At 50.2% G+C, this 57,671-nt stretch carries 53 protein-coding genes, 1 tRNA gene, 1 pseudogene and 1 other annotated feature (1 of these 56 cut by a window edge); of the genes and pseudogenes, 28 read left to right on the forward strand and 27 right to left on the reverse strand.

The window, feature by feature from the left end; translation table 11 throughout:
- Positions 1–281 precede the first annotated feature (281 nt).
- A complete protein-coding gene (pyrE, locus tag EFER_RS19655) occupies positions 282–923 on the reverse strand; it encodes an orotate phosphoribosyltransferase (protein ID WP_000806177.1) in 642 nt (213 codons plus the stop codon).
- Positions 924–988: 65 nt separating this feature from the next.
- A complete protein-coding gene (gene rph / locus EFER_RS19660; RefSeq protein WP_001247093.1) occupies positions 989–1,705 on the reverse strand; it encodes a ribonuclease PH in 717 nt (238 codons plus the stop codon).
- A 126-nt stretch (positions 1,706–1,831) separates the two neighbouring features.
- On the opposite strand from rph, the gene EFER_RS19665 reads away from it, so the two are divergent.
- Both EFER_RS19665 and EFER_RS19670 read left to right on the forward strand, forming a co-directional pair.
- Positions 1,832–2,695 (forward strand): YicC/YloC family endoribonuclease, encoded by an 864-nt coding sequence (locus EFER_RS19665; protein ID WP_000621336.1) that lies wholly within the window; start codon positions 1,832–1,834, stop codon positions 2,693–2,695.
- Positions 2,696–2,945: 250 nt separating this feature from the next.
- Entirely contained in the window at positions 2,946–3,563 is a 618-nt protein-coding gene (locus EFER_RS19670; RefSeq protein WP_000924288.1) for a trimeric intracellular cation channel family protein, read from the forward strand.
- Here EFER_RS19670 and ligB read toward each other — a convergent pair.
- Positions 3,560–5,245 (reverse strand): annotated as a pseudogene (ligB, locus tag EFER_RS19675) (NAD-dependent DNA ligase LigB). The gene EFER_RS19670 and the pseudogene ligB overlap by 4 nt on opposite strands.
- Positions 5,246–5,500: 255 nt before the next feature.
- Here ligB and gmk point away from each other — a divergent pair.
- From gmk to recG, 5 genes are read left to right on the forward strand one after another with little or no spacing between them, the layout of a single operon-like run.
- A complete protein-coding gene (gmk, locus tag EFER_RS19680) occupies positions 5,501–6,124 on the forward strand; it encodes a guanylate kinase (RefSeq protein WP_001295237.1) in 624 nt (207 codons plus the stop codon).
- A 54-nt stretch (positions 6,125–6,178) separates the two neighbouring features.
- Complete coding sequence (gene rpoZ / locus EFER_RS19685) at positions 6,179–6,454, forward strand: DNA-directed RNA polymerase subunit omega (RefSeq protein WP_000135058.1); 276 nt, start codon at positions 6,179–6,181, stop codon at positions 6,452–6,454.
- 18 nt (positions 6,455–6,472) lie between these two features.
- A complete protein-coding gene (spoT, locus tag EFER_RS19690) occupies positions 6,473–8,581 on the forward strand; it encodes a bifunctional GTP diphosphokinase/guanosine-3',5'-bis pyrophosphate 3'-pyrophosphohydrolase (protein WP_000280470.1) in 2,109 nt (702 codons plus the stop codon).
- 6 nt (positions 8,582–8,587) lie between these two features.
- Positions 8,588–9,277, forward strand: a complete 690-nt coding sequence (trmH, locus tag EFER_RS19695) for a tRNA (guanosine(18)-2'-O)-methyltransferase TrmH (protein ID WP_001070177.1) — start codon at positions 8,588–8,590, stop codon at positions 9,275–9,277.
- Positions 9,278–9,282: 5 nt separating this feature from the next.
- Complete coding sequence (gene recG, locus EFER_RS19700; RefSeq protein ID WP_000678472.1) at positions 9,283–11,364, forward strand: ATP-dependent DNA helicase RecG; 2,082 nt, start codon at positions 9,283–9,285, stop codon at positions 11,362–11,364.
- On the opposite strand, the gene EFER_RS24320 is transcribed toward recG, so the two are convergent.
- On the reverse strand, positions 11,349–12,215 hold the full coding sequence (locus EFER_RS24320; protein WP_000747334.1) for a hypothetical protein: 867 nt from the start codon (positions 12,213–12,215) through the stop codon (positions 11,349–11,351). The genes recG and EFER_RS24320 overlap by 16 nt on opposite strands.
- 2 nt (positions 12,216–12,217) lie before the next feature.
- Positions 12,218–13,423: a sodium/glutamate symporter gene (gene gltS, locus EFER_RS19710; RefSeq protein ID WP_000468841.1), complete on the reverse strand. Its 1,206-nt coding sequence runs from the start codon at positions 13,421–13,423 to the stop codon at positions 12,218–12,220.
- A 230-nt stretch (positions 13,424–13,653) separates the two neighbouring features.
- Here gltS and xanP point away from each other — a divergent pair, with 230 nt between their 5' ends.
- Entirely contained in the window at positions 13,654–15,045 is a 1,392-nt protein-coding gene (gene xanP / locus EFER_RS19715) for a xanthine/proton symporter XanP (protein ID WP_002431825.1), read from the forward strand.
- Positions 15,046–15,166: 121 nt separating this feature from the next.
- Positions 15,167–16,876 (forward strand): AsmA family protein, encoded by a 1,710-nt coding sequence (locus EFER_RS19720; protein WP_000670229.1) that lies wholly within the window; start codon positions 15,167–15,169, stop codon positions 16,874–16,876.
- Positions 16,877–16,927: 51 nt separating this feature from the next.
- Here the strand turns inward: EFER_RS19720 and yicI are convergent, their stop codons facing one another.
- Both yicI and EFER_RS19730 read right to left on the reverse strand, forming a co-directional pair.
- Positions 16,928–19,246 carry an alpha-xylosidase gene (gene yicI, locus EFER_RS19725; RefSeq protein WP_000702955.1) on the reverse strand — a complete coding sequence of 773 codons (2,319 nt, stop codon included), beginning with the start codon at positions 19,244–19,246 and terminating at the stop codon, positions 16,928–16,930.
- Between the two features lie 9 nt (positions 19,247–19,255).
- A complete protein-coding gene (locus tag EFER_RS19730) occupies positions 19,256–20,638 on the reverse strand; it encodes a glycoside-pentoside-hexuronide family transporter (RefSeq protein WP_000834422.1) in 1,383 nt (460 codons plus the stop codon).
- A gap of 292 nt (positions 20,639–20,930) precedes the next feature.
- Between EFER_RS19730 and EFER_RS19735 the strand changes: the two genes are divergently transcribed.
- The 5 genes from EFER_RS19735 (at position 20,931) to EFER_RS19755 (ending at position 24,292) form a co-directional block, all read left to right on the forward strand.
- A tRNA-Sec gene (locus EFER_RS19735) sits at positions 20,931–21,025 on the forward strand.
- 52 nt (positions 21,026–21,077) lie between these two features.
- The gene (locus EFER_RS19740) at positions 21,078–22,115 is read left to right on the forward strand and encodes a virulence RhuM family protein (RefSeq protein WP_001280583.1); all 1,038 of its coding nucleotides are present in this window, start codon (positions 21,078–21,080) and stop codon (positions 22,113–22,115) included.
- A gap of 192 nt (positions 22,116–22,307) precedes the next feature.
- Positions 22,308–22,805, forward strand: a complete 498-nt coding sequence (locus tag EFER_RS19745; RefSeq protein ID WP_000509813.1) for a hypothetical protein — start codon at positions 22,308–22,310, stop codon at positions 22,803–22,805.
- Positions 22,806–22,982: 177 nt separating this feature from the next.
- Positions 22,983–23,885, forward strand: coding sequence for a carboxylate/amino acid/amine transporter (locus tag EFER_RS19750; protein ID WP_024256563.1), 903 nt, complete (start codon positions 22,983–22,985; stop codon positions 23,883–23,885).
- Between the two features lie 113 nt (positions 23,886–23,998).
- Positions 23,999–24,292, forward strand: a complete 294-nt coding sequence (locus tag EFER_RS19755) for a YicS family protein (protein WP_000805248.1) — start codon at positions 23,999–24,001, stop codon at positions 24,290–24,292.
- 36 nt (positions 24,293–24,328) lie between these two features.
- On the opposite strand, the gene EFER_RS19760 is transcribed toward EFER_RS19755, so the two are convergent.
- Complete coding sequence (locus EFER_RS19760) at positions 24,329–25,285, reverse strand: LacI family DNA-binding transcriptional regulator (protein WP_000104282.1); 957 nt, start codon at positions 25,283–25,285, stop codon at positions 24,329–24,331.
- Between the two features lie 291 nt (positions 25,286–25,576).
- On the opposite strand from EFER_RS19760, the gene EFER_RS19765 reads away from it, so the two are divergent.
- The 5 genes from EFER_RS19765 to EFER_RS19785 all read left to right on the forward strand — a co-directional run bounded on the left by EFER_RS19765 (position 25,577) and on the right by EFER_RS19785 (position 30,533).
- The gene (locus EFER_RS19765; RefSeq protein WP_000251669.1) at positions 25,577–25,891 is read left to right on the forward strand and encodes a PTS sugar transporter subunit IIB; all 315 of its coding nucleotides are present in this window, start codon (positions 25,577–25,579) and stop codon (positions 25,889–25,891) included.
- Between the two features lie 12 nt (positions 25,892–25,903).
- Positions 25,904–27,235 (forward strand): PTS cellobiose transporter subunit IIC, encoded by a 1,332-nt coding sequence (locus EFER_RS19770; protein WP_000097183.1) that lies wholly within the window; start codon positions 25,904–25,906, stop codon positions 27,233–27,235.
- A 20-nt stretch (positions 27,236–27,255) separates the two neighbouring features.
- A complete protein-coding gene (locus EFER_RS19775) occupies positions 27,256–28,653 on the forward strand; it encodes a glycoside hydrolase family 1 protein (RefSeq protein ID WP_001270490.1) in 1,398 nt (465 codons plus the stop codon).
- Positions 28,650–28,952: a PTS lactose/cellobiose transporter subunit IIA gene (locus EFER_RS19780; protein WP_000570991.1), complete on the forward strand. Its 303-nt coding sequence runs from the start codon at positions 28,650–28,652 to the stop codon at positions 28,950–28,952. The genes EFER_RS19775 and EFER_RS19780 overlap by 4 nt, the downstream gene beginning before the upstream one ends.
- 201 nt (positions 28,953–29,153) lie before the next feature.
- Positions 29,154–30,533, forward strand: coding sequence for a carbohydrate porin (locus EFER_RS19785; protein WP_000721510.1), 1,380 nt, complete (start codon positions 29,154–29,156; stop codon positions 30,531–30,533).
- 18 nt (positions 30,534–30,551) lie between these two features.
- Here the strand turns inward: EFER_RS19785 and EFER_RS19790 are convergent, their stop codons facing one another.
- Positions 30,552–31,004 (reverse strand): DUF1198 family protein, encoded by a 453-nt coding sequence (locus EFER_RS19790; protein ID WP_000637828.1) that lies wholly within the window; start codon positions 31,002–31,004, stop codon positions 30,552–30,554.
- Between the two features lie 285 nt (positions 31,005–31,289).
- Here EFER_RS19790 and adeD point away from each other — a divergent pair, with 285 nt between their 5' ends.
- Complete coding sequence (gene adeD / locus EFER_RS19795) at positions 31,290–33,056, forward strand: adenine deaminase (RefSeq protein ID WP_000371693.1); 1,767 nt, start codon at positions 31,290–31,292, stop codon at positions 33,054–33,056.
- Positions 33,057–33,102: 46 nt separating this feature from the next.
- On the opposite strand, the gene uhpT is transcribed toward adeD, so the two are convergent.
- From uhpT to ivbL, 7 genes are all read right to left on the reverse strand, one after another.
- Positions 33,103–34,494, reverse strand: a complete 1,392-nt coding sequence (gene uhpT / locus EFER_RS19800; RefSeq protein ID WP_000879194.1) for a hexose-6-phosphate:phosphate antiporter — start codon at positions 34,492–34,494, stop codon at positions 33,103–33,105.
- A 137-nt stretch (positions 34,495–34,631) separates the two neighbouring features.
- Entirely contained in the window at positions 34,632–35,951 is a 1,320-nt protein-coding gene (gene uhpC / locus EFER_RS19805; RefSeq protein WP_015953892.1) for an MFS transporter family glucose-6-phosphate receptor UhpC, read from the reverse strand.
- Between the two features lie 9 nt (positions 35,952–35,960).
- Positions 35,961–37,463, reverse strand: coding sequence for a signal transduction histidine-protein kinase/phosphatase UhpB (gene uhpB, locus EFER_RS19810; RefSeq protein WP_015953893.1), 1,503 nt, complete (start codon positions 37,461–37,463; stop codon positions 35,961–35,963).
- Positions 37,463–38,053 (reverse strand): transcriptional regulator UhpA, encoded by a 591-nt coding sequence (uhpA, locus tag EFER_RS19815; protein ID WP_000633668.1) that lies wholly within the window; start codon positions 38,051–38,053, stop codon positions 37,463–37,465. Before uhpA ends, uhpB begins: the two co-directional genes overlap by 1 nt.
- A gap of 72 nt (positions 38,054–38,125) precedes the next feature.
- On the reverse strand, positions 38,126–38,416 hold the full coding sequence (gene ilvN / locus EFER_RS19820; protein ID WP_001181706.1) for an acetolactate synthase small subunit: 291 nt from the start codon (positions 38,414–38,416) through the stop codon (positions 38,126–38,128).
- A 3-nt stretch (positions 38,417–38,419) separates the two neighbouring features.
- Positions 38,420–40,108 carry an acetolactate synthase large subunit gene (gene ilvB, locus EFER_RS19825; RefSeq protein WP_000168424.1) on the reverse strand — a complete coding sequence of 563 codons (1,689 nt, stop codon included), beginning with the start codon at positions 40,106–40,108 and terminating at the stop codon, positions 38,420–38,422.
- 105 nt (positions 40,109–40,213) lie between these two features.
- Entirely contained in the window at positions 40,214–40,312 is a 99-nt protein-coding gene (ivbL, locus tag EFER_RS22545; RefSeq protein ID WP_001300753.1) for an ilvB operon leader peptide IvbL, read from the reverse strand.
- A 564-nt stretch (positions 40,313–40,876) separates the two neighbouring features.
- On the opposite strand from ivbL, the gene tisB reads away from it, so the two are divergent.
- Both tisB and emrD read left to right on the forward strand, forming a co-directional pair.
- Positions 40,877–40,966 carry a type I toxin-antitoxin system toxin TisB gene (tisB, locus tag EFER_RS19840; protein ID WP_000060508.1) on the forward strand — a complete coding sequence of 30 codons (90 nt, stop codon included), beginning with the start codon at positions 40,877–40,879 and terminating at the stop codon, positions 40,964–40,966.
- A gap of 278 nt (positions 40,967–41,244) precedes the next feature.
- Positions 41,245–42,429 carry a multidrug efflux MFS transporter EmrD gene (emrD, locus tag EFER_RS19845; RefSeq protein WP_000828733.1) on the forward strand — a complete coding sequence of 395 codons (1,185 nt, stop codon included), beginning with the start codon at positions 41,245–41,247 and terminating at the stop codon, positions 42,427–42,429.
- Positions 42,430–42,452: 23 nt separating this feature from the next.
- Here the strand turns inward: emrD and dsdC are convergent, their stop codons facing one another.
- Positions 42,453–43,379, reverse strand: a complete 927-nt coding sequence (dsdC, locus tag EFER_RS19850) for a DNA-binding transcriptional regulator DsdC (RefSeq protein WP_024256564.1) — start codon at positions 43,377–43,379, stop codon at positions 42,453–42,455.
- A 218-nt stretch (positions 43,380–43,597) separates the two neighbouring features.
- On the opposite strand from dsdC, the gene dsdX reads away from it, so the two are divergent.
- Together dsdX and dsdA are read left to right on the forward strand one after the other, a co-directional pair.
- On the forward strand, positions 43,598–44,935 hold the full coding sequence (gene dsdX / locus EFER_RS19855) for a D-serine transporter DsdX (RefSeq protein ID WP_000556044.1): 1,338 nt from the start codon (positions 43,598–43,600) through the stop codon (positions 44,933–44,935).
- A gap of 17 nt (positions 44,936–44,952) precedes the next feature.
- Positions 44,953–46,281: a D-serine ammonia-lyase gene (gene dsdA / locus EFER_RS19860; RefSeq protein WP_000426409.1), complete on the forward strand. Its 1,329-nt coding sequence runs from the start codon at positions 44,953–44,955 to the stop codon at positions 46,279–46,281.
- Positions 46,282–46,288: 7 nt separating this feature from the next.
- Here dsdA and EFER_RS19865 read toward each other — a convergent pair whose 3' ends face one another.
- Genes EFER_RS19865 through EFER_RS19875 form a run of 3 tightly spaced genes read right to left on the reverse strand, consistent with a single transcriptional unit; the run spans position 46,289 to position 47,510 of the window.
- The gene (locus tag EFER_RS19865; protein WP_000431308.1) at positions 46,289–46,798 is read right to left on the reverse strand and encodes a radical SAM protein; all 510 of its coding nucleotides are present in this window, start codon (positions 46,796–46,798) and stop codon (positions 46,289–46,291) included.
- A gap of 12 nt (positions 46,799–46,810) precedes the next feature.
- Complete coding sequence (locus tag EFER_RS19870; RefSeq protein ID WP_001113423.1) at positions 46,811–47,173, reverse strand: DUF202 domain-containing protein; 363 nt, start codon at positions 47,171–47,173, stop codon at positions 46,811–46,813.
- Positions 47,163–47,510, reverse strand: coding sequence for a YidH family protein (locus EFER_RS19875; protein WP_000703953.1), 348 nt, complete (start codon positions 47,508–47,510; stop codon positions 47,163–47,165). The genes EFER_RS19870 and EFER_RS19875 overlap by 11 nt, the downstream gene beginning before the upstream one ends.
- 52 nt (positions 47,511–47,562) lie before the next feature.
- Between EFER_RS19875 and EFER_RS24485 the strand changes: the two genes are divergently transcribed.
- Complete coding sequence (locus EFER_RS24485; protein WP_157877623.1) at positions 47,563–47,715, forward strand: hypothetical protein; 153 nt, start codon at positions 47,563–47,565, stop codon at positions 47,713–47,715.
- 114 nt (positions 47,716–47,829) lie between these two features.
- Here the strand turns inward: EFER_RS24485 and EFER_RS19880 are convergent, their stop codons facing one another.
- Entirely contained in the window at positions 47,830–49,152 is a 1,323-nt protein-coding gene (locus EFER_RS19880) for a 6-phospho-alpha-glucosidase (protein ID WP_000714745.1), read from the reverse strand.
- Complete coding sequence (locus tag EFER_RS19885) at positions 49,152–50,756, reverse strand: alpha-glucoside-specific PTS transporter subunit IIBC (RefSeq protein ID WP_000951100.1); 1,605 nt, start codon at positions 50,754–50,756, stop codon at positions 49,152–49,154. Before EFER_RS19885 ends, EFER_RS19880 begins: the two co-directional genes overlap by 1 nt.
- 300 nt (positions 50,757–51,056) lie before the next feature.
- Between EFER_RS19885 and EFER_RS19890 the strand changes: the two genes are divergently transcribed.
- Positions 51,057–51,773 carry a GntR family transcriptional regulator gene (locus tag EFER_RS19890; RefSeq protein WP_015953895.1) on the forward strand — a complete coding sequence of 239 codons (717 nt, stop codon included), beginning with the start codon at positions 51,057–51,059 and terminating at the stop codon, positions 51,771–51,773.
- Here EFER_RS19890 and EFER_RS19895 read toward each other — a convergent pair.
- The 3 genes from EFER_RS19895 to ibpA all read right to left on the reverse strand — a co-directional run bounded on the left by EFER_RS19895 (position 51,770) and on the right by ibpA (position 54,506).
- A complete protein-coding gene (locus EFER_RS19895; RefSeq protein ID WP_000014149.1) occupies positions 51,770–53,431 on the reverse strand; it encodes a putative transporter in 1,662 nt (553 codons plus the stop codon). The genes EFER_RS19890 and EFER_RS19895 overlap by 4 nt on opposite strands.
- Positions 53,432–53,552: 121 nt before the next feature.
- Positions 53,553–53,981 carry a small heat shock chaperone IbpB gene (gene ibpB / locus EFER_RS19900; protein ID WP_001134429.1) on the reverse strand — a complete coding sequence of 143 codons (429 nt, stop codon included), beginning with the start codon at positions 53,979–53,981 and terminating at the stop codon, positions 53,553–53,555.
- A 111-nt stretch (positions 53,982–54,092) separates the two neighbouring features.
- Complete coding sequence (gene ibpA / locus EFER_RS19905) at positions 54,093–54,506, reverse strand: small heat shock chaperone IbpA (protein ID WP_001243437.1); 414 nt, start codon at positions 54,504–54,506, stop codon at positions 54,093–54,095.
- Positions 54,500–54,572, reverse strand: a sequence feature (ROSE (Repression Of Heat Shock gene Expression) occurs in the 5'-region of heat shock genes and acts as an RNA thermometer to modulate expression.). It overlaps the preceding gene by 7 nt.
- A 239-nt stretch (positions 54,573–54,811) precedes the next feature.
- Between ibpA and EFER_RS19910 the strand changes: the two genes are divergently transcribed.
- Positions 54,812–55,144 (forward strand): YceK/YidQ family lipoprotein, encoded by a 333-nt coding sequence (locus tag EFER_RS19910; RefSeq protein ID WP_000620888.1) that lies wholly within the window; start codon positions 54,812–54,814, stop codon positions 55,142–55,144.
- A gap of 1 nt (position 55,145) precedes the next feature.
- Here EFER_RS19910 and EFER_RS19915 read toward each other — a convergent pair whose 3' ends face one another.
- Complete coding sequence (locus tag EFER_RS19915; protein WP_015953898.1) at positions 55,146–56,360, reverse strand: DUF3748 domain-containing protein; 1,215 nt, start codon at positions 56,358–56,360, stop codon at positions 55,146–55,148.
- A gap of 100 nt (positions 56,361–56,460) precedes the next feature.
- Between EFER_RS19915 and cbrA the strand changes: the two genes are divergently transcribed.
- Positions 56,461–57,561 (forward strand): colicin M resistance lipid reductase CbrA, encoded by a 1,101-nt coding sequence (gene cbrA / locus EFER_RS19920; RefSeq protein ID WP_024256565.1) that lies wholly within the window; start codon positions 56,461–56,463, stop codon positions 57,559–57,561.
- Here cbrA and EFER_RS19925 read toward each other — a convergent pair.
- On the reverse strand, positions 57,522–57,671 hold the end of the coding sequence (locus EFER_RS19925; protein ID WP_000253447.1) for an MFS transporter. Its footprint extends 1,188 nt past the window's final position; 150 of the gene's 1,338 nt are visible here — the last part of the coding sequence; its start codon lies beyond the right edge, outside the window; it ends in the stop codon at positions 57,522–57,524. The genes cbrA and EFER_RS19925 overlap by 40 nt on opposite strands.

The following is a 57,671-nucleotide window of genomic DNA, read 5'->3' on the forward strand; positions in this document are numbered from 1 at the left end:
CGGCGGCCAAAAGAGGCGCCAACAGCAGCAATACCATCAAACCATCCCGAAGGCGCGTAACTGTACTGAGCGCGTCAGCGCGACGTACGCGAAGCGTACTTAAGTACAATGAAGCGGCTTTGGGTATATAGACAAACTACTGGCGTTAAGTCGGCGACTCGCCGACCCTCCCGGCACAAAAGGCCGGAAACGCTATTGCCACTGCTGGCGAAAGCAGATTAACACGATATCTTAAAGCGCATCACGCTGCGCGCTCTAAAAAACCTGCGCAACGCATATTATTAAACGCCAAACTCTTCGCGATAGGCCTTAACCGCCGCCAGATGTTCCGCCATTTCTGGCTTCTCTTCCAGATAAGCAATCAAGTCTTTCAGGGTGATGATAGAGATCACTTTGCAGTTGTAATCACGTTCAACTTCCTGAATTGCCGAAATCTCGCCGCGCCCCCGTTCCTGACGATCGAGTGAAATCAATACGCCAGCAAGCGTCGCGCCATTGGCCTGAATAATTTCCATCGACTCGCGAATCGCCGTTCCGGCGGTGATCACATCATCCACCAGCATTACGCGTCCTTGTAACGCGCTACCGACCAGATTGCCGCCTTCACCGTGGTCTTTTGCTTCTTTGCGGTTAAAGCAGTACGGCAGGTCCAGGTCATGATGCTCCGCCAGCGCCACGGCAGTTGTGGTGGCAATCGGGATCCCTTTGTAAGCAGGGCCAAACAGCAGATCGAACTCAATACCGGAATCCACCAATGCTTCAGCGTAAAAACGGCCTAACAGTGCCAAGTCGCGCCCGGTATTAAACAGCCCGGCGTTGAAGAAATAGGGGCTTTTGCGCCCGGACTTCAGCGTAAACTCGCCAAACTTTAACACCTGCTTGCTAAGCGCAAATTCAATAAACTGGCGCTGATATGGTTTCATGCCTTCGCTCCTCATCTTACTTTTCTACAGACAAAAAAAAGGCGACTCATCAGTCGCCTTAAAAATCAGTTTGCCAGCGCCGCCTTCTGCGTCGCTACAATGGATTCGATTCCCCCTCGGGCCAGCGCCAACAAGGTGAGTAATTCTTCGTGGGTGAACGGTTCGCCTTCTGCCGTCCCCTGCACTTCAATGATGCGCCCGTCTTCGGTCATCACTACGTTCATGTCGGTCTCTGCGGCAGAGTCTTCAACGTATTCCAGATCGCAAACCGCTTCGCCGTTCACAATCCCGACAGAAACCGCGGCTACCATCCCTTTCATCGGATTGGTTTTCAGCTTACCGTTTTCCACCAGCTTCTGTAGCGCATCTGCCAGCGCCACGCAGGCACCCGTAATCGACGCGGTACGAGTGCCACCATCAGCCTGAAGCACGTCGCAGTCCAGCGTAATGGTGAACTCACCCAGCGCTTTCAAATCTACTGCCGCGCGAAGAGCACGGGCGATCAGACGCTGGATTTCCATTGTGCGTCCACCCTGCTTACCTTTCGCTGCTTCACGCGCGTTACGGGTGTGGGTAGAACGTGGCAGCATGCCGTACTCTGCGGTGATCCAGCCCTGGCCCTGACCTTTCAGGAAGCGCGGCACGCCTTCTTCAATAGAGGCGGTACACAATACTTTGGTATCGCCAAATTCGACCAGCACCGAGCCTTCTGCATGTTTTGTATAGTTACGAGTCAGGGTAACGGGACGCACCTGATTATTGCTACGGCCTGCTGGACGCATATTGAAATCTCCGGCTTGAAACAAATGTGGCTGCGCATTATACGGACTTCCGGCGGTTATTCCTATCCTGACAAGGCATCGATGGCTATAATCCTTCCACCTCTCCTTTTATAAACAGGAACGTCTATGATCCGCAGTATGACCGCCTACGCCCGGCGTGAAATCAAGGGTGAATGGGGGAGCGCAACCTGGGAAATGCGCTCGGTAAACCAGCGTTATCTGGAAACTTACTTTCGTCTGCCGGAGCAGTTCCGTAGCCTTGAACCTGTCGTTCGCGAGCGTATTCGTTCTCGCCTGACGCGTGGTAAAGTGGAATGTACCCTGCGCTATGAGCCAGATGTCAGCGCACAAGGTGAGCTGATCCTCAACGAAAAACTGGCTAAACAGCTGGTAACTGCCGCGAACTGGGTAAAAATGCAGAGTGACGAAGGGGAAATCAACCCGGTTGATATTCTCCGTTGGCCAGGCGTGATGGCAGCCCAGGAGCAGGATCTCGACGCGATTGCTGCTGAAATTCTCGCGGCGCTGGATGGTACGCTGGATGACTTTATCGTCGCGCGCGAAACCGAAGGTCAGGCGCTGAAAGCATTGATCGAGCAGCGTCTGGAAGGCGTTACCGCCGAAGTGGTCAAAGTCCGCGCCCATATGCCGGAAATCCTGCAATGGCAGCGTGAGCGTCTGGTCGCGAAGCTGGAAGATGCTCAGGTTCAGTTGGAAAACAACCGTCTGGAGCAGGAGTTGGTTCTGCTGGCACAACGAATTGACGTTGCCGAAGAGCTGGACCGCCTCGAAGCGCATGTTAAAGAGACCTACAACATTCTGAAGAAAAAAGAAGCGGTTGGCCGTCGTCTGGACTTTATGATGCAGGAGTTCAACCGCGAGTCGAACACTCTTGCTTCGAAGTCTATCAATGCCGAAGTGACAAACTCTGCCATCGAGCTGAAAGTGTTGATTGAGCAGATGCGCGAGCAGATTCAGAATATCGAGTAAACAACATATCTCCGTAGGCCGTTGTTAATTACAGCGGCGCTACGCATATAATTTCGTCCTCACATTTAATTGCTCCATACTTTTTCTAATGCATTTTACTTATCACAAAATCAGAAAAATGCATTCACACTACAGAAAATAGCAATTTCACATAACTACAAATTATCAATTCATTCTCACCTTAAAAAATCTCAATCGTGACAGTGCGCGCAAATCGCTACTCTTCCGTGCAGTAAATCAGGGGGAGCCCATGCTGTTACACATTTTGTATTTGGTCGGCATTACCGCCGAAGCGATGACGGGGGCGCTGGCGGCCGGACGGCGGCGCATGGATACATTTGGCGTAATTATTATTGCGACTGCTACCGCAATTGGCGGAGGGTCCGTGCGCGATATTCTGCTGGGCCATTATCCGCTCGGCTGGGTCAAACACCCGGAATATGTGATTATCGTCGCTACTGCTGCGGTGTTAACCACTATCTTTGCTCCCGTGATGCCTTACTTACGCAAAGTCTTTCTGGTGCTCGATGCGCTCGGGCTAGTGGTCTTTTCTATCATCGGCGCACAGGTTGCACTGGATATGGGCCATGGCCCTGTCATTGCAGTTGTCGCTGCTGTAACCACTGGTGTGTTTGGTGGTGTACTGCGTGATATGTTCTGTAAACGCATCCCGCTGGTATTCCAGAAAGAATTATATGCCGGTATTTCCTTTGCTTCTGCCGTCCTGTATATCGCGCTACAACACTATGTTGCCGACCATGATGTGGTGATTATCTCCACTTTGCTGTTCGGATTTGTAGCCCGCCTGTTGGCACTGCGTTTTAAGTTGGGGTTACCCGTCTTTTATTACAGCCACGAAGGCCACTAAGGGGCAAAGCCCGGAATCTGCTGAGCAGACATCCAACTGCTCAGCACACTAATATCTGAATCATCCCGCCATTTAATAACCTGACTGGCGCGTCGGGAACCTGTACCAGGTAACTGTTGCCAGTCTTGTTTTGTTTGACTCATAACTTGCTGCCATGAATCAAAGAGATGAGATTTTAATGCAGCCTGGGTTAGTGGTATTCCCATTGCCATCAGCCAGCGGGTAAATGGCTGCTTACGAGCCAGATTAAACTGATGCCATAACTGTGCGCTTTTACTTTTCGCGATCCCCGGCGTGTTCTGTAATTGCTCTGGCGTTAATAAAAGCCAGGAAAAGATATGCTCAAAGCGATGAGTCTGATGCAGCGCGCGCCAGCCCGCCTCACCAATTCCATCCAGCCCCAGAACCTGTTTTGACCCCAGCCAGACTAAGCGTGAAATGAACTGTTCCCGACAAACATCAGAAGCAAAGTAGCAGGTCAACGAGTTAAAGCGGTTTTCTGGTGGTGTCGGTTTTGTGCGTTCTGTACCGCGCCAGACCACATTATCAATGCGAGGAATACCCTGCCCGGCAAGGCTGACGAGGATCTGATCACCAGGCGCAATATCCCACTCCTGCCAACGTCTGACAGAACCGATATTTACCCGCTGGACCCGTTTATCATCCAGCTTGATCGGAGCCAGCGATGCCACAACAGCGATTTTGCCACTCTTGCCCACAGTAAAATGAATGGCATTTACCTCGGCAACTTGCGCAATGGGCGGATATTTCCATGCTGCCAGCCAGTCACCCTGTCCGGGCTGCCAGTGTCGGGAATCTGGTTCTTTACCAACACGTACCACCACACCATCTGTCACGAAGGGCAGTTTTGTTTTCCACCACTCACTGCGTACTTGTTCAACTTCCCTGGCACTATTTACTTCACGGGTATATTGCTGCGTCAAAATAAATCCTGCAGCAGTCAATATCTGTAAACGCTCTGGTATCGACTGTGGACCATCAGGCCACGCCCAGATAAAAACACCCAGAGAATTGAGAGTGTCGGTATTCCCATGGCGCATCATCATCCCGGCAACTTTCGAACGCGCATTCATTCCCCCCATTTGCTGCTGAATGTGCCCTTCGCGCTGTAAATATATTTCGCCCTGTAAGGTGCTGTTTGCCAATGGTCCACTCACGTTTTGTGGCACTGACGGGATGAGGCGTAACCGTTGTGTCCAGTCTTCACCCTTCTAACCATTACCACGGCTAATTGCCTGGTTCAGTTTTCCATCGCGATAAACCAGCGTAACCGCAACTCCATCCACTTTGGGTTGTACCCAAACGTCACGACGTGCACGCATCCATTGCTGAAGAGCATTTTTATCTGCCAGTTTACGGACACCAGTATGAGCAACAGGATGCATCACAGTGCCACTAATCGGCGGCATCATCGTTTCACTGTCAGCATTATCACCAAAGCATCGTTGCCACTGTGCCAACCGGGCACTGAGCTGGTCGTAAACGTGATCCTCTACCGTACTTTTTCCCTCTTTCCAGTAGGTATCGCTCCACTGCTTAAGTTGGAGCTGTAAGCGGGAGATCTCTTCGTTAGCACGGGCCGGAGGCCAATCCGGGCATACCGCCTGAGCTGAAGACATGCAGCATAAAATCCAAAGTAAGAGCGTTATCCATAATTTCATTTTTACCTCCGCTGTTTTGCCTGGTAGGTATACAACCTGAAGCGTTCAAAACCGAGCGGTAAAAATCCAGAGCGAGATGTTGCTTCCGAAGAATCGTCGCTGTTGCAGAAAATAGGCGGGAATTCAGGAAACAGGTTCGCAAAACGCAACAACTTTGCGCAAAAAGTGTGAGCAAGGGCTACGTCACATGGCCGCGCCGTGTATAATAAGCTCGTATGTAGGCTTTATTTCGCTAATCACATACGAAAGATACTCATGGCTCAAGGCACGCTTTATATTGTTTCTGCCCCCAGTGGCGCGGGTAAATCCAGCCTGATTCAGGCTTTATTAAAAACCCAACCGTTGTATGACACCCAGGTTTCTGTTTCACACACCACACGCCAACCGCGTCCTGGTGAAGTCCACGGTGAACATTATTTCTTTGTTAATCATGATGAATTTAAAGAAATGATTAGCAGAGATGCGTTCCTGGAACACGCAGAAGTTTTTGGTAATTACTATGGCACTTCGCGTGAGGCCATTGAGCAAGTACTGGCGACCGGTGTCGATGTTTTTCTCGATATCGACTGGCAGGGCGCGCAGCAAATTCGCCAGAAGATGCCGCACGCGCGGAGTATCTTTATTTTACCGCCGTCCAAAATTGAACTGGACCGCCGTCTACGCGGTCGCGGTCAGGACAGCGAAGAGGTCATTGCAAAGCGTATGGCGCAAGCTGTTGCAGAAATGAGCCATTACGCCGAATATGATTACCTGATTGTGAATGATGACTTCGATACCGCGTTGACCGATTTGAAGACCATTATTCGCGCCGAACGTCTGCGCATGAGCCGCCAAAAGCAGCGTCATGACGCTTTAATCAGCAAATTGTTGGCAGACTGAACCTGATTTCAGTATCATGCCCAGTCATTTCTTCACCTGTGGAGCTTTTTAAGTATGGCACGCGTAACTGTTCAGGACGCTGTAGAGAAAATTGGTAACCGTTTTGACCTGGTACTGGTCGCCGCGCGTCGCGCTCGTCAGATGCAGGTAGGCGGAAAGGATCCGCTGGTACCGGAAGAAAACGATAAAACCACAGTAATCGCGCTGCGCGAAATCGAAGAAGGTCTGATCAACAACCAGATCCTCGACGTTCGCGAACGCCAGGAACAGCAAGAGCAGGAAGCCGCTGAATTACAAGCCGTTACCGCTATTGCTGAAGGTCGTCGTTAATCACAAAGCGGGTCGCCCTTGTATCTGTTTGAAAGCCTGAATCAGCTGATTCAAAACTACCTGCCGGAAGACCAAATCAAGCGTCTGCGGCAGGCGTATCTCGTTGCACGTGATGCTCACGAGGGGCAAACACGTTCAAGCGGTGAACCCTATATCACGCACCCGGTGGCAGTTGCCTGCATTCTGGCCGAGATGAAACTCGACTATGAAACGCTAATGGCAGCACTGCTGCATGACGTGATTGAAGATACACCCGCCACCTACCAGGACATGGAACAGCTTTTTGGTAAAAGCGTCGCCGAACTGGTAGAGGGGGTATCAAAGCTTGATAAACTCAAGTTCCGCGATAAGAAAGAGGCGCAGGCCGAAAACTTTCGCAAGATGATTATGGCGATGGTGCAGGACATCCGCGTCATTCTCATCAAACTTGCTGACCGTACCCACAATATGCGCACGCTGGGCTCACTTCGCCCGGACAAACGTCGCCGCATCGCCCGTGAAACACTCGAAATTTACAGCCCGCTGGCACACCGTTTAGGTATCCACCACATTAAAACCGAACTCGAAGAGCTGGGTTTTGAAGCGCTGTATCCCAACCGTTACCGCGTGATTAAAGAAGTGGTGAAAGCCGCGCGTGGCAACCGTAAAGAGATGATCCAAAAAATCCTCTCGGAAATCGAAGGGCGTTTGCAGGAAGCGGGAATACCGTGCCGCGTCAGTGGTCGCGAGAAGCATCTTTATTCGATCTACTGCAAAATGGTGCTCAAAGAGCAGCGTTTTCACTCAATCATGGACATCTACGCCTTCCGCGTGATCGTCAATGATTCCGACACCTGTTATCGCGTGCTCGGCCAAATGCACAGCCTGTATAAGCCGCGTCCGGGTCGCGTGAAAGACTACATCGCCATTCCAAAAGCGAACGGCTATCAGTCTTTGCACACCTCGATGATTGGCCCGCACGGCGTGCCGGTTGAGGTCCAGATCCGTACCGAAGATATGGATCAGATGGCAGAGATGGGTGTTGCCGCGCACTGGGCTTATAAAGAGCACGGCGAAACCAGTACTACCGCACAAATTCGCGCCCAGCGCTGGATGCAAAGCCTGCTGGAGCTGCAACAGAGTGCCGGTAGCTCATTTGAATTTATCGAGAGCGTTAAATCCGATCTCTTCCCGGATGAGATTTACGTTTTCACACCGGAAGGGCGCATTGTAGAGCTGCCTGCCGGTGCAACGCCCGTCGACTTCGCTTATGCGGTGCATACCGATATCGGTCATGCCTGCGTGGGCGCTCGCGTCGACCGTCAGCCTTACCCGCTGTCGCAGCCGCTCTCCAGTGGCCAAACCGTTGAAATCATTACCGCACCGGGCGCTCGCCCGAATGCCGCATGGCTGAACTTTGTCGTTAGCTCGAAAGCGCGCGCCAAAATTCGTCAGTTGCTGAAAAACCTCAAGCGTGATGATTCTGTAAGCCTGGGCCGTCGTCTGCTCAATCACGCGTTGGGTGGCAGCCGTAAGCTCAATGAAATCCCGCCGGAAAATATTCAGCGCGAGCTGGACCGCATGAAGCTGGTAACGCTTGACGATCTGCTGGCGGAAATTGGTCTTGGCAACGCGATGAGCGTGGTGGTCGCGAAAAATCTGCAACATGGGGACGCCTCCATTCCGCCGGTGACTCAAAGCCACGGGCATCTGCCGATTAAAGGTGCTGATGGCGTGTTGATCACCTTTGCGAAATGCTGCCGCCCCATTCCTGGCGATCCGATTATCGCTCACGTCAGCCCCGGTAAAGGTCTGGTGATCCACCATGAATCCTGCCGTAACATCCGTGGCTACCAGAAAGAGCCAGAGAAATTTATGGCTGTAGAATGGGATAAAGAGACGGCACAGGAGTTCATCACCGAGATCAAAGTGGAGATGTTCAATCATCAGGGGGCATTAGCTAACCTGACGGCAGCGATCAATACGACCAACTCCAATATTCAAAGTTTGAATACAGAAGAAAAGGATGGTCGCGTCTACAGCGCCTTTATTCGTCTGACCGCCCGTGACCGTGTGCATCTGGCGAATATCATGCGCAAAATCCGCGTGATGCCAGACGTGATTAAAGTCACCCGAAACCGAAATTAATGTTTTATGAACCCAACACGTTATGCACGCATCTGCGAAATGCTCGCCAGGCGGCAGCCTGATCTGACCGTCTGCATGGAGCAGGTCCACAAACCACATAACGTTTCTGCGATTATTCGTACCGCAGATGCTGTTGGCGTACATGAAGTTCATGCCGTCTGGCCTGGCAGCCGGATGCGCACCATGGCTTCGGCTGCGGCTGGCAGCAACAGTTGGGTACAGGTAAAAACGCACCGTACCATTGGCGATGCCGTCGCCCATCTGAAAGGCCAGGGCATGCAGATTCTGGCTACACATCTTTCTGATAACGCTGTCGATTTCCGCGAAATTGATTACACCCGCCCGACCTGTATTTTGATGGGACAGGAGAAAACGGGTATCACGCAGGAAGCGTTAGCCCTGGCGGATCAGGACATCATCATTCCGATGATCGGCATGGTGCAGTCGCTGAATGTTTCCGTTGCCTCAGCCCTTATTCTTTACGAAGCCCAGCGCCAGCGGCAAAACGCAGGCATGTATCTGCGGGAAAACAGCATGTTGCCGGAAGCGGAGCAACAACGGCTGTTGTTTGAAGGCGGCTATCCGGTGCTGGCGAAAGTCGCAAAACGCAAAGGCCTACCTTACCCCCACGTTAATCAGCAAGGCGAGATCGAAGCTGATGCCGACTGGTGGGCCACTATGCAGGCAGCAGGGTAAGCGCCATGAAAGGTCGCCTGTTAGATGCTGTTCCGCTCAGTTCGCTAACGGGCGTTGGCGCGGCGCAAAGTAATAAGCTGGCGAAAATCAATCTGCATACCGTGCAGGATTTACTCTTACACCTTCCTCTGCGCTACGAAGATCGCACCCATCTCTACCCCATCGGTGAACTACTGCCGGGCGTTTACGCCACGGTGGAAGGCGAAGTGCTGAATTGCAATATCTCCTTCGGCGGTCGGCGGATGATGACCTGCCAGATCAGCGACGGTTCCGGCATTCTCACCATGCGCTTTTTCAACTTCAACGCGGCAATGAAAAATAGCCTGGCGACGGGCCGCCGTGTGCTGGCCTATGGAGAAGCAAAGCGCGGTAAATATGGTGCGGAGATGATCCACCCGGAATACCGCGTGCAGGGCGATCTCAGTACACCAGAGTTGCAGGAGACGCTCACGCCGGTTTATCCAACAACGGAAGGCGTAAAGCAGGCCACGCTGCGTAAATTAACCGACCAGGCGCTGGATCTGCTCGACACCTGCGCCATTGAAGAACTCCTGCCGCCGGAACTGTCACAAGGAATGATGACGCTACCGGAAGCGTTGCGCACTTTGCACCGCCCGCCGCCGACGCTACAGCTTAGCGATCTCGAAACCGGGCAGCATCCGGCACAACGCCGGCTGATTCTGGAAGAGTTGCTGGCGCACAACCTCAGCATGTTAGCCTTACGTGCCGGAGCACAGCGTTTTCATGCCCAGCCGCTGAGCGCCAATGACGCGCTGAAAAATAAACTCCTCGCAGCCTTACCGTTCAAGCCAACGGGCGCACAGGCACGCGTGGTGGCGGAGATCGAGCGCGATATGGCGCTGGATGTGCCGATGATGCGCCTGGTGCAGGGCGATGTAGGTTCCGGTAAAACGCTGGTCGCCGCCCTCGCCGCGTTGCGTGCGATTGCGCACGGCAAACAGGTGGCATTGATGGCACCAACCGAATTACTCGCCGAGCAGCACGCCAATAACTTCCGCAACTGGTTTGAACCGCTCGGTATCGAAGTGGGCTGGCTCGCCGGTAAACAGAAAGGTAAAGCACGGCTGGCTCAGCAAGAAGCCATCGCCAGCGGTCAGGTACAGATGATTGTTGGCACTCACGCCATTTTCCAGGAACAGGTGCAGTTTAACGGCCTGGCGCTGGTGATTATCGATGAACAGCATCGTTTTGGCGTGCATCAGCGTCTGGCGTTATGGGAGAAAGGCCAGCAGCAGGGCTTCCATCCGCATCAGTTGATCATGACCGCCACGCCGATCCCCCGCACGCTGGCGATGACCGCGTATGCCGATCTCGATACCTCGATCATTGATGAACTGCCGCCAGGCCGCACGCCAGTGACGACTGTGGCAATCCCGGATACCCGTCGTAACGACATTATTGACCGCGTGCGCCACGCCTGCATGACTGAAGGTCGTCAGGCATACTGGGTTTGTACGTTGATTGAAGAGTCAGAGTTACTGGAAGCGCAGGCGGCGGAAGCTACCTGGGAAGAGTTGAAACTGGCGCTACCAGAGTTGAATATTGGCCTGGTACACGGACGGATGAAGCCAGCCGAGAAGCAGGCCGTCATGGCGTCATTTAAACAAGGCGAGTTACACCTGCTGGTTGCCACTACTGTTATTGAAGTCGGCGTTGATGTGCCTAACGCCAGCCTGATGATCATCGAAAACCCGGAGCGTCTGGGTCTGGCGCAGTTGCACCAGCTACGTGGGCGTGTAGGTCGTGGCGCGGTGGCTTCTCACTGTGTGCTGCTCTACAAAACGCCGCTCTCCAAAACCGCGCAAATCCGCCTGCAAGTGCTGCGCGACAGCAACGACGGTTTTGTGATTGCACAAAAAGATCTGGAGATTCGCGGCCCTGGCGAATTGTTAGGTACGCGCCAGACGGGTAATGCTGAATTTAAAGTGGCGGATTTGCTGCGCGATCAGGCGATGATCCCGGAAGTTCAGCGCCTGGCACGCCACATTCACGAACGTTACCCACAGCAGGCAAAAGCCCTGATAGAACGCTGGATGCCGGAAACGGAACGTTACTCGAATGCATGACCAGACTCATCACAAGACAAGTCACGCAGTAAATCTTCAATCTGGATAGTGATGATATCCATTGCCTCATACGCATCCTGCGCAATTCGCGCCGCCATTGCGCCTTCCGCTTCACCACGCAGAATTTCAGCCGCTGCCTGTACGCCAGCCACAATCATTTCAGGTGTTAACATTTGGCGAAGAAAAGCGCGATTCTCAGAGGACCAGCCATCTTTATGACCTAATGGATGCCCCCAGCCTAACCATTCTTGCAACCATAACGGATTGGCTTCTATGGGATAAATTAGATGCGCGGCATACTGAATAGCACACACCGCTTTTCCCGGCGTATCCAGCACCCACCAGCGTGACCAGAGAGAATGAATTAACGGCGCGGCCCCGCCCAGAGTATTGAATACCGCCAGCCAGCAAAGAACATTATTGAAACCACGCTCGTTATCCATACGCTGCAACGCGGTTTCCAGTAAAAATTGCCGTACCTGCTGGCGTTGGGAAGTATTCATCATCTCCTGCCAGAGGTAGGGCCGACGCAATGCCTTCATTAAGGATTCTTCGAAGTGATCACCATAACCGCCAGCTAAAACGGTTTCATGCCATTGCGCCAGGCATAGCGGAAACAGATAGCGAAACAGCTCTATTTGCATCGGTTCGTTATAAACGAGATTGAGTACATAGTAAGCACTCAAATCCCATTCGCTGATCTGCTGCCACTCTTTAGCCGCCAGCGCCTTGAGTTCGGCATCTGCGTAATCAAATTCCGTTTCCCATACACAGAGCACTGGCGGCTCATCACCAAAAATATGGCGACAGTGTTCACGTAGCGTTTCCGGTTCCTTCCGACGCTTTTTCATTTTTAACCCGCAAAAATCGGCAACATTAAATACAGCTTAATCACCAGCGCATTGACGATATCGATAAAGAACGCACCAACCATCGGCACGACCAGGAACGCCATGTGCGACGGGCCAAAACGTTCGGTGATTGCTTGCATGTTGGCGATTGCCGTTGGCGTTGCACCGAGGCCAAAACCACAGTGACCCGCAGCCAGCACCGCCGCATCGTAGTTTTTGCCCATCATGCGCCAGGTAACGAAGATGGCATACAACGCCATGAAGATGGTCTGTACCACCAGAATCGCCAGCATCGGCAGCGCCAGCGAAGCCAGCTCCCATAGTTTCAGCCCCATCAGCGCCATCGCCAGGAACAACGACAGGCTTACGTTACCAAGCACGGATACCGCACGCTCAAAGACGCGGTAAAAGCCCATCATTGACAGACCGTTGCTCAGAATCACGCCAACAAACAGTACACAGACGAAGGTCGGCAGTTCAAAAGCAGTGCCAGCCAAAAGTTGCGCAACAATTTTCCCCACCGTCAGGCAGATAGCAATCAGCGCGATAGTTTCAATCAGCACCAGCGAGGTGATCATGCGGCCCACATCCGGCTTTTCGAACGCCGTCGGGACTTCCTGGTCATCTGGAATACCGTTCGGCGTGGTGGAGTGTTTCACCAGATAGCGCGCTACCGGACCGCCAATCAAGCCGCCCAGCACCAGACCAAACGTCGCACAGGCCATCGCCACTTCCGTCGCATTGGAGAAGCCATAGCGTTCAATGAACAATTTACTCCACGCAGCGCCCGTACCGTGACCGCCCGAAAGAGTAATAGAACCGGCCAGCAGCCCCATCAGTGGATCAAGCCCTAACAGGCTAGCCATACCAATGCCAATGGCATTTTGCATCACCAATAGGCCAACAACCACAATCAGGAAAATACCAACCACACGCCCACCAGCGCGCAGACTGGCAAGGTTGGCGTTCAAACCAATGGTGGCGAAGAAAGCCAGCATTAACGGATCGCGCAGGGACATATCAAAGTTGACTTCCCAGCCCATACTTTTTTTCAGCACCAGCAACGCAAGTGCAACCAGCAAACCGCCAGCAACAGGTTCCGGTATGGTGTATTTCTTCAAAAAGGAGACGGAATGGACTAACTTGCGCCCCAGCAGCAACGTCAGCGTTGCGGCAACAAGCGTTGATAAAGTGTCGAGATGAAACATAGATAGATAGCTCCTTTGTGCACGCACCACTCCTGCAGAGTCATGCTTTCCTGGTTCGATTCTCAGCTGTTAACAGAAAAATGGCATGGATTTTAAGCAGAAAAGAGGCAAAAGTTATATAAAAAAGTTCATTTATTGCATTTAAATATTTAGCGTAATCACTGGCAAACGTTTGCTTTTGGTCTATGGTCAGCTAAAATGCCCTCTTTGCTACCACGGGATTGTTTTCGATGTCTGTTTCCACCCTCGAGTCAGAAAATGCGCAACCGATTGCGCAGACTCAAAGCAGCGAGTTGATTTACCGTCTTGAAGATCGTCCGCCGCTTCCTCAAACCCTGTTTGCCGCCTGCCAGCATCTGCTGGCGATGTTCGTTGCGGTGATCACGCCAGCGCTATTAATCTGCCAGGCGCTGGGTTTACCGGCACAAGACACACAACACATTATTAGTATGTCGCTGTTTGCCTCCGGTGTGGCGTCGATTATTCAAATTAAGGCCTGGGGCCCGGTTGGCTCCGGGCTGTTGTCTATTCAGGGCACCAGCTTCAACTTTGTTGCCCCTCTGATTATGGGCGGTACGGCGCTTAAGACCGGTGGTGCTGATGTTCCTACCATGATGGCGGCTTTGTTCGGCACGTTGATGCTGGCAAGTTGCACCGAGATGGTGATCTCCCGCGTTCTGCATCTGGCGCGCCGCATTATTACGCCGCTGGTTTCTGGCGTTGTGGTGATGATTATCGGCCTGTCGCTAATTCAGGTTGGGTTAACGTCCATTGGCGGCGGTTACGCAGCCATGAGCGATAACACCTTCGGCGCACCGAAAAATCTGCTGCTGGCAGGCGTGGTCTTAGCCTTAATTATCCTGCTTAACCGTCAGCGCAACCCCTACTTACGCGTGGCCTCACTGGTGATTGCGATGGCGGCCGGATATGCGCTGGCATGGTTTATGGGCATGTTGCCAGAAAGCAACGAACCGATGACGCAAGAGCTGATTATGGTGCCAACGCCGCTCTATTACGGTCTTGGCATTGAATGGAGCCTGCTGCTGCCACTGATGCTGGTCTTTATGATCACCTCTCTGGAAACTATTGGCGATATCACGGCGACCTCTGACGTTTCGGAACAGCCTGTTTCTGGTCCGCTATACATGAAACGTCTGAAAGGCGGCGTGCTGGCGAATGGTCTGAACTCATTTGTGTCGGCGGTATTTAACACCTTCCCGAACTCCTGTTTTGGACAAAACAATGGTGTGATTCAGTTAACAGGTGTTGCCAGCCGTTATGTTGGTTTTGTTGTGGCGCTGATGTTGATTTTGCTCGGCCTGTTCCCGGCAGTAAGTGGATTTGTGCAACATATTCCTGAACCTGTGCTGGGCGGCGCGACGCTGGTAATGTTTGGTACTATCGCAGCATCAGGTGTGCGTATTGTCTCCCGTGAGCCGCTAAACCGCCGGGCAATTCTGATTATTGCTCTGTCTCTGGCGGTCGGTCTGGGTGTTTCTCAGCAGCCACTGATTTTGCAGTTTGCTCCTGACTGGCTGAAAAACCTGCTCTCCTCCGGGATCGCCGCAGGCGGTATTACTGCCATTGCGCTGAACCTGATTTTCCCGCCGGAAAAACAGTAAATTCCTTGCGGCGGTAAGATATTTCTACCGCCGCAGTCATCCTCTTTCACTATTCCCGCCTTGAGGAATGCGCACAAATCGTGCATAACTCCCTTATGTTCATTTCACGGGATGGAACACCATGAAATTTCTTGGGAAGCTGATTCTCTATGTGCTGATCGCTATTGTCGTAGTGGTTTTTGGCCTCTATTTTCTGTTGCAGACACGATGGGGCGCGGAGCAAGTCAGTGCCTGGGTATCCGAAAACAGTAGTTATCATCTTGAGTTCGATGCTATCGATCATCGTTTCTCCGCTCCATCACATGTTCTGCTGGAGAATGTGACTTTTGGACGTGATGGACAACCTGCGACGTTGGTCGCTAAACGGGTCGATATAGGGTTAAGTAGCCGTCAACTCAGCGAGCCAGGTTATGTCGATACCATTCTGTTAGAGGACGGAACGCTCAATCTCACCAGTCACACGGCACCACTGCCATTTAAGGCCGATCGTTTGCAATTACGGGATATGGCATTTAACAGCCCCGGTAGCGAGTGGAATCTGAGCGCCCAACGCGTTAGTGGTGGTGTTATTCCCTGGCAGCCTGAAGCCGGCAAGGTGCTGGGTAGCAAAGCACAATTTCAACTGAGCGCAGGTTCTTTAACGTTGAATGATGTTCCCGCCTCCAGCGTACTGCTGGAGGGTGCTATTGATAATGAACAAATCACTCTTAGCAATATTGGTGCTGATATCGCACAAGGAACGTTAACAGGTGTAGCTCGTCGCCAGGCAGACGGCAGCTGGCAGGTAGAAAACCTGCGTCTGAATGAAATCCGCCTGCAAAGCGATAAATCTTTACTCGATTTCTTCGCGCCTTTACGCACCATCCCTTCACTGCAAATTGGCCGTCTGGAGGTAACTGATGCTCGTCTGCAAGGCCCGGACTGGGCGGTAACTGATCTGGATCTAAGCTTGCGCAATATGACGTTCAGTAAAGATGACTGGCAAACCCAGGAAGGTAAGCTGTCGATGAACGCCAATGAGTTTATTTATGGCTCGCTGCATTTTTATGATCCCATCCTTAATGCCGAGTTTTCTCCTCAGGGAATGACACTACGCCAGTTCACTACGCGCTGGGAAGGAGGCATGGTAAGAACATCTGGTCAGTGGTTACGCGATGGTAAAGCACTCATTCTCGACGATGCAGCCATCGCCGGGCTGGAATATACCCTGCCGGGAAACTGGAAACAGTTATGGATGCAACCACTGCCATCATGGCTGAACAGCCTGATACTGAAGAAATTTAGCGCCAGCCGTAATTTGATTATTGATATTGATCCCGCCTTCCCCTGGCAGCTTACCGCGCTGGATGGCTATGGTGCGAATCTCGGACTGGTGCAAAACCACCAATGGGGTATCTGGAGCGGAAGTGCCACGCTTAACGCCGCCGCTGGCACGTTTAACCGCATAGACATGCGCAGACCGTCGTTGTCACTGGCGGCGAATGCCAGCACCGTAAATATCAGCGACCTGAGCGCTTTCACCGAAAAAGGGATCCTCGAAGCCACCGCCAGCGTATCCCAAACACCACAACGTCAGACCCATATCAGTCTGAACGGACGCGGTGTTCCGGTGAATATTCTGCAACAGTGGGGTTGGCCTGAGTTACCCATAACTGGCGATGGCAATATTCAACTGGTTGCCAGCGGCGCGATTCAGGCCAATGCCCCGCTGAAACCTACCGTTAACGGGCAACTCCACGCCGTAAATGCTGAAAAACAGCAAGTGACTCAAACCATGAATGCGGGCGTCGTTTCCAGTAGCGAAGTTACATCGACAGAGCCGGTGCAGTAAAAATCAATCTCGCCGGGTACGACTCAGACGTACCCGGCATTCTTCAATAGATTACAACGTAATTGTCAGCGCATTCCCTTGAGGCGTCACCACCAGCCCCTGCTCACTTTCAGCCTGCGAACCACCTTGCAGACCATTTACTTTCACAACATTGCGCAAGCACAGTGTCCAGTTCCTCGCCTCGCCCGCACCAGTCACAGTAATCGTGTTACCAGTACGTGTTGCTTTTAGAGTAAAGATCACCGAACCGTCAGCAGCGGGCACTTCACAGACGGCTTCATGCCCGTCTTGCAGATTAAAGAGGTGGAATGCCGTGCCTTCGTGCCACGCGTAATCGGGACGTTGATCGTTGTTGCCCAACGCCAGTAGGGTGTTATCACGCACATAAACGGGCAGACTCAGGAAGCCGTGCTGCTGTTTATGCCAGCGACTACCGTCGAGTTCATCGTTGTGCCACAGATGTGTCCAGCGACCTTCCGGCAGGTAGAACTGCACATCGCCCGCTTCAGTGAACACCGGCGCAACCATCACGTTGTCGCCTAACATGTATTGACGGTCAAGGTAATCACAAGCCGGATCGTCCGGGAACTCCATCATCATGGCCCGCATCATCGGCGTCCCCCGCGCATTCGCACGAGCAGCTTCACGATACAGATACGGCATCATGCGGCATTTCAGTTGCGTGAAGAAGCGCACCACATCACAGGACTCATCATCGTAGGCCCACGGCACACGATAAGATTTGCTGCCATGTAAACGGCTATGGCTGGAGAGCAAACCAAACGCGCACCAGCGTTTGTAAACGTGCGCCGGAGCGGTATTCTCAAAGCCGCCGATATCGTGGCTCCAGAAGCCAAAACCAGAAAGGCCAATAGACAAACCACCGCGCAGGCTTTCCGCCATTGATTCGTAGTTAGCGTAACAGTCGCCACCCCAATGTACCGGGAATTTCTGCGCACCGACGGAGGCCGAGCGGGCAAACAAGACAGCTTCCTCCTCACCGACGGTTTCCTTGAGCACGTTCCACACCAGTTCATTGTAGATGTACGCATAATGGTTATGCATTTTCTGCGGATCGGAACCGTCAAACCACTGAACATCGGTTGGTATACGTTCGCCAAAGTCGGTCTTAAAGCAATCAACGCCCATCGCGACCAGACCTTTCAGTTTATCGGCGTACCATTTGCAAGCATCCGGATTGGTAAAGTCATAAATCGCCAGACCTGGCTGCCATTTATCCCACTGCCACAGCGAACCGTCCGGGCGTTTGAGTAAATAGCCTTTCTCTTGTAACTCTTTAAAGACAGGGGATTTTTGCCCGATATAGGGGTTAATCCAGACGCAGATTTTCAGCCCTTTCGCTTTCAGGCGGCGGATCATCCCTTCCGGGTCCGGGAAAGTCAGCGGGTCCCACTCAAAATCGCACCACTGGAAGGCTTTCATCCAGAAACAGTCAAAGTGGAAAACATGCAGTGGCAGATTGCGTTCCGCCATACCATCGATAAAGCTGTTAACCGTCGCTTCGTCGTAGTTGGTGGTAAATGAAGTGGTTAGCCACAGGCCGAAGGACCACGCGGGCGGCAGCGCCGGACGACCAGTAAAACGGGTATAACGATCAAGTACCGCTTTCGGCGTCGGGCCGTCGATAACAAAGTATTCGAGGTATTCACTCTCAACGCTGAACTGCACTTTGGAGACTTTCTCCGATCCCACTTCAAAAGAGACGCATTGAGGATGATTGACCAGTACACCATAACCACGGTTAGTCATATAGAACGGAATATTTTTATACGCCTGTTCAGTACTCGTGCCGCCGTCCCGGTTCCAGGTCTCTACCGTCTGGCCATTGCGCACCAGGGCAGTAAAGCGCTCTCCCAGACCGTAAACTGTTTCGCCAACGCCAAGATCCAGCCGCTCAAACATATAATTTCGTTGATTATTCGTGTCCTGCACGTAGCCATTATTTTTCACCTGACTACCGGTAATACGTTCGCCGTTACGCAGAAAATCCAGTGACCAGAACTCACCTTTGCTGACACGCGCACTTAAGTTGCCACTTTTAAACTCAGCGTAACGTTCTGTGTTTTCGATTGTGACCTTCACGTCCTGCAAAATATTGAGCGGATAATGAGGACCGTTATTCAGCGCCCCCTGAAAATGCTCAATCCGTACACCGACAATACCTTCCTGTGGGGAGAAAAAGCGCAGCGTAAATAAAGGTGTATCAAGCTGCCAGGTACGTTCACGCACATCACGGGGGGCAGCATAGACCACCATTTCATTACCCTGCTGTTCAACCTCGAACACCTGAAGCGGGTGAATCAAATTGAGGCCAGGTTGAATCAACCAGTTTCCATCGCTAATTTTCATTGCCGTTCCTTAGTTCTGCACTTCTTGAGAGGTGAATTGTTGCTGGCAACGGCGTTTGCCCTGGGCCAGCTGTTCCATAACGGTTTTCAGATTGTGCGTCGTGAGTGAGTAGTAGCGTTTAGCGATAATCGCGCTCAGCAAATAACAGATCGCCGGAACAATCGTGAATAACGCGATAATGATGCTAATCGTGGCGCTGTTCTGCGCTTTTTCTGCCGCATCATATCCGCCATAAGCCAGCATCCAGCCGATAAGAGCGCCGCCGAAGGCCAACCCCAGTTTGAGCACAAACAACGTGCCAGCAAAACTGATCCCGGTAAGGCGTTTACCATTGCACCACTCGCCGTAGTCGACGGTATCGGACATCATTACCCACTGGATAGGTGTCACCAGTTGATGCAACACACCAATCACGAAGATGAAGACAAACATGGTGATGCTGGCCTGCATAGGAACAAAGAACATCGCCAGGCTAATCACTGCCAGCAGGGCGTTCGTCCACCAGAAGATAGTGACTTTACATTTCCAGTCGGTCAGCGGTTTTGCCAGTGCGGAACCAATCAGGTTACCCACGCAATAAGTGGTGAGAAAAGCGACAAACACTTCCGGCGTACCCAAAATCCATGTGACGTAATACATCATCGCCCCACCGCGTACGCACACCGCCAGGATATTGAAAATGGTTAGTAAACCGACAATCCGCCACTGGTCGTTTTGCCAGATATCACGTAAATCTTCCCGCATAGACGTCGTTGTAGGTGGTGCTTCAACGCGTTCTTTAGTGGTGAAGAAACAAAATGCCAGCATCATAAATGCCACCACGGAAAGGACCGCGATTCCGCCCTGGAAACCGAGTGGTTTATTATCACCACCAATTAAATTAACCAGTGGCATCATCAGCACAGTAGAGAGCATGCCTCCCGCGGTCGCCAGCACAAAACGCCAGGATTGCAGCGAGATACGCTGAGTCGGGTCATTGGTGATTACACCACCTAATGCGCAGTAAGGGATATTGACGATGGTATAAAGTAAGGTAAGCAGGGTGTAAGTAATTGCTGCATAAATCATTTTTCCGTTCATACTGAGATCTGGCGTGCTATAGGCCAGTACACAGACGATCCCGAATGGCAGTGCGCCAAACAGTACCCACGGACGAAATTTACCCCAGCGAGAGCGCGTTCGATCGGCCAACAATCCCATGCAAGGATCGGAAATCGCATCCAGTGCACGAGCGACCAAAAACATGGTTCCGACAAATCCGGCAGGAATGCCAAAAATATCGGTATAAAAGAACATCATATATAACATTACGTTATCGAAAATAATGTGGCTGGCGGCGTCTCCCATGCCATAACCAATTTTCTCTTTAACGGACAACACTTCACTCTTCATCTGCTTTTCCTTGATGCTATAGGGGTGCTGAGACCGATAACGCATTTTGTAAACCATCCCTGTGAGAGCGAATATTCCGATATCTGGTTATTAATTTATGATTCTTGTTTTATGTGATCGTGGTAGCGTTAACTCTGCCTATATATCATTGTAAAATATGAATTTTATATAAATTATAATGTTTACGTGATAATACGCTGCGTGTATTAGGCGGAAAAAAATGTTCTGGGGGATGTAGAAACTCAAGGAACTAGCTATAATGCGCCCCGCCTCCATGTAGCAATCGAGGCGCGGAAGATCGTCGTCTCCGGTGAGGCGGCTGGACTTCAAATCCAGTTGGGGCCGCCAGCGGTCCCGGGCAGGTTCGACTCCTGTGATCTTCCGCCAATTTGCCTCTCCTGAACTCTCCCGACGTCAACAACACTCCTTCGGAGGCGACATGTCAGACAAAGACTTAACCCAGCCCCCAGCAGGCGAATTTATTATGTTTGCCAGCGGTGACGGTGCAGTGCGCGTTGAATGTCGCTTTGAACAAGAAACACTCTGGCTCCCTCAGGCAACCATCGCAAACCTTTATCAGATCACTCCTCAGGCCGTCACTCAGCACATTAAAGCGATCTATGAAGAAGGTGAACTTGACCAAAACGCAACCTGTAAGTCTTACTTACAAGTTCAACAGGAAGGTAACCGCCAGGTAAGTCGCAATAAGCTACATTACAGCCTGCCCGTAATACTCGCTGTCGGCTATCGCGTTCGCTCGCCTCGAGGCACGCAATTCCGCCAGTGGGCAACGCAGACGCTTCAGGAATACCTGATCAAAGGTTTTGTGATGGACGATGAGCGGCTGAAGAATCCGCCTGTCGGTTCATCGGTTGTGCCCGACTATTTTGCTGAGATGCTCGAACGCATCCGCGATATTCGCGCCAGCGAGCGTCGGGTATATTTGCGGGTGCGGGAGATCTTTGCTTTAGCTGCCGACTATCAACCATCACTAAAAGAAACCACGCAATTTTTTCAAACCATCCAGAATAAACTGCATTTTGCCTGTACCGGGCATACGGCTGCGGAACTCATCCACAAACGAGCAGATGCCAGCCAGCCGCACATGGGCTTGACCAGTTATAAAGGTGAAGAGGTACGTAAGGGCGACGTGACGGTGGCAAAAAATTATCTCACCCAGGATGAGGTCAGCGAACTTAATCGCGTGGTTAATATGTGGCTGGATTTTGCCGAGGATCAGGCCCGTCGTCGTCAGCAGGTCTTTTTGCGCGACTGGCAGGATAAGCTGGATCAGTTCCTGCAATTTAACGACCGTGAGGTTCTACAGGGCGCGGGTAAAATCAGCAAGAAAATGGCCGATGAAAAAGCGCAGGTGGAGTATGTTCAGTTTGCCGAACAACAACGGCGCTTAAAAGAAGCCGAAGGTGAGAAGGATATTGAACGTTTGCTGCAGTGGGATAAAACAACCAATAATTGACCATCAGCAATCTACTACTGTATGCATACCCCCCAAATTACATGTGCAATAATTTCACTATGACATTACAATCCATGGTGAAAATAACACTGCACAAGGATTGTCATCATCAAACTCATCGGAACGATTTTTTCTATCGCCATTGGTGTAATACTGATAGTAAGTATCCTTTCAGGAGATTACTTTTGCCGTGTGGGGCATGGCACTTGTAAAGCAGCCAAAAGCGCGAGGCATTTAATTGAAAGCAAAGAGAAAAACAGAAGTAGTCGAGTCAAGGTCTTTAGTACGCGTATTAATTTGAGTCATCCAGCGGCATCCTGGCAAGCAACTCAAACTTGCGCTAACAATATATTCAATCTGTTTCAAAACAATAATGCCCTTTATTTATTCGAAAACGATAATAAAATTGAACTGCGTATGGGGTATGATTCTTTTTTCTCTATTGAAACGATTGATAAAATTCACAAAGAAAACATCAAAGAAATCAAACTAAAAAATGAGACAACATATGTTTCCCTGCCTAATCCAACCATTTTAATAACCACGACATCAACACCTGAACGACAGTTTTCTATTTCTGTTCTGGATGATGGCAACAAAGAAAATTTACCTACCGATACCGCACCTTGTTTTACAATTGATATTCCTGATGAATATACTAAAGCCATAGAACTATTGAACATTAAATAATTAAATTTCATATTGCGTTTTTAGTGAGATTTTTTAAATGCCATATGAATAATTGTTATATGTCATTATTTCACCCATTCACTAAAACTGAATGATTACTCTACTCCCCCACAGTCATCGGTAGTGGTATCCTTGACGCATATTGATGAAAAGACAAAACTGAATGCCGAGGAAAATATGAGTTCGAGCAGAAAAGGAATGCTGAACGTACTGATTGCTGCCGTATTGTGGGGAAGTTCAGGCGTTTGTGCGCAATATATTATGGAACAAAGCCAGATGTCGTCGCAGTTTTTAACTATGACACGTCTGATTTTCGCTGGGTTTATTCTACTGACGCTCTCTTTTGTCCACGGTGATAAAGTTTTTTCGGTACTACAAAATCGTCATGACGCACTGCGACTACTGATTTTTTCTATCGTGGGCGCACTCACCGTGCAACTGACCTTCTTGCTCACTATTGAGAAATCAAACGCGGCCACCGCGACAGTGCTGCAATTTTTATCACCTACCATTATCGTCGCCTGGTTTGCCATCGCCCGTAAGGCTCGCCCTGGGATTCTGGTATTGACCGCTATTTTTACTTCACTAATCGGTACTTTTTTGTTGGTCACTCATGGCGATCCCACTTCTTTATCCATTTCTCCCGCCGCGCTTTTCTGGGGAATAGCCTCAGCGTTTGCCGCCGCGTTTTATACCACTTACCCTTCCACGCTTATCGCCCGTTACGGGACGTTACCTATTGTCGGCTGGAGTATGTTATTAGGTGGCCTGATTCTTCTGCCTTTTTACGCCAGACAAGGCACTCACTTTATGGTGAATGGCAGTTTGATACTGGCCTTTTTCTATCTGGTGGTGATCGGTACAGCGGTAACATTTAGCCTTTATTTGAAAGGCGCACAGTTAATTGGCGGACCGAAAGCCAGTATATTGAGTTGTGCTGAACCGTTAAGCAGTGCTTTTTTGTCACTACTGCTGTTGGGTATTACCTTCACCGTACCGGACTGGTTAGGTACATTGCTGATTCTCTCATCGGTGATCTTAATTTCAATGGACTCCCGTCGTCGTATCAGAAAAGCCTGACAACCTGGCACTTCTTACTGATTGCGCCATACATATTTCGTACAGGTAGATGAGGGAAACAAAAGCTGTCTACACTTACTCTTTATACAATGTGGAGCTAAAAGGGTGAGTCCATGAAACCAACGATGCTGTTGCTTATTACTGCCTTTTTCATCTTGCCAGGCCTCGCACTGGCCGATTCACCATTCAGTTCGCTGCAATCGGCAAATGAAAAAAAGACCGTATTAGCTGATTTACGGAAAATATGTACTCCACAAGCGTCAATATCAGAGGAGGCCTGGGAAAAGATGATGTTGTCTGACGAAAGTAATCAGCAGCACATCCGTGAGGCTATTGTGGCGATGGAACGCAATAACCAGAACAATTACTGGGAAGCGTTAGGCAAGGTTGAATGCCCGGATATGTAGACGTGAAGTCGTCGCTTCACGTCACACATTTAGCACTTAACGTGAACGTACATCGGGAATAATTAAATCACCACGCAAAACATATGAACCCAGCATCGTCTGCGTTTTCTCGTTAAGCCAACTGACTATGCGGGCGGCCATTTCGTCCAGCGAATATTCTATCGCCGGAATGGTCGGTATCCCCGGAAGATGAACAGTACCCGCCAGACTAAATACCATAATGTCCTCAGGAACAGATTTATTAAACGCCTGCAATTGCGGTATCACCCGCTGTGCTTGCTGTTCATCAGCAACTAATAACGCATTAAAGTTCAGTGTTGAGGCGTTATTTAGCAGCTCCTGCAAGGCCACTGAGGAAGAGATTGCTTCCATAAAAACCAGATTACGGTTAAAGGGAAGAAAGTTTTTCTCCAGCGCGTGTTTATAGCCCAGTAAAACCTGGTCAGAAAATCCCATACCGTGTGGGTGGATGAGAGCGATTTGTCGTCTGTTCTGACTTATCAGATAGTTACAAGCGGTTTCAGTCGCGAATGTGTGGTCGAACTGAATACTGTTAACATCATTACCCGTCTCAAGGCAGTCCACCAGTATCACGTTTTCCTGATGAATATTCAGTGGGAAACGCGCACCAATAATCAGCACGTCATCACACAAACCACAGCTCAGCTCATCAAGGGCGTTCTTCACCTCGGCTTTATTGCTGGCGAAGCGAAGAAGTAGATGTTTTTGATGCTGGCTGAGATGTTTTTCCAGAGCGTAAAGATAACCGGTGGTCTGATTAATGTTTTCCTGAGCACAAATTACACCGATACAGCCCGTAGATTGCGTCAGCAGTGACTGCGCAATGACATTGGGACGATAGTTTAGCTCTTCGACGGCTTTCAATACCGCGAGACGGCTGGCTTCTTTAACACCACGCGATCCGCTCAACACCCGAGATACCGTCGCTTTTGAAACGCCAGCCAAACGCGATACATCATTGATAGTAGACATCATTCTCCCCTGACAGAGCAGCCCTGGCTCCCACAATCCTGAATTCCTGTTGGCTTAAATATTAGCCGCTCGCAGTATAACTGTTTCCGTTTTTTAATGGAAACCGATTTTCCATGACACATCAAAACTGAGCTAATAATGATAAAAATGTGAACAGAATCGAAATAATAACGCGACTTTATAGCGAAATCTGATAGCCGTCACAGTTTGCATTTCCATGAATGGAAACCGGTTTCCAAATGATATCAAATCAATTGCGAAATAGATTTTTACATTCAGAGGATGTGTCAGATGGTCAGGATTATGTTGTGTTGCTCTGCGGGGATGTCAACCAGTCTGCTGGTGAAAAAAATGGTCGAGGCCGCAGAAAGTAGAGAGCTACCGGTAGAGATAGATGCCTACGGAGTTTCCGAATTTGATATTCAGTTTCCAAAATATCAGGTGGTGCTACTCGGACCGCAGGTAAAGTATATGTTAAACATGCTCGCAGAAAAGGCCGCCCCCCAGGGAATACCCGTGAAAGCCATTGATATGGCGGACTACGGAATGCAACGGGGTGACAAGGTGCTGGATTACGCTCTGTCGCTTATTGCAGCGACACATTAGAAAGGTGTCATTATGAGTTCGTTATATCAATCAATGGTTGCCGTTATTGAACAATCCATCACACCGCTTGCCGGGAAGCTGGGGCAGCAAAAATATGTGATTGCCATCCGCGACGGTTTTACTGCCGCTCTACCGTTTATGATCATCGGTTCGTTTATGCTGGTGTTTATTTTCCCACCGTTTTCGGCTGAAACAACCAACAGTTTTGCCCGAGGCTGGCTGGATTTTTCCGCCACCTACCGTGAACAGCTAATGTTGCCATTTAACCTCAGCATGGGAGTGATGACTTTCTTCATCTCAGTAGGGATCGGTGCCAGTCTTGGGCGACAGTTTAATCTCGATCCGATTATGTCTGGCTTGCTGGCATTTATGGCATTTTTACTGGTCGCAGCGCCTTACGCTGACGGCAAAATATCGACTCAATATCTTTCCGGGCAAGGTATTTTCACTTCGCTGATTACCGCCATTTATGCCACTCGTGTGTACGCCTGGTTAAAACAACACAACGTGACAATCCGCTTACCCAAAGAAGTCCCTACTGGGGTTGCGCGTTCCTTTGAGATCCTTATCCCGGTTCTGGTGGTCATTGCTACGCTACACCCACTGAATCTGTTTATTGAAGCCCAGACTGGAATGATTATTCCTGAGGCGATCATGCATCTTTTAGCGCCACTGGTCTCTGCCTCTGATTCTCTGCCTGCAATTCTGCTGTCTGTTCTGATGTGTCAGATTTTCTGGTTCGCAGGTATTCATGGTTCACTGATTGTAACAGGCATCATGAATCCCTTCTGGATGGCAAACCTGTCGGCAAATCAGGCAGCTCTTGCCGCTGGCGCAGCGCTTCCTCACGTTTATCTGCAAGGGTTTTGGGATCACTACCTGTTGATTGGCGGTGTCGGCTCGACGTTACCGCTGGCGTTCTTGCTGTTACGCAGCCGCGTTGCTCACTTGCGTACCATCGGAAAAATGGGCGTTGTCCCCAGTTTTTTCAACATCAATGAGCCTATTCTGTTCGGTGCGCCGATCATCATGAATCCGATGTTGTTTATCCCGTTCGTTTTCGTGCCAATTATTAACGCCATCCTGGCCTATACCGCGACCAGACTAGGCTGGCTGGCGCAGGTTGTCTCATTAACGCCATGGACTACACCTGCTCCAATTGGCGCCTCCTGGGCTGCCAACTGGGCACTTAGCCCGGTAGTGATGTGCATTATCTGTATGGTGATGTCGGCGCTGATGTACCTCCCATTCTTGCGCGCCTATGAACGCTCTTTGCTGAAAAGCGAAGAACAAAAAGCGCAGGATCCCGTCTCCGTGGCCAATGCAGCCCGTAGCAACTCATAATGAATCAAGGAGTAAGAACAATGAGATACCGTTTTCCCGACAACTTCTGGTGGGGTAGTGCTTGCTCTGCGCTGCAAACCGAAGGGGATAGTCTGAACGGCGGCAAAAGCCAAACCACCTGGGATGTATGGTTCGAGCGCCAGCCCGGCCGCTTCCATCAAGGTGTTGGCCCGGCGAACACATCAACCTTTTATCAACACTGGCAACAAGATATTGCCCTGCTGAAACAGTTAAAACATAACAGTTTTCGCACCTCGTTAAGCTGGTCTCGCCTGATACCAGACGGTACTGGTGACGTAAATCCTGAAGCGGTGGCGTTCTATAACAATGTCATCGACGAGCTGCTGGCGCAGGGCATCACACCGTTTATCACCTTGTTCCACTTTGATATGCCGATGGTGATGCAGGAAAAAGGTGGCTGGGAGAGTCGTGAAGTCGTAGAAGCTTTTGGTGAATATGCCCGTACCTGTTTTGAACTGTTCGGTAACAGAGTGAAGCACTGGTTTACCTTTAACGAACCGATTGTGCCGGTAGAGGGCGGTTATTTATATGACTTCCACTATCCGAACGTTGTTGATTTTAAACGTGCTGCGACAGTGGCTTACCATACAGTTCTTGCGCACGCCACGGCAGTTCGGGCATTCCGCCGCGGTAATTTCGAAGGTGAAATTGGCGTGGTGCTCAACCTGACGCCTTCTTATCCACGCTCGCAAAATCCGGCTGATGTTAAAGCCGCACACTGCGCTGACCTTCTGTTTAACCGCAGCTTCCTCGATCCGGTGCTAAAAGGGGAATACCCGGCAGACCTTGTAGCATTACTGAAAGAGTACGATCAGTTGCCGCAATGCCAGCCTGACGATAGTCAGCTAATCGCCGACGGAAAAATCGACCTGCTGGGGATAAATTATTATCAACCCCGACGCGTTAAATGCCGGGATAGCGCCGTAAACCCCAATGCCCCCTTTATGCCGGAGTGGTTATTTGACTATTACGAGATGCCTGGGCGAAAAATGAATCCTTATCGTGGATGGGAAATTTATGAACCCGGTATTTACGATATCATCTCCAATCTTCGCGATAATTATGGTAATCCTCGTTGTTTTATTTCTGAAAATGGGATGGGTGTAGAAAACGAGCAACGTTTTATTCAGGAAGGGCAAGTCAACGATAGCTATCGTATTGAATTTGTCGCTGAACATTTAAAATGGCTGCATAAAGGAATTAGCGAAGGGTGTAATTGCCTTGGCTATCATATGTGGACGTTTATCGATAACTGGTCATGGCTTAATGCTTATAAAAATCGCTATGGATTTGTTCAGCTTGATCTGGAAACGCAAACACGTACGATTAAAAAAAGTGGTGAGTGGTTTGCGACAGTTGCAGAAAATAACGGTTTTGATTGCGAGAAACAAAAATGATCGAACTAGAAGATGCAGTTATGGAAATAATCGTCAATGCCGGCCAGTCACGCAGCCTCTGTTTTGAAGCGTTACACGCGGCACGTGCCGGGAACTTTGATGAAGCCAAACAGCTGCTACGTGAAGCTGACGGTTATTCGCGTCAGGCTCACCATATGCAAACCAAATTGATCGAACAGGATGCTGGTGAGGCCCGACAGCCAATGACATTAATTATGGTACATGCACAAGATCATTTAATGACATCAATGCTGGCACGAGAATTAGCAGAAGAAATAATTCATCTTTATCAAAGATAATTGATTAATGCTTAGTGAGGAGCATCCATTTGATAAAATAAAACCTCTGTTTTACCCGAAAATAAAATAGATAAACCACCCTGTTTCGGTAGTTAAAAACAAACCGAAACAGGCTGCTTATTATCATAAAACAAATTAATACACACCTTATATTTATTATGCCCACCGCATAATGAATTATAACGTGTGCGTGAGATAATCATGAAAAAGATAAAAACACTTCCAGTTACCCTGGCGGTTATTGCCGCTTTGTACTCAATATCTGCCCAGGCTCAGGAATTTACTCAGGAACAAATAGACGCCATTGTGGCAAAAGCCGTCGATAAAGCATTAGCCGAAAGGCAAGAAAAAATGGATGCCGCGGCAGCAAAAAAAGTGGATGTGATTAACGAACCGGAAAGTGCTGCGCAGTCTCCGGATATGGCAATTCCCTTTGGCGTGAAATTTAGTGGTTATGCCCGTTATGGGGCTCATTTTCAAAGCGGCGATCAAAAATATGTTGCTGTAGACGGCTCCTATAATGGTGCATCTGCAATTGGTCGCCTGGGGAACGAAGGTAACGGCGGAGAGTTTCAGTTATCAAAAGCCTTCAAGAGCGATAACGGCGCAATCTGGGATGTCAATGTCATGATTGATCACTGGGGCGACGAAGTTAACCTGAAAAAAGCCTACGCTGGTGTCACCAATGTTTTGGCCTCCAATCCTGACGCCTATATCTGGGCTGGGCGCGACTTCCACCAGCGCCCGCAACAGGGCATTAACGACTACTTCTGGATGACTCACGATGGTCAGGGTGCCGGGGTGAAAAATTTCGACATTGGTGGCATCAAGTTTGACCTTGCTACTGTCGCAGCGGTTGAATCCTGTAATCCTGAAGTGATGGAGGATGAGACCAATCCGTCACGCATTACCTGTACTGGTGGGTCAGGAACGGGCGACAGAGGCAATTATGCGGTAACGTCCAAAATTCATGGTATGAAACTGGGGCCACTGGATCTTGAGTTGTACGCTAACTACGGATTCGACTCAAAAGCAGTCGAAGGTGAAGACAAACTGAAAGCCTGGCAGGGGGCATTTGTTGTAAGCCATAGCAATGACAGCGGAGTGAATAAAGTCATTGCCCGCTACTCTGATAATTCCGATAACAGTGTTTACAATAAAACTGACGATCTCACGACAATTTACGCCAGTTTTGAAGGTAGTCATAAATTTACTCAGCAGGCGCAAATCGAGTATTTACTGGCCTTCCATGATTACGACAACAGTTCTATTAAGAGTGATAACCGCAAAAACTATGGCGTGATTGTCCGTCCTATGTATTTCTGGAATGACGTTCACTCCACCTGGCTTGAGGCGGGTTATCAACGGGTTGATTATGATAAAGGCGGAGATAATTCCGGCTGGAAGCTGACGCTGTCACAGAACATTTCTATTGCGATGGGCCCGGAATTCCGCCCAATGCTACGTTTCTACATGACGGGCGGGCAAGTTGATAATGACCGGACTGCACGCGTCAACGGTACAAAAGAGGAAACGCTTGACGACTTTAACCTTGGTGCGATGTGGGAAGCCTGGTTCTGACAGGCCACTCACATTGAGTTAATGCAACCAAAACACGCCTTCTTCTGGCTGGAAGAGGGCGTTATAGCGCATTTGGAAGGCATTAATCTCCTGCATATCTGGCTCTAACTCACGGAGAAAACCCAGCGCCAGACGGACCTGGGCATCAGTGATTGGCGCAGCAAGACGCGCTTTTTGCAACAACCGATACCAACGTAACAAGTTCTGCTCACTACCATCGACAATCACAATTTGCCAGATAAGTAACACCTGAGCAGCATTTTGCAGATGAGATTCATCCGGGCGATGCAAATAATACAAAAACTCTTCACCAGGCATTTTACCCATCTGATCGATCATCGATTCTACAGGTACAACATCAATATTAAGTCGTTCGCTTAAACGGCGAATCGCCCGTCGGGTGCCTGACGTCAGAACCCGAAAACCAACCACAAACACCACCACGACGGTGGCAAGCATTATCCAGATCATGCGTTCTCCTGCGTATCCACTTTTGATGATATCTGGAAAAGTGCGGGGGATACTAACTCTGAGATGGATTTTAGTGCTGACAACGACAACATACCGAAATGATAAAGCGGGAGAAATAAACTTTCTCGCAAGATTCCCATCATGATAAATTCTCCATGCCGTTTCATCCTGAATATATCTCCACTACGACAGTTAACGAGTAATAGACATTTAACGCAATTCTCTCAAATAAGTTTGGCCTTTATTTTGGGTAAATTACGGTGAAATACAGCAAAAGGACAGAATATGGATCAGGCGATTAACCATAAAATCCACTACATCAGTCGCCAACAACGGCAAGAAATCTTAGCTATTGCACGTGGTGAAGCCGTTGCTGATTATCTTATTGAGAATGTTGTAATTCTTGATTTAATTAACGGTGGAGAAATCGCTGGCCCGATTGCCATTAAAGGGCGTTACATCGCGGGCATTGGTTCCGAATATAATGACGCGCCGACATTACAAAGAATTGATGCTCACGGAGCAATAGCGGTGCCAGGGTTTATTGATGCTCACCTGCATATTGAATCCAGCATGATGACGCCGGTCACCTTTGAAACCGCTACCCTGCCGCGCGGCCTGACGACCGTTATTTGCGACCCTCATGAAATCGTCAACGTCATGGGCGAAGCCGGTTTCGCCTGGTTTGCCCGCTGTGCCGAACAGGCAAGGCAAAACCAGTACTTACAGGTCAGCTCTTGCGTACCCGCTCTGGAAGGCTGCGATGTTAACGGTGCCAGTTTTACCCTTGAACAGATGCTCGCCTGGCGGGACCATCCGCAGGTTACCGGCCTTGCAGAAATGATGGACTACCCTGGCGTAATTAGCGGGCAGAATGCGCTGCTCGATAAACTGGACGCATTTCGCCACCTGACGCTGGACGGTCACTGCCCGGGTTTGGGCGGTAAAGAACTTAATGCCTATATTGCTGCGGGTATTGAAAACTGCCACGAAAGTTATCTGCTGGAAGAAGGTCGCCGGAAGTTACAACTCGGCATGTCGTTGATGATCCGCGAAGGGTCCGCTGCCCGCAATCTCAACGCACTGGCACCGTTGATCAACGAATTTAACAGCCCGCAATGTATGCTCTGCACCGATGACCGTAACCCGTGGGAGATCGCCCATGAAGGACACATCGATGCCTTAATTCGCCGCCTGATCGAACAACACAATGTGCCGCTGCATGTGGCATATCGCGTCGCCAGCTGGTCGACGGCGCGCCATTTTGGTCTGAATCACCTCGGCTTACTGGCACCCGGCAAGCAGGCCGATATCGTCCTGTTGAGCGATGCGCGTAAGGTCACGGTGCAACAGGTACTGGTGAAAGGCGAGCCGATTGATGCGCAAACCTTACAGGCGGAAGAGTCGGCGAGACTGGCACAATCCGCTCCGCCGTATGGCAATACCATTGCCCGCCAGCCAGTTTCTGCCAGCGACTTTGCCCTGCAATTCACGCCCGGAAAACGCTATCGGGTCATTGACGTCATCCATAACGAATTGATTACGCACTCCCGCTCCAGCGTCTACAGCGAAAATGGTTTTGATCGCGATGATGTGTGCTTTATTGCCGTACTTGAGCGTTACGGGCAACGGCTGGATCCGGCTTGTGGTTTGCTCGGCGGCTTTGGCCTGAATGAAGGCGCGCTGGCTGCGACAGTCAGCCATGACAGCCATAATATTGTGGTGATCGGTCGCAGTGCCGAAGAGATGGCGCTGGCGGTCAATCAGGTGATTCAGGATGGCGGCGGGCTGTGCGTGGTACGTAACGGCCAGGTACAAAGTCATCTACCGTTGCCCATTGCCGGGCTAATGAGCACCGACACGGCGCAGTCGCTGGCGGAGCAAATTGACGCATTGAAAGCCGCCGCCCGTGAATGTGGTCCGTTACCGGATGAGCCGTTTATTCAGATGGCGTTTCTTTCCCTGCCAGTGATCCCCGCGCTGAAACTAACCAGTCAGGGGCTGTTTGATGGTGAGAAGTTTGCCTTCACCACGCTGGAAGTCACGGAATAATAAAAAAAAGCCCGGCGTCATGCCGGGCGAAAGTCACCAGTTACGTTTATGCCACTGTCAACTGCTGAATTTTTTTCTCGCGGCGGATTTTGCGTTCTTCCATCACCGCCACTATCGCCATCAGGCAGATACAACCAATCGCGGCGATATCCAGCGCGGCGAAGGTGCCTGCCCAGCCGGTAAGGCCGAATACCGGCGTACCATCGGCAATCATCCCCAGCCCTAACTTGGCAAAGCTGTCGCCAATCAGGTAAGCGAAGGTGCCTTTAATACCATCGGCAGCGCCAATCGCTTTTTTAGGTACAAAACCAACAGCAGCCACACCAATCAACAATTGCGGGCCAAAGACCAGGAAACCCAACGCAAAGAGAGAAGCCAGGTAGATATATTCGTTGCTGGCATGTTGATACACACCGAGCGTGGCGATAATCAGCGCCAGCGCGATGCAGGCCACCAGACCACGGCGACCGTTCGCCAGGTCAGAGAGCCAGCCCCACAACAGCGTCCCCACCAGCGCACCAGCTTCAAATAGCGTAAAGCCCTGAATCGCCACTGCTTTAGAGAGTTTCAGTTCCTGGAACGCATACACGGTTGACCACTGGTCGATACCAATACGCACCACATAGAGGAAAATGTTGGCGAAGCACAGCAGCCAGATCACTTTGTTTTTCAGCACATACTCAACAAAGATCTGCCACTTGGTCATATCGGTAGATTCTGTCTCTTTGTCCTCTTCGCTGATCTCTTCGCCGAACAGTTCTTCAGCTTTGCCGAGGCCATAAGATTCCGGGGAGTCGCTGCCGTAACGAAGGCCGATAAAACCGACAATCAACGCGATGATGGACGGGAAGATAAACATGCCGATGACATGACCGTCAAACAGGTAATTTGCGCCGAACAGCGCCACACCTGCCGCGCCCGCACCGCCAAGGTTGTGAGAAATATTCCAGAAACCGAGGAACGTCCCGCGCTTACGACGCGGCGTCCATTTGGTGATGGTGGAGTAACTGCACGATCCCCCGGTACTCTGGAAAAAGCCGCTTAAGGCGTAGAAGGCAATCATCAGGAACAGACTAACCGAGCCGCTGCCCATACTGGCACTGAAGCCCAACATACAAATGGCAGACAAGATCAGCATGAACGGCAGGAATTGTTTGGTGTTTTTGCCGTCGGCGTAATAGGAAACCAGTGTTTTACCCACACCATAAGTGATGGAGAAGCCCAAGCCGATCATCCCCAGCTGCGTCATGCTCAAGCCGTAGGTCGAGATCATGTCGTTCTGCGCGATGTTAAAGTTCTTGCGAATCAGGTACATCGTCAGGTAGCCGATAAAGACCACCAGGTAGGATTGCATGAACGGTTTGAACCACATTTTGCGCCGCACTTCGAGCGGAAGGTCCAGGGTCGGCTTGCGAACCTGGTTTAAGAAAGCCAGCATGGGTTACTCCTGAAATGAATACCTGCGTGAGGTATGCATTGTAAAAATCAGTAGCAAATCAGGCCTGAGATAGCGTCCAGGCAAAACCTGGAAAATTTCTTAGTTTTGCTGGATATGAAGTGAAAAGGTGAGATGCATCACGCTTCGCGCGGTGCCTGGGCGTTCAAAAAGGGCAGTAATAGCAGTGCGGAAATCCCGGCGGCGATAGAGATAACCACAAAAAATCCGCTCCAGTGCCAGGTATCGAGCACTTTCGCCAGCGGCCAACCAGCAAGCGACGCCCCCAGATAAGCAAACAAGCCGACAAACCCCGTCGCCGCCCCTGCCGCCTCTTTGTGGGAACACTCTGCTGCCGCCATGCCGATTAACATCTGCGGGCCAAAGACAAAAAAACCAATGGTGAAGAAGCAGGTTGCCTGCATCACGTAGCTGGCAAATGGCATCAGCCACAGCGAGCCGACAGATAGCAAAATCCCGGCGGCGAAAATTAAATTCATCGGCCCACGGTTGCCGTTAAAGAGTTTGTCCGAGCCCCAACCCGCTACCAGCGCACCGATAAATCCGCCCAGTTCAAACATCGTCACTGCCGTATTCGCCGTGACCAGATCGACGCCCAGCGTCTCGGACATATACAAATTGCCCCAGTCGTTGATCGCCGCCCGGACCACATAGACCAGCACATAGCAAAACGAAAGCAGCCAGATATACGGATTCAGCAACACATATTTGGTGAGGATCTCTTTACGTGTCAGCCCTGCCCCTTCTTGTTGTTGAGCGATTTCCAGCGCGTCGTGTCGCCATTCGCCGATCGCTGGTAAACCTAACGCCTGCGGGCGATCGCGCAGCCGCCAGCAGAGAATAATCCCCACGACTATCGCCATACAACCGGCAATCATCATCCCGGCACGCCAGCCGTAATGCAGCGCGCTCGCGGCCATCACAATGGGAATGAGTGCGCCGCCGACGTTATGCGCCGTGTTCCATAATGCCCACCAACCCCCGCGCTCAGTACGTGAATACCAGGTGGTTAACAGACGCGCGCACACCGGTGAACCCCAGCCCTGGAAAAAGGCGTTCAGCCCCCATAGCATGGCAAACGCCCACAGCGACGTCGAGAAACCAAACAGAATGTTGATAATGCCCGTAGCGATAAGCCCAATCCCCATAAAATACCGGGCATTTGAGCGGTCGCTGACAATGCCGGAGACAAACTTCGACACGCCGTAGGTAATGTAAAACAGAGTCGCTAACAGGCCGATATCGCTACGGCTGAGCACACCGTTGGCAAGAATTTCTGGTACGGCGGCGTTAAAACTTTTACGCGTGAAGTAAAACAGTGCGTAACCCAGCCAGATGGTCAGCAGAATATGCCGACGCCAGTAGCGATAGCGGGCATCAATTTCTTGTTTATCAGTCATTAATGGCGCATCGGCAGGCGCTTTCAGAAACGGCAACATCATCAAGCCTTAGACATAACGTTGAGGTAGAGAAACACTGACACGCGTGCCGTGCAAACAGGAGATGGTCAAGGTGCCACCCAGCGCCGTTACTCGCTCGCGCATTCCGGTGAGGCCAAAACCGTGTTGCCCGGAACCCGGCGGTAAACCGCTACCATCGTCTTCAATCACCAGCATCAACCGTTCGTCCTGCTGCCAGCCTTGCAACGTGACCGCACTGGCATCGGCATGTTTCACAATGTTGTTCAACCCTTCCTGGCAGACACGAAACAGCGTCACGCGCTGGTTTTCGCTTAACGCTGATTCATCGATTCGCCATTCGAGATGACTGACAATGCCGCGACCTTCCAGCTCCATTTCCCGCATCAGTGAGCGGATGGCCTGCTCCAGAGTGAGATCATCCAACTGGCGCGGACGTAACCGCCCTAACAAGCGGCGCACCGCGTCGTAAACGCCCAGGGATAACTGTTCGATGAGCTGCCCGCTCTGTTTCACGCGGGCGTTATCCGCCGCGAGCCGCTGGACAATGCCCGCCTGAGTACGAATGGCAGTGATGGTCTGGCCGATATCATCGTGCAGCTCACGCGCCACGTCGCGGCGTACGCTCTCTTCAGTTTCTAACAAACGTTCAGCCAGATGCTGATTGCGCGCCAGTTCCTTTTGCAGCGACTGGTTAAGTTCACGCAACCGCTGGATGCCTGCGCCCAGTAACAACCCTGTCAGACTTTGCACCAGCAGCGAGAGCAATAAATCCACCGGATGATCGCGCCAGGTTTGACTGGCGATCAGCGCGATGGCGTTCATCAACGTCGCAATCAGCGCTCCTTGCCAACCATAGTGCCAGGCCAGCGCGATAATCGGCAGCGCCAGACAGAATGGCGTAAAGCGCGACAATTCGTCCGGCAATCCCAACTGGAGCCAGAGACTGATAACAAACAACAGCAAGTACCAGACCAGATGCCGCCCGCGCCAGTTGATCGGTTGAGAAACCAGTGACGGGCCGAGCGGCAGCCAGGTGTTATTGGCGAGATAGTGCCAGAACACCAGACATATCGGGGCCAGCGTCAGGCCGCCAGTTAAAGTCAGCAGTAGCGCATTCCACGACTCTTTGCCATGCCAAAGCCAGGGCAGCGACTGCAACAACGCCGCCGCCGTCAGCGCCGCACCCTGTAACAGCAGAGTGCGCCAGTCACGTTGATGGCGATAGCGTGAGATCAGCGCCACGGGCAGTAACGTCAGTAAACTACCGATCATCAATAAGGAGAAATGGGTTAACCCGACCACCTGCGTTAGCCAGTAAATCAGCAGCCACTCCGCGCCCAGCAGCACCGGCCAGTATCCGCGCGGGCATTGCAGCATTAGCCCCAGACGCAGACCAAACGGAAATAACAGCACCGCCATATCAGGGCGCTCAACCAGGTGCAGGCTGATACTCCACAGGCAAAACCATGCGGCAGAGAAGATAAAAAAGCAGGCAATAACGGTAATTAAGCGGGAGAACAACGTCTTCATCACCAGCCATCAAACATGCGGCGCGCCAGTTCTACGTCGTTACTGACGCCCAGTTTTTCCATCAGGTTGGCGCGATGGACGTGTACCGTTTTCGGCGACAAGCCCAGTTCGGCAGCAATCTCTTTCACCGCCATTCCTTGCGCCAGTTTTTCCGCCACCTGGCGTTCACGTTTGGTCAGCGGATCCTGGCGACCGGATGCCAGTTTAATGGCAATATCCGGCGTCAGATAACAGCCGCCCGTGGCAACCGTATGCACCGCAGCAATCAGCTCATCAGGGCTACAGCGTTTGGAGAGAAAGCCGCGCGCCCCCGCGTTAAGCGCCTGCTCAACCAGCGCCGGACTGTCGTGAACGGAGAGCATAATTGTCGCCATACCTTTCGGCAGCTGGCTTAGTAGCTCCAGACCGGAGATATCGGGCATGGAGATATCGCAAATACACACCTGCACACCGCGCCCCGGCAGCCCCGCCAGTGCCTCGCGCCCCGAACCAAACTCGGCAACTACCTGCAAATCAGGTTCCAGCCCCAGCAGTTGCGCAAAGCCGGAGCGGACGATAAGGTGATCGTCTATAAGGGCAACGGTGATCATGGTCTTGTCCTGGCGGGTAAAAAAACGCGCTTACCTTAACGATAAGCGCGATGTTGTTCAAGCCTTGAGCGGTTACTGAAAAAACACCGCAATCTTGTTGAACATCGTCGGATCGGACTGGTTACGCTGCACTTTCACTACATCTTCCAGCTTATCGATTTGACTGATCATCTGCTCCAGACGCTGGTCGTCATTGACCAGTAGCCAGATGTGGCTTTTGTCGCTGTCCTGAATTGGCAGGCAGAGAATGCCTTCAACGTTAAAAGCGCGACGGGCAAAAAGACCACAAACGTGGGTCATTACGCCCGGATGGTTACGAACGGTGAGTTCCAGAATCACGTTGTCATGAGTTGTGTTTTGCATGGCTTATTCCCCCACCATTTCAGTATTCGCCGCACCTGGCGGCACCATCGGGTACACTTTTTCTTCGGCATCAATACGCACATGGATCAGCGCCGGGCCAGGGCGATTGATGATTTCCTGCAATGCCGTCTGCGGATCGGCTTCGTTATTCAAATCACAGGTTTCGAGGCCGAATCCGGCGGCAATCTGCATAAAGTTGATTTTGCCCGGATAGGTGGCGGCAAAAACGCCCTGCTTGTAGAACAGACTCTGTTGCTGATGTACCAGCCCCAGCGCTTCGTTGTTCATCAGAATGATTTTCACATCCAGCTGGTTTTCACTGGCGGTCGCCATCTCCTGAATATTCATCATCAGGCTGCCGTCGCCGGAGAAACACAACACTTTGCGATCCGGGTTCGCCAGCGCCGCACCAATGGCCGCAGGCAGGCCAAAGCCCATCGTGCCCAGCCCGCCGGAGGTCAGCCACTGGCGTGGGCGATTGAGCGGATAAGCCTGCGCGGTCCACATCTGATGCTGACCCACGTCGGTGGTGATAATCGCGTTGTCATCGACACAGGCGGCAACGGCGTTGATCAGGCCGTAATGGCTTAACGGATCGCACGCTTTCGGGATTGGACACGGGAATTCGCGCTGCAAATCCGCTACCAATTGGTGCCACTCTGCACGCGGTTGCGCTTCCACCAGCGGGATCAACTGCGCCAGCACGTCATCAACATCCGCCTGAATCGCTACGTGCGGCTGCTTGATTTTGCCCAGCTCTGCACGGTCGATATCGACATGAATAATTTTGGCATTCGGGCAGAACTGCTCAGTTTTGCCAATCGCCCGGTCATCAAAACGTGCGCCGAGAACAATCAGCAGATCCGCCTCCTGCAAGATATAGTTAGTGCTACGTACACCGTGCATCCCCAGCATACCCAGCGACAACGGATGCGCTTTTGGCAATATGCCCAGCGCCATTAAAGTCATGGTGGTAGGCAGCTGCGCTTTCTCCGCCAGTTCACGCACCCGCGTGGGGGCGTTAATCACACCACCGCCCAGATAGAGCACCGGGCGTTTGGCGGCGTTAATCATTGCAGCTGCGTCACAAATACTCTCTTCACTAAACGCAGGCGCGGCAGCTTTTTCTGTCATACCGGGCTGTTCTTCAATCTCAAAAACTGCCGTTTGCACATCCTTAGGAATGTCTATCCACACCGGGCCGGGGCGGCCTGATTGCGCAATACGGAAGGCATCGCTCATGACCTGCGGGAGTTCTTCGATATGTCTGACCAGATAGTTGTGTTTGGTGATGGGGATAGAGATGCCGTAGGTGTCCACTTCCTGGAAGGCGTCAGTGCCGATCATTGAGGCAGGGACCTGGCCGGTGATGCAAATCAGCGGGATGGAGTCCAGTCGCGCATCGGCAATGGCGGTCACCAGGTTAGTCGCACCCGGTCCGCTACAGGCCATACAGACTGCCGGTTTGCCGTCGGTACGCGCCATTCCCTGAGCGATAAACCCCGCGCCCTGTTCATGGCGAGCCAGAATATGGCGGATTTGCGTGCTTTGGCTTAAGGCGTCGTAAACAGGCAGGATAGAACCGCCCGGAATGCCCGTCACAATCTTAATGCCCTGCTGTTCCAGGAAATGAACGATAAATTCTGCGCCGGTAAAGCGCTTACGCGTCGATGATGTGCCCGAACTTGCCATGCTCCAGTCCTTTTCTTCTGGGCCGACTTTCCGGGAGGTGCTTAAACGAAAAACCCCGCCCGGTTTGCGCCGGCGGGGTTTTGGAATCGTGTGTTGTTCCAGTCCCTACGGCGCATTGCCGACGACCACCACCACACGCACGACGACCACTGCGGCTGATGGCGCAGTTGGTAGTAGTTTTGCGTTGAGCATGGAAGTAGTCATTGGGGACCTTGTTGGTTTTGTGTTTAACAATATTTATACAAGCACAGGTTTACAGGGGAGACAATGGAAAATTTTTCATCAAGGGGAAATTGAGGGGTTGATCACGTTTTGTACCGAATTGCAGGTAACAAAAAACCCCGCCGGAGCGAGGTTTCGTCAGCCGCCCGCGGCTGGTAACCGCAAAGCACACTGTATTATGTCAACACTGAAAGTATACGTGTTCCGCGCAGAACGCGCAATTTCGGCACGAATTTTGACGTATTTAGTGCATAGTTGAGTATCGATCACAGTTTGCGTTTTGTCCAAATATTACTGTTTATTTATACAGTAAACTTCTATAATATCACTGTACGCAATGTGTTATGCGGGGGCCGCATCGTTACCCGGCGCACTAAGTCCTGGCTGAAACGGGTGGTGCCGTCAGCGCCTTAACCCCGCGTGAGCACACTGTGTTATGTCAACAAGCACAACGTTTCTCCTTGAGATACCGCGTGCACAACAGCTGACAACAGGCAGCGGATAGGTACGTCAGCTGGCAGTGCTCCTGAACCACAGGAGACGCGTATGAGCCTGGTGGATATCGCCATTCTTATCCTCAAACTCATTGTTGCAGTACTGCAACTGCTTGATGCTGTTCTGAAATACCTGAAGTAATTCAGATTCAAGTCGCACCAAAGGGGAGCGGGAAAACGCTCCCCTTTCATATTCGGCTTATCGATTGATGTCCGATGCGATGTTAATACATCTTATCCGACCCACAGCCCTTTCCGGCAACATATATTGCCGCTTTTGTTTACATATTCTGCCGTTTTGTATTTCGCCATTCCTGACACATATCTGGCTAACATTCATCAATGTGATAGATTCCTCTCCCGCATTTATGGGAATGCGTAGCGACTTATTCTGAATATTTTTCTAAAAGCATCATCGAAATGAAAAGGCAAAGAAACGTCAATTTGCTATTGATGTTGATATTACTCGTAGCTGTCGGCCAGATGGCACAAACCATTTATATTCCAGCTATTGCCGATATGGCACGCGAACTGAATGTCCGTGAGGGTGCAGTTCAAAGTGTGATGGGTGCGTATCTGCTGACTTATGGTATCTCACAGCTGTTTTATGGCCCCATTTCTGACCGGGTCGGTCGCCGCCCGGTGATCCTCATCGGAATGTCCATTTTTATGCTGGCAACACTTCTAGCCGCCACGACTCATAGCCTGACGGTGCTGATTGCCGCCAGCGCGATGCAGGGCATGGGAACCGGCGTCGGGGGAGTGATGGCGCGCACGCTACCGCGTGATTTATATGAACGGACACAACTGCGCCATGCCAATAGCTTGTTAAATATGGGGATTCTCGTAAGTCCATTATTGGCTCCCCTGATTGGTGGTGTGCTCGATACCCTATGGAACTGGCGTGCCTGTTATCTGTTTTTGCTGGTTTTATGTGCCGGCGTCACCTTTAGTATGGCCCGCTGGATGCCAGAAACACGGCCCGCTGACGCACCGCGAACCAGTTTGATCACCAGCTATAAAACACTTTTTGGCAACGGGGGTTTTGACTGCTATCTGTTGATGTTGATTGGCGGTCTGGCGGGGATTGCTGCCTTTGAAGCTTGCTCCGGCGTGCTCATGGGGGCGGTATTAGGACTCAACAGCATGACGGTGAGTATTTTGTTTATCCTGCCAATCCCGGCTGCATTTTTCGGTGCATGGTTTGCCGGACGCCCAAATAAACGTTTCTCAACCTTAATGTGGCAATCTGCAATCTGTTGTTTGCTGGCAGGCCTTTTGATGTGGCTCCCTGCCTGGTTTGGCATCATGAACATCTGGACACTTCTGACGCCTGCCGCGCTATTCTTTTTTGGGGCCGGGATGTTATTCCCACTGGCAACCAGTGGCGCAATGGAACCTTTTCCGTTCCTGGCCGGTACTGCAGGTGCATTGGTTGGCGGATTACAGAACATTGGCTCTGGTGCACTCGCTTCGCTCTCCGCCATGTTGCCGCAAACCGATCAGGGAAGCCTTGGAATGTTAATGACACTGATGGGAGTGTTGATTGTATTGTGCTGGCTTCCGTTAGCAGCTCGCATGTCACATCAGGGGCAAGCGGTTTAATTCATTATAAGGTGGCCTTCGGGCTACCTTACCTGTTCTTTTAGCCAGGTAATAAATGCCTCAATTTTTGGCCACTGCCTGCCCGGTAATGTGGTGATGTAATAATGCTGATGGCATTTCACCGTCATATCGCCAAACGGTGCAACGAGCTCACCACTGGCAAGCCTTTTTTGTACCAGGCGCTTTCTTCCCATCGCTATCCCAATATGATTCATCGCAGCGATAACAGCTAAATCAGAACGATCAAAGCCAATTCCAGAAGATGTCGGCAAATTAACTGCATAATGTTGCGCCCAACTATGCCATTCATCCGTACCGGAGTCGTTGCTCCATGCCTGTCTGTCATGGAGCAACGTACAGTGGCGCAGGTTAATTACCGTGTTGGTTAAAGCATGTCTTTGAGCGTATTCCGGGCTACATACAGGCAGGATTTCTTCATCCATCAGAAAGTGATGAGTCAGTTGCGCTGACGGCGCGTCATCAAAGTAAATCGCCAAATCGATTCCGGCACGTTGCAAATTGACATTGTCATTACCAGTGAGCACGATGAGCGAAATAGACGGATAGCGGCGTGTAAAGTCACCTAATGCGGGCACCAACCAGCATTGAGCGATAGAGGGGCGGGAATACAGAGTTAACGTTCCCGATAATTCCTGATTTTTGATATCAAGAATTTCCTGGTTCAGGGTATCCAGCGACGATTTTAGCGCCCAATAAACGCGTTTCCCCTCGTGCGTTAATTCCACTTTGCGATGGGAACGGACAAACAACTGAATACCCAATTCTTCTTCCAGCTGATTGATACGGTGACTTACCGCACTAGGGCTCAGCGACAATTCCTCTGCCGCCAGGGCGAAGGACTGATGCCTGGCTGCCACTTCAAAAGTATGCAGTTTTGATAGTTGCCAGCCATTAAGCAGTCGATTTCTTATTTCACGAAGGGGTTCCATAATCACCTCATTTTTCTCTTAAGTGTAAAAAAATAGCGGCAAAATTTTCAGCTGTAAGGTGAGCTAAAGTGAACCATATCTCAATTTACCTTCATTTTTAGACGTAAATCACTCCATTGCTGCAATTTAGCTCATGTGAAAGGCAAATTTTATCGTTTGTCAGCCTGCGTTGTTTTTTTGTCCAATATCATCAGGTTAATCACAGGGGAAGGTGAGATATGCACTCTCAAATCTGGGTTGTGAGCACGCTGCTTATCAGCATCGTGTTAATTGTACTGACCATCGTGAAGTTCAAATTCCACCCGTTTCTGGCGCTGTTGCTGGCCAGCTTCTTCGTGGGAACGATGATGGGTATGGGGCCACTGGATATGGTAAACGCTATTGAAAGTGGAATTGGCGGAACACTGGGTTTCCTTGCTGCGGTTATCGGCCTTGGCACGATACTGGGAAAAATGATGGAAGTATCCGGTGCCGCAGAAAGAATTGGTCTGACACTTCAGCGCTGCCGCTGGCTTTCAGCTGATGTCATTATGGTGCTGGTTGGCCTGATTTGCGGCATCACGCTGTTTGTTGAAGTGGGCGTCGTGCTATTGATTCCTCTGGCTTTTTCAATTGCCAAAAAAACCAATACCTCATTGTTAAAGCTGGCCATTCCGCTGTGTACTGCATTGATGGCAGTGCACTGCGTGGTTCCTCCACATCCGGCTGCTTTATATGTTGCCAATAAGCTGGGCGCAGATATCGGTTCGGTGATCGTCTACGGTTTGCTGGTTGGGCTGATGGCATCACTGATCGGTGGCCCACTTTTCCTTAAATTTCTGGGGCAACGACTGCCCTTTAAACCTGTACCCACAGAGTTTGCCGATCTGCAAGTTCGCGATGAAAAAACACTACCGTCATTAGGCGCAACGTTATTGACCGTACTACTGCCCATTGCGCTGATGTTGGTGAAAACGATTGCCGAATTGAATATGGCGCGTGAGAGTGGTTTGTATAGCTTGCTTGAGTTTATTGGCAACCCTATCACTGCCATGTTTATCGCCGTGTTTGTCGCCTATTATGTGTTGGGTATACGTCAGCATATGAGCATGGGGACGATGCTCACACATACGGAAAATGGTTTCGGTTCTATTGCTAATATTTTGCTGATTATCGGGGCCGGAGGCGCATTCAACGCCATTTTAAAAAGCAGCAGTCTCGCTGATACGCTGGCAGTTATTCTCTCCAATATGCATATGCACCCGATACTTCTGGCCTGGTTGGTGGCACTTATTCTGCATGCTGCGGTGGGCTCCGCTACCGTGGCAATGATGGGGGCAACGGCAATTGTTGCACCCATGCTGCCGCTATATCCCGACATCAGCCCGGAAATTATTGCGATTGCTATCGGTTCAGGTGCGATTGGCTGCACGATCGTTACGGACTCGCTTTTCTGGCTGGTGAAGCAATATTGCGGCGCTACGCTCAATGAAACATTTAAATACTATACGACAGCGACATTTATCGCTTCAGTCGTCGCTCTGGCGGGCACATTCCTGCTGTCATTTATCATCTAAGCGCAAAGAGACGTACTATGGAAAACGCTAAAATGAACTCGCTCATCGCCCAGTATCCGTTGGTAAAGGATCTGGTTGCTCTTAAAGAAACCACCTGGTTCAATCCTGGCACGACCTCATTGGCTGAAGGTTTACCTTATGTTGGCCTGACCGAACAGGATGTTCAGGACGCCCATGCGCGCTTATCTCGTTTTGCCCCCTATCTGGCAAAAGCATTTCCTGAAACTGCTGCCTCTGGGGGGATTATTGAATCAGAACTGGCTGCCATTCCGGCTATGCAAAAACGGCTGGAAAAGGAATATCAGCAACCGATCAGCGGGCAACTGTTACTGAAAAAAGATAGCCATTTGCCTATTTCCGGCTCCATAAAAGCACGCGGCGGGATTTATGAAGTCCTGGCACATGCAGAAAAACTGGCTCTGGAAGCAGGATTGCTGACGCTTGAAGATGACTACAGCAAACTGCTTTCTCCGGAGTTTAAACAGTTCTTTAGCCAATACAGCATTGCTGTGGGCTCAACCGGAAATCTGGGGTTATCAATCGGTATTATGAGCGCCCGCATTGGCTTTAAGGTGACAGTGCATATGTCTGCTGATGCCCGGGCATGGAAAAAAGCGAAACTGCGCAGCCATGGCGTTACGGTCGTGGAATATGAGCAAGATTATGGTGTTGCTGTCGAGGAAGGACGTAAAGCAGCGCAGTCTGACCCGAACTGTTTCTTTATTGATGACGAGAATTCCCGCACGTTGTTCCTTGGGTATTCCGTCGCAGGCCAGCGTCTAAAAGCGCAATTTGCTCAGCAAGGTCGTATCGTCGATGCTGATAACCCTCTGTTTGTCTATCTGCCGTGTGGTGTTGGCGGTGGTCCTGGTGGCGTCGCATTCGGTCTTAAACTGGCGTTTGGCGATCATGTTCACTGCTTTTTTGCCGAACCAACGCACTCCCCTTGTATGCTGTTAGGCGTCCATACTGGATTACACGATCAGATTTCTGTTCAGGATATTGGTATCGACAACCTTACCGCCGCGGATGGCCTTGCAGTTGGTCGCGCATCAGGCTTTGTCGGGCGGGCAATGGAGCGTCTGCTGGATGGCTTCTATACCCTTAGCGATCAAACCATGTATGACATGCTTGGCTGGCTGGCGCAGGAAGAAGGGATTCGTCTTGAACCTTCAGCACTGGCGGGTATGGCCGGGCCTCAGCGCGTGTGCGCATCAGTAAGTTACCAACAGATACACGGTTTCAGCGCCGAACAACTGCGTAATGCCACTCATCTGGTGTGGGCGACGGGAGGTGGAATGGTGCCGGAAGAAGAGATGAATCAATATCTGGCTAAAGGCCGTTAATAACGTTTCAACGCAGCATCGCCATCAGTTCCAATGGGGAGCGGTGCTGCTTGATTAGGTCCCGCAGTACTCGCATATAAGGTGAGCTATGTTCAAAAAAGGCTTTATAACCTTCGCATAGTGCGCTTTTTTCACAAACGTTCGTTACAGGGCAATTATCTTCGCATAAACGGAATACATCACAAGCCTGACAGGAAGCATTAAGTCTGGAGGATTTTTGCTTTTCGGTATCACTTTTACGCTGACACCAGCGCTTAAGCGTTGTATCAAAAAGCTGAATAGAAATTCGGTGGATATCTTCCCGTACCCAGATATTAAACACGCTAATTAAAAAACTTCCCCAAAGCTGAGGCGTGACAGAATTTTCGGTCATATTGCCGTTTTCGTCATAAGCCACAAACGGGATCAATTGAATGTTTTGGGTTTCAAGTTGCTTAATCTGCTGGTAAAAGGCGGTTGGTTGGCAGGCATGTTCTCGCTCTACAACCAGTGGATGCCACTGTTTTTGGTTTTCCATTTTGACGTCCTGTCATGTGAGTTTTTCGATAAATACCACAAGTTGACGAATATGTATTACAGAAAACAGTATTGCGAGTGATAACACCGCGAGGGAGATCAAAAATTTGTCACGTACCGCGCGATTTTGAGAAAAATCGTAATGCGCTACATCCATCAAATTCCGTTTGCGGGTGTAACGCCAAAGAATGAGCGCCACAATAGCCAGCACGACCATTGAAATCCAGAATAACGTTCCGGCCTGATGCCAGTTATTCTTTAACGCCAGCACCATTAACGCACAGTAACCCAGCAAAGTACGAAACCATGCCAGTGATGTACGTTCAGGCTGCAAGCCAGGATCGGCAATACGACGAGCTTTACGACTATCCGGCATACAAAACCAATCCAATAACAACAACTGCGACTACCAGCAAAATCAGGCTAATTACCAGTAAGCCGCGGGTATAGGGTAAATCTTCTTTCAGTCGCATCGCCTTTTCGTTGTTCAACCAGCGTAGATAGCCATAAATCGCCAGTACACCAGAAAAGAGACACAGTAGCAGGGCCAGCACTTCCCGAATGAGTGGTGTTGCAAAATCAGGCGCCAGTTGATCAAGCCCTACACCTGCCGCCAGAAAGCCCAGTGCAGTGCGGATCCATGCGAGAAATGTACGTTCATTTGCCAGTGAGAAACGGTAATCCGGCGCTTCTCCGAGGCGGGAAATTTTCATTTTTTCTCCTGTGAAAAATGCCCCGCTGAAAATTTAAGCGAGAATTACAATAATGCCTCAGAATTTTTGTTTTTTCTTCTCCGCTTTCATGTCCTGTATCGCTAACCTGGGTCATAGTCGCATACCGCTGGGGAAGAGTGATTATCAATCAGGTTATGTCACTCTGGGGCATCATTGTGGCGGTGATACCGTTCACCGCGAGTAATTATCACTATTCGGATTTATCGATCAGATCATTCAGGGTGTGGGAGTAAGAGGGATATGCTTCGGCTGTTTTTACATATACTGACCGGCAGCCAAAGGATGCCGGTCATTCCGCTTAATGCAGTTCTGGCCAGTACTCTTTGTTCGCTTCAATTAAATCATCAAGAATCGCTTTGGCAACGGAAGCACTTGGAACCGTTTTTGACAATGTGATCGCTTGCCACAGACGCTGGTATGAGTGCTGCTCCCAGGCATCCACCACCAGTTTTTCTACTGCTACCTGCTGACTCATCAGCCCCTTCTGGAACTGCGGAATGTCACCCACAGTTAGCGGTTCTGGTCCGTTATGTCCTACCAGACAAGGAATTTCCACCATCGCTTCATCATCAAAGTTATGGATCGCGCCGTTGTTAGGCACAATCAATAACATCCGTTCCTGGGTGTTAAATGCGATGGCTGTTGCCAGATCGACGATATACGAAGCATGCTCATCGATTTCCAGCTCACCGGCAGAAGAGTTACCCGCCGCAGTAATAGCACGGCAAGAGTTAAACACTTGTTTTTCACGGTGATCCATTACCTCATTGGCCCGGGTATAGTCAGGATTGGCGTGTTTAACGACATAGTCAGGAAACAGATAGTATTTCAGGTAGGTGTTCGGCATGGTGTCAGGATCAAGAGCCTGCACATCTTTCGCTTTGGCAAAAGTATCGTTCCAGCTAGCTTCGGTATGATTATCTGCAGAAGGTGGAACATAACCATATTTCGCTACATATTCGCGTAATTTCGGCATCAAATCATTGCCCTGAAGATCTTCAATAGAAGTCCACCAACCAAAATGATTCAAACCGTAATAACGCACGCGCATCTGTTTGCGATCTTCCAGCCCAACAATTTTCGCCATCCGCCCCTCAATGCCAATGGGCATGTCGCAAATATTGAGGATTTTCGCCTGCGGACGCAGTCGACGTGTAGCTTCTGCAACAATAGCTGCCGGGTTCGAGTAGTTGAGCATCCATGCTTCTGGAGAGTATTTCTCCATATAATCGACTAATTCCAGCACTCCACCAATTGAACGCATACCATATGCAATCCCACCTGGCCCACAAGTTTCCTGCCCCAGTACACCGTGGCGCAACGGAATCTTTTCGTCTTTCTCGCGCATCGGATATTTGCCCACGCGAATATGCGCCATGACAAAATCAACATCACTAAACGCGGTTTGTGGATCAGTGGAATAACTAAATTCGATCTCTGGTGCTTGTTCCTTAAGAATAATTTTGCACGCCTCAGCAATTACCTGCTGACGCTCGGCATCATTATCATAGAATTTCAGTGCACGAAGCGGAAAGCGTTGCCGGTTTGCTAATAACATCAATACAATCCCCGGCGTAAATGTACTACCACCGCCCGCGATAACCACTGAGAACTTTTTCATTATACAGCCCCTACTGTTGTTGGTGATTCACTTTGCATCAATGATTCAAGCTGATCGCGTACCTGTGGGACATTCAGACCAATAATGACCTGAATCGCATTTCCACTGCGATAAACGCCATGTGCGCCTGATGCTTTAAATACATCGTCACTTAATGTTTGCGTCATATCGTGGAGTGCAATACGTAAACGCGTCGCGCAATTATTAATACTTTCGATATTCGCTACGCCGCCTAATGCTTTGAGAATTTCTGCGGCCTGTGAAAGTTTACTTTCTGAAGCTGCAACTGTTGTTTGTCCGCGTGCCGCCTTATAATCTGCCTTGCTATACAGTTTCACTTCGCTATTTTCACGTCCTGGCGTCAAAAGATTAAAATGTAAAATAAGGGCACGGAAAACCACAAAATAGAGCAGCGTAAATACCAACCCAATACCTATTTGGGTAAACATCATTCCGGCATGATTGCTGAACATCGGTATCCAGTTTTGCGGTAATACCTGATCAAGTAATCCTCCTCCCATATTTCCAACCACACCACAGAGATACATCACAGTAGCCATAGTGGCAGCCATCAATGCATGAACAGCAAAAAGCAATGGAGAAATAAATAAGAAAGTAAATTCCAGCGGTTCAGTAATCCCTACTAACATAGCTGTTAATGTTGCCGGAACTAATAGCCCGGCGACTTTGGCTTTATTTTCTGGTGATGCCGTTACATACATTGCCAGTGCAATACCAACAGAGCCAAATATTTTTGAGTTTCCGTGCAGGGCAAAGCCGCCTTCCGGGAACAGAGATTTGAGCGGTGCAGTACTTTGACTAAATTCCATCATATGCTGCGCCCAATAAACCTGGATTCCCCCCTCAACTGCTGCCGGGCCAAAAATAAAAGGACCATAAATAAAGTGATGCAAGCCGGTAGGAATAAGAATGCGTTCAAGAAAGGTATAGACCCAAACACCAAGAGCACCTGCAGAACGTAAAAATGCCTGCATGGATTCAATGCCCATCTGTACTTTTGGCCATCCCCACAGCGTTAACCAGGCACAGGGAATCATAACAAAGAAGGCAACCATCACTACGAAAGATGTGCCCTGAAAGATACCCAGACATACCGGTAAGGGCTTTTCATATAAATGGTTATGAATACTGGTAACGATGCCAGAAATTATAATGGCACCAATAATACTGGTATCGAGAGTTTTAATACCCGCAATCAAAGTCAAACCACTACCAGGGGTTGGATCAATAGAAAAATCCACTCCATATGTACTTCCCCATAACGTACCCATGGCATTAATAAAATAGTTCCATGTCAGGAAACTGATTAATACCGCAAGGCAGGCACGTCCAGGAGCTTGTTTTGCCAGACCAATTGGCAGGCCGATAGCAAACAAGAGTGCCATATTACGAAATACCGTCCAGCCACCATCTTCAATTATATGAATTATCTGAGCAAACAGAGAGTTAGGGTCAGTGAGTGCGGCACCTACAAACAAGGGATTTTGTAGCAAAATCGTGATGCCAACGACGATCCCTGCAAAAGGGAATAGTAATACTGGGGTGAACATCGCACCGCCAAAGCGTTGTATTTGACTGAGCATTTCCACTTCCTTAATTTGACGACTATTTTAAAATTCAGCACTATTTAAGCTGCTGATATCAAACTAAAGAGAGAATAAGAAGGAGAGGAAAGAACATATTGTTCAACAGACTCAAATCGTGATCACATTCATGGTTTAAATTCGGTCATTGTTGTCTGTTTTTTGGGTGTTTCGCAGATCTGTATAATAAGATTTTTCTACGTATTAAATAACATCATGAGCAACTCTTTGTTTTAACAAAAAACAATTTAAAAATATAATAACATCCAAGAATAATTTTCTTAAAAAAGAGATCTACTCATGATCTATAAAACAATAGCTGAACATCTCAGGCAGCGAGTTAACAGGTCTGATTATGCAATTAATACTCCCTTACCAGGGGAAAAAAAGTTAGCGCAAGAGTATAAGGTCTCGCGTATGACGATCCGCAAGGCGATTGATATTTTGGTGGATTTGGGCCTGGTGGTACGTCGGCATGGCAGCGGCACATTCATTGTGGCGAAAGATATTCACCATGAATGCGAGCAATTATCAGGATTAGTGGAAATCTTGAAACGTCAGGGAAAGAATGTAGTCAGTAACGTACTCACTTTTGAAGTGATGCCTGCCCCACCTTCAATTGCCAGCCAGTTACGCCTGCAAATAAATGAACGTATCTACTATTCTCGTCGTGTACGCTTCGTTGATAACAAATTACTGATGCTGGAAGACAGTTACATGCCAGTAAAACTGTTTCCAAAACTTTCGTTAGCCCATCTGGAAGGTTCAAAATTCGACTATATCGAAAAGGAATGTGGGATCCTGATTGGTGGTAATTATGAAAGCCTGGCCCCCGTGCTCGCTGATAAGCAGTTGGCATTGCTGATGAACGTTCCGCCACAAACGCCGTTATTGCGAATCACTTCATTGTGTTACAGCAATAGTGGCGAGTACCTGAACTATTCGGTGATGTATCGAAACGCCAGTGAATATCAGGTGGATTACCATATTCGGCGCATCCACCCGATGACGATTTAACTCATTCCCCAGAACAAAACAGCCAGCAGCTGTGGCGTGATAATTCGCAAGAACATCACCAACGGATAAACGGTAGCATAGGAGAGCGCCGCCGCACCGCTGGTTGCATGTAAGTTATTGGCAAATGCCAGTGCCGGTGGATCGGTCATCGACCCGGCCAGCATCCCACAAAGAGTCAAATAATTCATTTTGGCGAAAACGCGTGCCAGTACACCCGCCGTAATCAGAGGAATCGCGGTGATAAAAATACCGTACCCAACCCAGCTCAACCCATCGCCTTGAGTCAATGTTTCAATAAAATCGCCCCCGGATTTCAAGCCGACGACCGCAAGAAAGAGCACAATACCCAGTTCGCGGAGTGCCAGGTTAGCGCTCGGCGGCATAAACCAGTACAGTTTGCCGATGCTGCCGATACGCCCCAAAATCAGTGCCATGATCAAAGGGCCACCCGCCAGCCCCAGCTTTAACGCCACCGGAAAGCCCGGTACGAACAACGGGATTGATCCCAGTAAGACTCCAAGCCCGATACCAATAAAAACAGGCAGCATTTGTACTTGTTGCAGTTTTTGTTGAGCATTGCCAAGTACATCCGCCACTGCGTCGATGGCAGAAGGACGGCCCACCAGATTGAGAATATCGCCAAACTGTAAACTTGCCCCGCTGCTGGCAACCAGCTCGACACCCGCCCGGTTAAGTCGAGAGATCACTACGTCGTAGCGCTCTTTAAAATGCAAATCGCGAATACGCTTGCCCAGTACTTTCTCGTTTGTTACTACAACCCGTTCAACACGCAGATCGGTGCCACGCGTAGACAATGACGTATCGACTTCCTGGCCTATGACCAGTTGTGCATTGTGTAGATCTTCTGGTTGTCCAACCAGATGCAGTAAATCACCCTGCTGAATTATGGTGATCGGTGAGGGTACCATCAGTAATTCGTCACGTTTCAGGCGTGAGCAGATAATTTTGTCGCTATTAAGAATGGGAACATCCTGAATCGCCAGATTATTGAGATTCGGGTTTTCGACACGAATATTGATAGTACTAATAAGTGAATGACCGTTCGCCATCGACTGTTCATGCAGCTCTGCTTCTTTATCGACATTGATACGAAAAAACAGGCGAATAAGCCACATAGTCAGCAAAATACCGCAAATACCAAAAGGATACGCCATTGCATAGCTCATCCCCATTTGGTCTACCAGATCGAACGGCATTCCTAAATCACGCAGAATTTGCTGCCCTGCCCCCAGTGCTGGCGTGTTGGTGACTGCTCCCGAAAAAATCCCCAGCACCACCGGCAGTGGAATATCAAATAATTTGTGTAGTAATGCAGTAACCAGTCCGCCAAGAATAACTATCAGAATGGCAAATAAATTAAGTCGTAAGCCAGAAACGCGTAGCGAGGCGAAAAAACCAGGCCCCACCTGAATGCCGATTGTATAAACGAAGAGGATCAGGCCAAATTCCTGAATAAAATGCAGCATATCACTGCTTAATGTTATTCCGGCTTGCTCGACAAAGTGACCAACAATGATGCCGCCAAATAGCACGCCGCCAATACCTAAACCGACACCTCTTACTTTGATATTGCCGATCCACAATCCGACGACCGCCACCAACGCCAGAACACTGACCGTTAATGCTATGCCACTCATCTTCATTTCCCTGAGAATAATACACCTGTATTTAAGGATTTTCTCAGAGTACCAGGCATAAGTATGGGGGGTAAAGCACAAAAAAGCCCCGACACGGTGTCGGGGCAAAGAGAATAGCTAATTAGCTATTTAACGCGGGACGTTCGCTGATAGCGATACGTTGTGGTGCGATAACTTCAGGCTCGTTGCGAGTTAAATCGATATGCAGTAAGCCATTAACAAAGGTCGCACCGGATACTTCCATGTTGTCAGCAAGGGTAAAGCTGAGGCTAAAGGGCTGGTTCACAAGCCCCTGATGCAGCCATTTTGTCTCTTTCTCCGGTTGCTGCGGCGTACCTTTCACGGTAAGGCGTGTATCTTCCAGTTGAATATCCAGATCTTCCTGACGAAAACCTGCCAGCGCGAGGGTAATGCGATAGTGGTTATCGTCACTCTTTTCGATGTTATATGGCGGGAATTTCTGGCCTTCACCGGTATTCTGTAACGCATTCGCCAATTTATCGAAACCGATCCATTGACGCAGCAGCGGGGATAAATCGTAATTAGGCATAGTCATTTCTCCTTCTAAGAAGCGAGTAAGTACCTGCAAATCCGAAGATTCGCATATGCTCCCTGACGGCGAGCATGGAGATGTCAGGCCGCGCCAGGCGGCCTTAGGGAATTAGTTGATTTCGATACGGCGCGGTTTTTTCGCTTCCGGAATCACGCGTTCGAGATCGATATACAGCAGACCATTCACCAGGTTAGCGCCACGAACATGAATGTTCTCAGCTAACTGGAATTTACGTTCAAAGTTGCGTTCAGCGATGCCCTGGTACAGATAGGTGCGCTCTTTTTGTTCGTCGGCATGAGCACCTTTAACCACCAGCAGATTATCCTGGGCGGTAATTTCCAGTTCGCTCTCAGCAAAACCAGCCACTGCGATAGCAATGCGGTAATGGTTTTCGTCTACCAGTTCAACGTTATACGGAGGGTAGCCGCCATTACTCTGGCTCTGGTTGTTTTCTAAGTGGTTAAACAAACGGTCAAATCCAATAGCAGAACGGTAAAGCGGGGATAAATCAAAGTTACGCATAATCAATAGCTCCTGAAATCAGCGAGAATGTAAGACCTTCCACAATGGACAGGTCAGGTAGCCAGAACACCCATCAGGCGCGTCCTCATCGGCTACGATGTAAAAATGGGTCTGGAAATGCACTTTTCAAGCCTTATCAGCGGACTTTTTTTTGCAGTTTATGGTCTATTGCATAGACTGAGGGGGCAGCACGAAACGTTAAAGTGCGATAGCCGCCACAGTGCGACGTAATGATGATGTTATTTTCAGCAAGGGATCGCTATAACTCATCAGGCCAACACCCACGATCAACAGATGAATTTATTATGATAAGAAATGTGTTGTTAGCGTTCATGATATGCAGCGGAATGACATTACTCGGAGGATGCTCCAGCGTGATGTCCCATACCGGGGGAAAAGAAGGAACGTATCCCGGCACCCGCGCCAGCGCCACCATGATTGGCGACGATGAAACCAACTGGGGCACTAAGTCGCTGGCGATTCTCGATATGCCGTTTACCGCTGTGATGGACACGCTTTTACTGCCGTGGGATGTGTTCCGCAAAGACAGCTCGGTGCGCTCACGCGTTGAAAAAAGCGAAGCCAACGCGCAAGCCACCAATGCGGTTATTCCACCGGCCAGAATGCCTGATAACTGATTTAGCGATCAGTTTCGGTGATCCACAGCTGGCCGCCTTCCATCCACGCTAGCCATCGACCATCCGGCGAGAAGACCACGGCGTCCGCAGAAGGTGGATTGGCGTGGTTTTCGGTTAAATACTCAACCTCGCCGCTTTGCGCATGGGCGCAAGCAATTCGATTATCCAGCACAAAGCCCAACCATTCTCCTGACGGATGCCAGTTAAATGCAGACTGAATATCCGTTTTGTTATGGGTTAACTGGCGCGGCTCGCCGCCCTGTGGCGAGATAAGCCACAATTGCACAATGCCGTTATCATCACGCATTAAAAACGCGATTTGCGTACCCTGCGGATTACAGCGCACCCAGTGGCGCGGAACGTTGACTAACCCCGGATAAGCCCGCTGATGGGTAAAGGTTAAACGTCGCTGCACGACGCCACGCGGTGGCGCGGGCAGGGTTGTTTCCGTTCCACTTAACGGCGCATCACCTGCTGCTTTCCAGCCAGCTTCATCTTGCGGTAACTCAACGATGAACAGCTCCGGCACTTTCTCGCCCTTTGGCGAAAGTGTGTCGCCAATAAACGCCAGCGCGTGATTTCCTACCCATCCTTCTTCATAAGCACGATTGATTTCATCACTGCCAGGCTGCGGCGTGGGCGTGGTGTTACTCACCAACACGCACCAGTGGCTGCCGCTGTATTCACGCGGATGCTGCTTTTGTACGTTGACCGGGCCAAACGGTACCGCAACACCGACGTTGCGCAAATCCAGCGCCGGATCGCGTTCATGCATTACATGGTCGTTATAGGTAAAGCTCACCATTTCACCGTTCGGGCTAAAGACATGTACATGGCTGCCGCCACGCAGCGCTCCTGGCGTATACGGCGCGGTAATATCCATTGCATCGAGATTGCTCACCTTGCCGCTTTCAGCAATCACTCCGCGTCGATGATGGAAATCGTAATGCCATGTTTCATCAGGATTTTCAGGGCCGTGAATAAAGACATATTTCTCTGACTTCGGATGAACGGTCACCACGCCGACGTGTGCGCCCTGTGACGCACGGTAGATAACCTCGACCTCACCGGTATGAATATTCACACGTTCAATAGTTTCGCCGGTAAACGACGCCCCAGAAGGACGCACGTCAAATACCAGCCACTGGCTGTCGGGCGTCCAGGTATTGGTATTGGTGAGCAGGTGATTACGGGGAGCAAAGGTTATCTGTTTCATGGCGCGGTCCTGATACAAAACGGTTCCCGCCATCATACTTCACAAGGACTTCACTTTCAGACAATAGTCTTTTGCCATCGTGATGAATGTGAGTGAAAAGATGGAACATTTCGACGTGGCGATTATTGGCCTCGGCCCGGCAGGGTCGGCGTTGGCGCGAAAGTTAGCAGGCAAAATGCAGGTGATCGCGCTGGATAAAAAGCACCAGTGCGGTACTGAAGGTTTCAACAAGCCTTGCGGCGGTCTGCTGGCACCGGACGCTCAGCGATCTTTTATTCGCGATGGACTGACGCTTCCTGTCGATGTGATCGCCAATCCGCAGATTTTCAGCGTCAAAACCGTCGACGTAGCCGCATCGCTTACACGTAACTACCAGCGAAGCTATATCAATATTAATCGCCATGCTTTCGACTTATGGATGAAATCGCTGATCCCCGCCAGCGTTGAGGTTTACCACGACAGCCTGTGCCGGAAAATCTGGCATGAGGATGATAAATGGCATGTCATTTTTCGCGCAGACGGCTGGGAGCAACACATTACCGCCCGCTATCTGGTCGGTGCCGATGGTGCAAACTCGATGGTGCGGCGACATCTCTACCCGGATCATCAGATTCGTAAATATGTTGCTATCCAGCAGTGGTTCGCAGAGAAACATCCGGTGCCGTTCTACTCCTGCATCTTTGATAATGCGATAACTGACTGTTATTCATGGAGTATCAGCAAAGACGGTTATTTTATCTTTGGCGGTGCCTATCCAATGAAAGACGGCCAGGCGCGTTTCGCGGCGCTGAAAGAGAAAATGAACGCCTTTCAGTTCCAGTTTGGCAAAGCGGTGAAAAGTGAGAAATGTACCGTGTTGTTTCCCTCACGCTGGCAGGATTTTGTCTGCGGTAAGGACAATGCCTTTCTGATTGGTGAAGCGGCGGGATTTATCAGCGCCAGCTCGCTGGAGGGGATTAGCTATGCGCTGGATAGCGCAGATATTCTGCGTTCGGTGTTACTGAAGCAGCCAGAGAAGCTCAATACCGCTTACTGGCGCGCCACCCGCAAACTGCGTTTAAAACTCTTCGGCAAAATAGTAAAAAGCCGATGCCTGACCGCACCGGCTTTAAGAAAATGGATTATGCGCAGTGGTGTGGCGCATATTCCACAGTTGAAAGATTATCCAACGCGCTTCACATCGCCCACCAGCAGGATGTAAGAGAGCGCGCCAATCAACGCAACGGCGGAGATATAAACCAGTGCAGGTGCGAAACCGTAACCCTGCGCCAGGTAACCCACCACCAGCGGAACGGTGATGCCGCCCAGACC

It is taken from the genome of Escherichia fergusonii ATCC 35469, from assembly GCF_000026225.1.
GTDB lineage: Bacteria > Pseudomonadota > Gammaproteobacteria > Enterobacterales > Enterobacteriaceae > Escherichia > Escherichia fergusonii.

What these genes read in the sequence shown, in the direction of transcription:
- pyrE (WP_000806177.1), bottom strand. Translation starts at nt 923, where the DNA reads ATGAAACCATATCAGCGCCAGTTTATTGAATTTGCGCTTAGCAAGCAG.
- rph (WP_001247093.1), bottom strand. Translation starts at nt 1,705, where the DNA reads ATGCGTCCAGCAGGCCGTAGCAATAATCAGGTGCGTCCCGTTACCCTG.
- EFER_RS19665 (WP_000621336.1), top strand. Translation starts at nt 1,832, where the DNA reads ATGATCCGCAGTATGACCGCCTACGCCCGGCGTGAAATCAAGGGTGAA.
- EFER_RS19670 (WP_000924288.1), top strand. Translation starts at nt 2,946, where the DNA reads ATGCTGTTACACATTTTGTATTTGGTCGGCATTACCGCCGAAGCGATG.
- gmk (WP_001295237.1), top strand. Translation starts at nt 5,501, where the DNA reads ATGGCTCAAGGCACGCTTTATATTGTTTCTGCCCCCAGTGGCGCGGGT.
- rpoZ (WP_000135058.1), top strand. Translation starts at nt 6,179, where the DNA reads ATGGCACGCGTAACTGTTCAGGACGCTGTAGAGAAAATTGGTAACCGT.
- trmH (WP_001070177.1), top strand. Translation starts at nt 8,588, where the DNA reads ATGAACCCAACACGTTATGCACGCATCTGCGAAATGCTCGCCAGGCGG.
- recG (WP_000678472.1), top strand. Translation starts at nt 9,283, where the DNA reads ATGAAAGGTCGCCTGTTAGATGCTGTTCCGCTCAGTTCGCTAACGGGC.
- EFER_RS24320 (WP_000747334.1), bottom strand. Translation starts at nt 12,215, where the DNA reads ATGAAAAAGCGTCGGAAGGAACCGGAAACGCTACGTGAACACTGTCGC.
- gltS (WP_000468841.1), bottom strand. Translation starts at nt 13,423, where the DNA reads ATGTTTCATCTCGACACTTTATCAACGCTTGTTGCCGCAACGCTGACG.
- xanP (WP_002431825.1), top strand. Translation starts at nt 13,654, where the DNA reads ATGTCTGTTTCCACCCTCGAGTCAGAAAATGCGCAACCGATTGCGCAG.
- EFER_RS19720 (WP_000670229.1), top strand. Translation starts at nt 15,167, where the DNA reads ATGAAATTTCTTGGGAAGCTGATTCTCTATGTGCTGATCGCTATTGTC.
- yicI (WP_000702955.1), bottom strand. Translation starts at nt 19,246, where the DNA reads ATGAAAATTAGCGATGGAAACTGGTTGATTCAACCTGGCCTCAATTTG.
- EFER_RS19730 (WP_000834422.1), bottom strand. Translation starts at nt 20,638, where the DNA reads ATGAAGAGTGAAGTGTTGTCCGTTAAAGAGAAAATTGGTTATGGCATG.
- EFER_RS19740 (WP_001280583.1), top strand. Translation starts at nt 21,078, where the DNA reads ATGTCAGACAAAGACTTAACCCAGCCCCCAGCAGGCGAATTTATTATG.
- EFER_RS19750 (WP_024256563.1), top strand. Translation starts at nt 22,983, where the DNA reads ATGAGTTCGAGCAGAAAAGGAATGCTGAACGTACTGATTGCTGCCGTA.
- EFER_RS19755 (WP_000805248.1), top strand. Translation starts at nt 23,999, where the DNA reads ATGAAACCAACGATGCTGTTGCTTATTACTGCCTTTTTCATCTTGCCA.
- EFER_RS19760 (WP_000104282.1), bottom strand. Translation starts at nt 25,285, where the DNA reads ATGTCTACTATCAATGATGTATCGCGTTTGGCTGGCGTTTCAAAAGCG.
- EFER_RS19765 (WP_000251669.1), top strand. Translation starts at nt 25,577, where the DNA reads ATGGTCAGGATTATGTTGTGTTGCTCTGCGGGGATGTCAACCAGTCTG.
- EFER_RS19770 (WP_000097183.1), top strand. Translation starts at nt 25,904, where the DNA reads ATGAGTTCGTTATATCAATCAATGGTTGCCGTTATTGAACAATCCATC.
- EFER_RS19775 (WP_001270490.1), top strand. Translation starts at nt 27,256, where the DNA reads ATGAGATACCGTTTTCCCGACAACTTCTGGTGGGGTAGTGCTTGCTCT.
- EFER_RS19780 (WP_000570991.1), top strand. Translation starts at nt 28,650, where the DNA reads ATGATCGAACTAGAAGATGCAGTTATGGAAATAATCGTCAATGCCGGC.
- EFER_RS19785 (WP_000721510.1), top strand. Translation starts at nt 29,154, where the DNA reads ATGAAAAAGATAAAAACACTTCCAGTTACCCTGGCGGTTATTGCCGCT.
- EFER_RS19790 (WP_000637828.1), bottom strand. Translation starts at nt 31,004, where the DNA reads ATGATCTGGATAATGCTTGCCACCGTCGTGGTGGTGTTTGTGGTTGGT.
- adeD (WP_000371693.1), top strand. Translation starts at nt 31,290, where the DNA reads ATGGATCAGGCGATTAACCATAAAATCCACTACATCAGTCGCCAACAA.
- uhpT (WP_000879194.1), bottom strand. Translation starts at nt 34,494, where the DNA reads ATGCTGGCTTTCTTAAACCAGGTTCGCAAGCCGACCCTGGACCTTCCG.
- uhpC (WP_015953892.1), bottom strand. Translation starts at nt 35,951, where the DNA reads ATGTTGCCGTTTCTGAAAGCGCCTGCCGATGCGCCATTAATGACTGAT.
- uhpB (WP_015953893.1), bottom strand. Translation starts at nt 37,463, where the DNA reads ATGAAGACGTTGTTCTCCCGCTTAATTACCGTTATTGCCTGCTTTTTT.
- uhpA (WP_000633668.1), bottom strand. Translation starts at nt 38,053, where the DNA reads ATGATCACCGTTGCCCTTATAGACGATCACCTTATCGTCCGCTCCGGC.
- ilvN (WP_001181706.1), bottom strand. Translation starts at nt 38,416, where the DNA reads ATGCAAAACACAACTCATGACAACGTGATTCTGGAACTCACCGTTCGT.
- ilvB (WP_000168424.1), bottom strand. Translation starts at nt 40,108, where the DNA reads ATGGCAAGTTCGGGCACATCATCGACGCGTAAGCGCTTTACCGGCGCA.
- ivbL (WP_001300753.1), bottom strand. Translation starts at nt 40,312, where the DNA reads ATGACTACTTCCATGCTCAACGCAAAACTACTACCAACTGCGCCATCA.
- tisB (WP_000060508.1), top strand. Translation starts at nt 40,877, where the DNA reads ATGAGCCTGGTGGATATCGCCATTCTTATCCTCAAACTCATTGTTGCA.
- emrD (WP_000828733.1), top strand. Translation starts at nt 41,245, where the DNA reads ATGAAAAGGCAAAGAAACGTCAATTTGCTATTGATGTTGATATTACTC.
- dsdC (WP_024256564.1), bottom strand. Translation starts at nt 43,379, where the DNA reads ATGGAACCCCTTCGTGAAATAAGAAATCGACTGCTTAATGGCTGGCAA.
- dsdX (WP_000556044.1), top strand. Translation starts at nt 43,598, where the DNA reads ATGCACTCTCAAATCTGGGTTGTGAGCACGCTGCTTATCAGCATCGTG.
- dsdA (WP_000426409.1), top strand. Translation starts at nt 44,953, where the DNA reads ATGGAAAACGCTAAAATGAACTCGCTCATCGCCCAGTATCCGTTGGTA.
- EFER_RS19865 (WP_000431308.1), bottom strand. Translation starts at nt 46,798, where the DNA reads ATGGAAAACCAAAAACAGTGGCATCCACTGGTTGTAGAGCGAGAACAT.
- EFER_RS19870 (WP_001113423.1), bottom strand. Translation starts at nt 47,173, where the DNA reads ATGCCGGATAGTCGTAAAGCTCGTCGTATTGCCGATCCTGGCTTGCAG.
- EFER_RS19875 (WP_000703953.1), bottom strand. Translation starts at nt 47,510, where the DNA reads ATGAAAATTTCCCGCCTCGGAGAAGCGCCGGATTACCGTTTCTCACTG.
- EFER_RS24485 (WP_157877623.1), top strand. Translation starts at nt 47,563, where the DNA reads ATGCCTCAGAATTTTTGTTTTTTCTTCTCCGCTTTCATGTCCTGTATC.
- EFER_RS19880 (WP_000714745.1), bottom strand. Translation starts at nt 49,152, where the DNA reads ATGAAAAAGTTCTCAGTGGTTATCGCGGGCGGTGGTAGTACATTTACG.
- EFER_RS19885 (WP_000951100.1), bottom strand. Translation starts at nt 50,756, where the DNA reads ATGCTCAGTCAAATACAACGCTTTGGCGGTGCGATGTTCACCCCAGTA.
- EFER_RS19890 (WP_015953895.1), top strand. Translation starts at nt 51,057, where the DNA reads ATGATCTATAAAACAATAGCTGAACATCTCAGGCAGCGAGTTAACAGG.
- EFER_RS19895 (WP_000014149.1), bottom strand. Translation starts at nt 53,431, where the DNA reads ATGAGTGGCATAGCATTAACGGTCAGTGTTCTGGCGTTGGTGGCGGTC.
- ibpB (WP_001134429.1), bottom strand. Translation starts at nt 53,981, where the DNA reads ATGCCTAATTACGATTTATCCCCGCTGCTGCGTCAATGGATCGGTTTC.
- ibpA (WP_001243437.1), bottom strand. Translation starts at nt 54,506, where the DNA reads ATGCGTAACTTTGATTTATCCCCGCTTTACCGTTCTGCTATTGGATTT.
- EFER_RS19910 (WP_000620888.1), top strand. Translation starts at nt 54,812, where the DNA reads ATGATAAGAAATGTGTTGTTAGCGTTCATGATATGCAGCGGAATGACA.
- EFER_RS19915 (WP_015953898.1), bottom strand. Translation starts at nt 56,360, where the DNA reads ATGAAACAGATAACCTTTGCTCCCCGTAATCACCTGCTCACCAATACC.
- cbrA (WP_024256565.1), top strand. Translation starts at nt 56,461, where the DNA reads ATGGAACATTTCGACGTGGCGATTATTGGCCTCGGCCCGGCAGGGTCG.